The sequence below is a fragment of the Mycobacterium terramassiliense genome (assembly GCF_900157385.1).
GTDB classification, from domain to species: Bacteria; Actinomycetota; Actinomycetes; order Mycobacteriales; family Mycobacteriaceae; genus Mycobacterium; species Mycobacterium terramassiliense.
Window position 1 is genome coordinate 985852 of sequence record NZ_LT717701.1, and the last position, 57671, is coordinate 1043522.

The following is a 57671-nucleotide window of genomic DNA, read 5'->3' on the forward strand; positions in this document are numbered from 1 at the left end:
ATACCCACGGTCGTGGCCACCGGCATTTATCTGCCATTTGCACGGGGGCCCTCGGCCATCATGGTCACGATCCCCGGGGGGCTATTGCTGGTGATGATCGTTGAGGGACCGCGGTGGCATTTCGACGATGAGCTGAAGGACCCCTCCCCGCTGAGCTGGCAGACCGTCCCAACTCGGGAAGGCGACAGCAGGGACTTCACCCGATAATCCGGTCGATCCACTCCACCGCCGCGTCGGTGATGGCCGGGACGTCGTCGGGATCCTCACACTCCGCAACCATCAGCGACGACTCCGCTATGGTCGCCACCAGGACACGCCTCAGCAGCTGCCCGCGCACCGATCTATCCAGCTCCAGCACCGCCATCCAGTGCCGAAAGGCGGCTTGCATTCGGCCGCGACGGGCGGCCTCGAACCCCGGTGGCGTGTCTTCGGACGTCAGGACCCTGGCCAGGCGCCGGTTTTCCCACATGGCCGCGAGGTAGGCCCGCACGTGCAATTCGAAGATGCGCCGCGGGTCGGCCCCGTCTCCGGCCTCCCGCATCGTCTTCTCGATACGACGGTCAACGGCATTGGCCATTTGCTCGAACATCGCCAAAAACAATTCGGTTTTACCACCGAAATGGTGGTAAATGCTGCCGATGCTGGCGCCCGATGCGGCCACCAAATCCGCCATCGTCGCCACCGTGAACCCCCTGGCTGCAAATACGTCCGTCGCCGCATCAAGGATCCGCTGCTGTGTAGCGGAAGTCTTGCCCCAACGGCGCGGCTGCTCCGAGGTCGACATAACCCGACACGCTATAGGACGAAAACGTCGGTACATTGGCGGGGTGATTCCGCGTTTGATGCCTCAGCTGAGTATCTGTCGGCCGCGAATAAGCCATTGCCGCCAAAGTGCAACCAGCGACGCATCCGCTCAAGAAACATGTCGATAGTCGCGCTTTCGCGGTAATAATGCGCTGAATTGACCCGCGACTCTGCGGCAGTAGTCTGATCTCGAGTTCGGACGGGGGTGGTATGCAGCTCCAATACATCAGCATTCCGGGGCTGATCGCGGCCGCCGGCGGTGATCCCTGGGCGATCAATCAAAGCCTGCAAGCAGGTCGTCCGGCGCAGATCTCCGCCCTGGCCGGCGCTTTTCACGGCGCGGGCAGATCCACCGCCGAGGCCGACGCGACGTTCGAGCAGGCGCGCCGCCGCTTCGAGGCGGCCTGGACTCACGAAAACGGCGACAATGCGATCAACGACTCCGCTGAGGTGCAGCGCACCGCGCAGGCGCTGGGGGCGCAGTCCGAGCAGTTGCCCAAGATCGGGGCTCATCTCGAAGAGGTCGCGGCGGCCTTGGCCGAGGCGCAAAAGGGCGGCAACGCAACGATCTCCGCGCTGGAAACCTCGTTGCACGAGCTCGACGACTTAATTGCCCAAGCCGTGGATATGAAACAACATGTGAAAACGAACGCGGATTTGCGGGCGCTTGATGAATTCATCGATTCTTGTGAGGCCGGCGCGGTAGATGTCACCAAAAGGGCGGTGGACAAGCTGCATTCGATCCGCGGCACCTATTCGCAGATTCTGCACAGCGGGCAGTCGAACCTGGCCACCGATGGATATGACCCCGCCCGGGTGTGGGGCGCCGACGGCCATGAGGCCGAGACGCCCGACACGGCCGAACGAGACGTGCACAATGCGCTCGGGGGCGACAAGGGCGCCGCCGCCCGGGTCAACGGGGTGCTGGGCACCATCACCGCCGACCAGCTCGCCGGCAAGACGCCGTTAAGCGCAGAGCAGGCAGCGGTTTTGAGTCAGCTGCAGGCTCAAGAGCACGGGATGACCGTCCCCCAGCTGCAAACCGCCGAACAACGCCTCGGGGTCGAGAAGAACATGGTCGGCGACTCGTTGCAGCTGATCAGCAACCCGAGCCTCACCTTCCCCAAGACTGCGCTGAAAGTGGGGGCCAAGCAGGGATCGGACACGACGCGCGGCGGGTTTTCTCAGCTGCCGCAGAGCGTGCAGGACACGCTCACCGGCAACGAGTCATCTCGCTGGTCGGCCGACGATATGGAGTCGATCACGCGGATCGCCGGCGACGGAAACCCGGCACTGCAGCACGGCACGGAACTGGACAAAGCGATGCTCGACTGGGGTGCACGCGAACTCCACGAGGAACTCCCGCATGGGCAGCTGCTTGACCACAGCCTGCTGCACGGCGATCAGCGCAGCGTCCTTGACGACGTGTTCCGCGCCGCCGGCCGAGATCACCTGCGCGTGACCGATTTGATCACCGGTGGCGGTCGCGATCAGTTCTTGTCCGACGTCACCCACAATCGGTGGGACGACGGCGGCAAGGCGGTCGGCTCGTTGTTCGGCTGGACGGAGAACCCCACCGGGGCGGAAGCAGAGATCGCGGGCCGCACCGCGCATTCCTATGCGACCTATCTGGGACAGCACGCCGGCGACCTGCTCAAGCTGCCCGACGGGTTCGGCACCACCACGTTGGGCGGGGCCAATCCCGCGCTCGTGCGGTCGTTCGCGCACGGGCTGGCGCCGTACATCCCCAACATCGCGGGCGAACACAACGACCTGTCGCAATTCTTCTCCACCCCCGACTCCGCCGAGAACCAGGAGAACGATTCCTGGCCGGTGGCCAAGGGCATTTTCTCGGTGTTGAGCACCGACAAGACGGCGTCGGACTATTTCAACGGCGCCGCCGACCGCGACATCATCCAGGCCGACAGCCGCTTTGCCCAAGCCGTGGGCAACCACGTTCCCGACCTGATCAACCACGACGAAGGCCTCAAGTACGCGGCCCGGTTGAAAGGCCTCGTCGATGTCGGCACGTTCAACGCCTCGAACTCCGACGCGATGGCCGCATACAACCTGAAGAAGTCGGCCTACGAAGTCCTCACCAAGGGCGGCAGCTTCGGCGTCGGCGCGCTTCCGGTCCCGGGAGCCGGAATCGTCGGCGACGGAGCGGGTCTCATCGGCGCGGCCATGGAGCAAGACATCGTCGGCCCCCAGCCCACCACGCCGTCGATCCCGGACCTGCCGCACACCGCACCGCCGCGGCTCGTGCTCGACGGATTCCTGGCGTCCGGCCAACCCCTGGACGGCCTCGGACCGGAGTTCTACCGGCCCGTCGACCCACAGCAGCCCCAAGGCCCCATGCGGATCGCCACCTACGCCGAAATGCCCCAGGCATGGCGCGACGCCAATCCCGTCGAAAGCTACGACAGCGATCTGTCGAGCGCGCTCAGCCGGACGCTGGGCAACGACACCGTCACGCGGGTCGACGACGACATCGCGACGTACTACAACAACATCGTGCACAATCCGCAGCCGTGGAAGAAGTGATTACGGGCTGAGTCGACGGGCGCGGAAGTGCAAACCGCGATGCTCGATTTCGAATCTGTCGATACGCGTATTTTTTCTGGCGCCGAGCTTCATCATGGCGAGTACGCAGGAGCGACGGGGGTGGGCGATGTCGTTTGTGGTCGTGGGGGCCGACGCCATGGAGACGGCCGCGGCGGACGTCGCGCAGATCGGTTCGGCGCTGAGCGCCGGCAATCTGGCAGCGGCTATCCCGACGACCGAACTGGCCGCGGCGGGGGCCGATGAGGTGTCGGCGGCTGTCGCGGCTCTGTTCGGCGCCCACGCCCAGCAGTATCAGGCTGCGGCGGCGCGGGCGGCGACGTATTCCGAGCAGTTCGCGCGCACGCTGAGCGCGGCGGCGGCGTCGTACGCGGCCACGGAGGCCGGCATCGCCACGTCGATGCGGGGGCCGCTGGGCGCGGCCACCGCCGCCCCCCTGGCCGGCCCGATCAACGCCATCGTCGAGGCCTTTGACAACAGCCCGCTCGGTCAGGCGCTCGCCCCGATCATCACCGCGGCCATCGGCGGCACCGGCGGCAACCAGCAGTCGATCGTCATCGACTTCGTGCGGCACGGGCAGTCAATCGGCAACGCGGCCAACCTGATCGACACGGCCGTGCCCGGCCTGCCACTCACCGCGCTGGGCCAGCAACAGGCGACGGCCATCGGCGCCGTGCTCGGTGGCCAAGGCAACTTCGCGGGGGTTTTCGAGTCGCAGCTGACCAGGGTGCAGCAGACCGCCTTCTTCGCCGGCATGACCAACGCGCCGATATTGCCCGGGCTCAACGAGATCAGCGCCGGCATTTTCGACGGCGCCCCGGACATCAGCCCCCAGGGCCTGATGTATCTGGTGGCCCCGGTCGCGTGGACGCTCGGATTCCCGATCGTGCCGATGCTCGCCCCCGGCACCGCCCACATCAACGGGATCGTTTTCGACCAGGGCTTCACCAACGCAATGCAGACGATGTACGGCACCGCCATGACGAACCCCGTAGTGAACCCTGCCACCGGCCGAATCACGGACGTCGCGTTCTCCAGCGAATTCGCGATCGAGGTCGGGACGCTGATGAACGTCAACAACCCGAATCCCTTGCTGATGCTCACCCACCCGCTGCCCAACACCGGCGTGGTCGTGGTGCAGGGCAGCCCGCAGGGCGGCTGGACGATGACCAGTTGGGACGGCATACCCGTCGGGCCGCCGACCCTGCCGACCAAGCTGTTCGTCGACGTGCGCAACCTGATCACGGCGCCGCAATTCGCGGCCTGGAACAGTTGGGCGGCCCTGGGCACCGGCGATCCGACGACCATCGTGAATGCGGTGCAAACCGGCGTCGACGAGGTCGCCGGTGCGACGCTGCACTTCCCGATCGCGGTGACCCGCGACGTGGCACATGCCGTCACCCACACCAGCGTCAGTGGTCTGTCGACGGAACTGACGGGCCTGATTTAAACCATCGAGTAGCCAAGACGGTCGGCGACGCCGGCGATGCGCTTTGCGAGACCGGGGTGCGTCAACGGGTGTGAGGTGTATGGCCGTGGCGGCATTGCCGTTGCGGCCGGGGGGAACAACGCGATGCACGCGTTGCCGGCGAATCGACTGTTGTATCGCATCCCGTCCAGGGTCGGGAACGCCGCAACGATGACGCGGGCCCATCGTTGGGTGATCGCATGGGGTGCGGTCGACATGGCAAACGTGCCGCCGGCTCGGGTCGGCCACGCCCCGACGCTGTCGACGGCGACGTCGAGCAGGCGCAGGTCTCGGGTAAACCGCAATGACGTTAAGTACGGCGCTTCGCGAACCCGGTCGATGGTGCGGTGCTCCTGGAACGCTTCGGCGAGCGCCGCGCCGGGCACGGAGCCTCCGTACCACACGCCGTGGCCCGGATGGTCGCCCTTGGGCTCGGGGTGCGGGTCGAATCTCAGCAACGGCCCATAGGCCCGGAATTCGTTCCAGGCCAAGACATGTTTGCCCGCGGTGCGGTGCACGCGCCACCATTTCTCCGACCGCCGTATTGCGCGCAGTTCGTCGTCACGGATGCCGATTGCCCGCAGTTCCTCTTTCGAGGGCGGATCGCCCAGGGTTTCGTCGCCGCTCACCTGCTGGCCCAGTCGGCGACCTCGGCAACGCTGAGCACCAGCCGAATGTCGCCGCCGCTGCGCAACCAGTCCAGTGGCGACACCGATCGACCATCGACGCGCAGATCGGCCTGCGGTGCGGTGAGAAATCCGGCAACCGACACGGGGTGCAGGTCGTCCGGCAGCGCCGGCAATACCTGGTCAAGCCCGCGGATCTGACCGCGCCGCCCGGCCTCGTCTTCGAATTGCAAAGCGGGAAAGACCCAGCCGCCGCGATCCTGTATCGCCCACAACGTGCGGTCGGCGCGGCGCTGACGCACCCGAGATTCGTTGACGCCGAGCAGCTCGGCCACCTGGCCACCCGAATACGCGGTGTTGATGAGACGCGCGACGCGGCCGAGCGTCTCCACCGTGACACGCGCATACGCGCGGTCATCCTCGGCGAAGTCCGATTCGTCGAACAGCGCCGCGTCCGCCTCCGACAGCGCCGACGCATCGGGCCGGATCGACGGCAGGCTCTGCAATGCCTCCGCCAAGTCCGTGCCACTCACCGCGTAGTGCTCGACGATCATTTGTCCGAGGTCGTTGGGCGCCATCACCAATCCCGCTTCTAACGTTTGTTAACAACATACTATCATCGTTAATAGCGGTATCCCGGGGGCTAGGAGGCCACGATGACGTACGCGTTCGATCCCGAGCTCGCCGCGGTGGTGTCCATGCTGCCCGAACTCGACGGTGCCGATCCCGCGGCGATGCGGTCGTCCCTATCGGCGATGATCGCCCAGTTGCCGGCCCCGGACCTGACCGGCGTGGACTGCGAGGATCGCCTTATCCCCGGCCGTCTACAGCATGCATGGCGGCGGATTCATCGCCGGCGACCTGGAGACCGAGCACGCCGGGAACGTCGGGCTGGCGCGCGCGCTCGGTGTCGTGGTCGTTGCCGTCGACTACCGGCTCGCCCCGGAGACGCCGTTTCCCGGGCCGCTCGAGGACGTCTACGCCGGACTCGTCTGGATGGCGGAGCATGCCGAACAGCTCGGGGTGGATCCGCACCGCATCGCGATCCACGGCGTCAGCGCCGGCGGCGGCTTGTGTGCCGGTTTGGCGCTGCTGGCCCGCGATCGCAAGGGCCCGCGCATCGCGTTTCAGTTCCTCGGGGTGCCCGAACTCGATGACCGGCTCGCCACCGCGAGCATGACCGCCTTCACCGACACCCCGCTGTGGAATCGCCCGAAGGCCGTGGCCAGTTGGGACTGTTACCTCGGCGCGGGCCGCGCCGGCTCCGATGACGTATCCAGCTATGCCGCTCCGGCGCGCGCGACCGATCTGGCGGGATTGCCGCCCGCTTACATCTCGGTGATGCAGTTCGACCCGCTGCGGGATGAGGGCATCGCCTACGCCCAGGCCTTGCTGGCCGCCGGGGTGACCGTCGAATTGCATTTGTTTCCCGGGACCTTTCATGGTTCGGCCCTCATCCCGGACGCGGCGATCTCACAGCGCGAAGGCGCCGAGGCGGTCGCGGTGTTGCGGCGGGCGCTCGCCTTCTAGCGCGGGCGATGGGCTGGAGGCGGGAATCCTCTCCCCTAAGAAGGGTTTTCATCTGCGGCACAATCACTTCAGTTCGCTTGCCGAGCGAACCGTGCCGCAGCTGCTCAAAAGTGGTGTACGGGCAGCTTTCCCGCGGGCGGTGGGGGCTTGAGGGAAAGCTGCCCGTCTGCCACCGGTTATGGGTAAGGAGTTGTTGACCGGCAGCAGCACCACCAGGAGTCGCTGGCGGGGTTGGGCCATCCGCCGGCACCTGGGCGTCGTTTCATGGTGTCGCCCAACGGATCAAAGGGACGAGGCGCTAGCCGCATCTTCCGTCCTCCCGTGGTGTCAACTACCAATGATTCGACGCGTGTGGAACAGTACCGAAGACCTGGCACTCTGGCGACGCTCTTCTCAGTAAATCTGGTGAAGCTCTTCGTCATCCGTCGGGCGCGGCAATATATCGGCGGTGAGAAAACAGCTGATCACGGGTCAGGCGGCACGCGTGTGGCAAACGCATCCGTTGGAGCGCAAACTTCAATGCGAAATTACCTGCTGGTAGCGGCCATGCCGAGTTGACGTTTCTGAAATGAATTGGTATGCAACAACATCGAATTAGCAACTGGGCACATACGCCTTCGGGCTAGGAAGGGAAATTGATCTTTTCGACAGCCGTTGCCGCTGCGGCGGTCTAAGCTGAGTTTTCCTGGTGTGGTTTCTGCGTCGATGCCTCGTGATTGGGCCGAGGTTGTCAGAGTGACGCGGTGGGATGAGCCTCTCCAATTTCAAGAGTTCGGTACGGCCGGCGAGCAGTCCCGGTTGAGTTGAGGCGAGGTTGGAAGCCATGCAAAGTCGTGTCAGCCCTGTGGCGATCATCGGGATGGGGTGCCGGCTTCCCGGCGGGGTAGATTCGCCCAACGCGTTCTGGCGCGCCTTACTTCGCGGCGACGACTTGGTGACGGAGATTCCCGCCGATCGGTGGGACGTCGACGAGCACTACGACCCCGAGCGTGGGGTGCACGGTCGGTCGGTGTCGCGGTGGGGTGGCTTCATCGACGACATCGGCGGCTTTGACGCATCGTTCTTCGGCTTCGGCGAGCGCGAGGCGACCGCCATCGATCCGCAGCATCGATTGCTACTGGAGACGTCGTGGGAAGCGATCGAGCACGCGGGCATCGTTCCGGCCTCGTTAAGTGGTTCTCGCACCGGTGTTTTCGTGGGGTTGTGCCAACAGGACTACACGCTGATTACCGGCGACGCCGGTTCGCTGGAGGATGCCTACGGCTATACCTGCACTCCCTTCAGCATGGCGTCCGGCCGGATCGCCTATGGGCTGGGACTGCTGGGTCCGGCGCTGACGGTCGACACATCGTGTTCGTCGAGCCTGCTCGCCGTGCACATGGCGTGTCTGAGCCTGGACACGGGTGAAAGCGATCTTGCGTTGGCCGGAGGCGCGATGCTGGTGTTGGACCCGCGGGTCTCTGCCTCGGCGTCGGCGCAGGGCATGCTCTCGCCGACCGGCCGCTGTCACAGTTTCGACATTGCCGCCGACGGGTTCGTCCGATCGGACGGTTGTGCGGTGGTCCTGCTCAAGCGCTTGCCCGATGCGCTCCGTGACGGTGACCGAATTCTGGCCGTCGTCCGCGGCACCGCGGCGAATCAGGACGGCCGTTCCGAGACCATCACGTCGCCGTCCTCGGATGCCCAGGCCGCGGTGTACCGGGCGGCGTTGGAAGTGGCCGGGGTGGAGCCGGCCACCGTGGGTGTGATCGAGGCGCACGGCACCGGCACCCCGGTGGGCGATCCGCTCGAATTCATAAGTCTGACCGAGGTGTACGGTGCCGACGGCAATCGCGTCGCGGTCGGATCGGCCAAAAGCAACCTAGGGCACACCGAAGCCGCGGCCGGCGCTGTCGGTCTGATCAAAGCGGTCCTCGGCCTGCAGCACGGCGTGGTGCCGCCGATGGCGCACTTCACCCAGTTGCCCGAGGCGCTACAGCAAATCGAAACCGGCTTGTTCGTGCCGCGGGAAGTCATACCCTGGCCGTACAAAGGCAAGGGGCCGCGACGGGCGGCGGTGACATCGTTCGGCATGTCGGGGACCAACGTGCACGCCGTGCTCGAGCAGGCGCCCGACGCCCGAACCGACCCGGAAGCCCCAGTGGCGCACGGGCCGTTGCTGTTTCCGCTATCGGCGACCTCCGGGGGGGCGCTGCGCCAGACGGCGCAACGATTGGCCGAATGGCTGGACGATCACAAAGACGGGTTGGCTATCTCGGACCTGGCGTACACCTTGGCGCGACGGCGCGCACACCGGACCGTCCGCACCGCCGTCATTGCGGGCGACGCCGAGGGGCTGGCCGCGGGGTTGCGTGAAATCGCCGGCGCAGAAACCCCCTACGCTCCGGTGTCGGGTCACGGCGACCGCGGCCCGGTCTGGGTCTTCTCGGGCCAGGGATCGCAGTGGGCGGGCATGGGCGCCGACCTGCTGGCCAACGATGCGGTGTTCGCGGCGACCGTCACCCACGCCGAGCCGCTGATCGCACGGGAGTCCGGATTCTCAGTGCGCGAGGCGATGTCGGCCCCCGAAGTCGTCACTGACATCGACCGGGTGCAACCGACGCTTTTCATTTTCCAGGTCGCCCTGGCCACCGCCATGCGCGCCTACGGCGTACAGCCCGGCGCCGTGATCGGGCATTCCCTTGGCGAGATCTCGGCCGCCGTCGTCGCCGGGGCGCTCTCGCTGCAGGACGGTGTCAAGGTGGTCTGCCGGCGTTCGAAGTTGATGTCGCGAATCGCGGGTGCGGGAGCGATGGCTTCGGTGGAGCTGCCGGCCCAGCAGGTGCGGCAGGAGCTGGCCGCCCGCGGAGTGAGCGACGTCGAAGTGTCGGTGATCGCGTCACCGAACTCCACGGTGGTGGGCGGAGCGACCCAAGCGGTGCGCGACCTGGTAGCCGAATGGGAGGGCCGTGAGGTCATGGCCCGCGAGGTGGCGGTGGACGTCGCGTCGCACTCGTCGCAGGTCGATCCGATTCTTGACGAACTGGCCGACCAGCTTGCAGACCTCACCCCGACGACGCCGAATGTGTCGTATTACTCTGCGACGCTTGATGATCCACGGATCATCCCGGCTTTCGACGCCAGCTACTGGGTGAACAACCTCCGGCAGTCGGTGAAGTTCGCCGCCGCGGTGCAGGCCGCCCTGGACGACGGCCACCGGGTGTTCGGCGAGCCCTCGCCGCACCCGCTGCTGATCCGTGCGGTGGAACAAACCGCCGGCGCCGCCGACATCGCGGTGCAGGCAGTCCCGGCCATGCGCCGCGAACAGCCGATGCCTTTCGGCGTGCTCGGCTCCGTGGCGGATCTGTACGGTGCCGGCGCCGCGATCGACTTCCCGGTACCGTATCCGCGCGGTCGCCTGGTGGATGCCCCGCTGCCGACGTGGACCCGTCAGCGGCTGCTCCTCGAGACCGACGAGCCGGGGGCGGGGTCGCACGGCAAGTCGACGGTTACCGTGCACCCACTGCTCGGCGCGCACGTGCAGTTGCCGGAAGAGCCGGAACGCCACGCCTGGCAGGGGGAGATCGGCACCGCGGCGCTGCCCTGGCTGGCCGATCACCGGGTGAACGGGGTTGCCGTCTTTCCGGGGGCCGCCTTCTGCGAAATGGCACTGGCGTCCGCCGAAATGGTTATGGGTCCGAATTCCGACGTGTGCGATGTTCGCCTCGAGCAGATGCTGCTACTCGACGAGGAGACTGTGGTGAGCACGGTGGCCTCCGTTGAGGGCGACGGCGTGGTCGATCTCGTGGTGCAGACCGAGCGCGAGGGTGAGCGCACGCGGCGAGGCGGCGCTGTGCTCCGCGCGGCCGACGATCAGGAGCCACCGCAGCGCGACATCGCCGCCCTGCTGGCCACCCACCCGCAGCCGACGGAGGGCGCCGCGCTGCGGCAGTCGTTCGCCGAGCGCGGCGTCGAATACGGGCCTGCCTTCGGTGGTTTGGTGTCGGCACGCACCGCCGCAACAAAAAGCCGCAGTGTCGTTGCAGAGGTGCGGCTGCCCAGCGCAGTTCGGGGTCAACCGACGGGCTACTGCGTTCATCCCGCGTTACTGGATGCTTGCTTTCAGTCGGTGCTGGCACACCCGGCCGTGCAGGGCGCCTCCGAGGGGAGGGGATTGGTGCCGCTGAGTGTGCGGCGGCTGCGTCGATACGCTTCGACGCGTGCCGCGCGGTATTGCCACCTGCGGGTCACATCAGTCAGCGGGTCAGCGGTCGAGGTCGATCTGGATCTGCTGGCCGAAGACGGCGCGGTCCTGCTGGTCGTGCAGGGCCTGCGTATGGCTATCAGCGGCGGCGCCGCCGACCAGCTGATGACCGAGCGGCTCCTGACCATCGACTGGCAGCCGCAGGCGCTGCCACCAGTGCCCGAGCGGGCATTCGGGAGGTGGCTGCTGGTCGACACCGCCGATGCCGATCCACTGACATCGCGGCTCGCGGATGCGCTGAAAGTGTCTGGTGCGCAATGTGAGACCCTGATCTGGCCAGAGTCGACCGATCGAGTGGCCAACGCCGAACAGCTCGGTGCCGAGGTGCATAGCGGCCTAGAAGGTTTGGTGATCGTCTGCCCGCCACCGGCCGGCGATTTGGACGAGCAAGGGCTATTGCGAGGCCGCGAACAGGTGCGCCACCTAGTGCGCATGACTCGCGAATTGCCGGAACTCTCGGCTCAGCCGCCCCGGCTGTACGTGGTCACCAGGCAAGCCCAGATCGTGTTGCCCGATGACCAGCCCAACCTGGTGCAGGCCGGACTGCGCGGCCTGCTGCGGGTGATCGGCGCGGAGAACCCACAGCTGCGGCCCACCCAGATCGACCTGCGGGAAGATGCTGACGCCGAGCAGGTGGCGCACGAATTGCTGACTTCTTCGCAGGAAGACGAGACCGCCTGGCGGGGTGGGCAGTGGTACACGGCGCGGCTCCGCTGCACGCCGCTGGGCGCCGACGAACGGCGGGTCGCCACGGTGCAGCACGAGTCCGAGCGGATGCGCATGACGGTGCGTCATCCCGGTGACCTGCAGACGCTGGAATGCGTTGCCCTGGACCGAAAGCCGCCGGGGCCGGGCGAGGTCGAGATCGCGGTCAACGCGTCCAGCATCAACTTCGCCGATGTCCTTGCGGCCCTGGGGCGTTACCCCGATCTCGAAGGTCGGCCGCATCAACTGGGATTCGACCTGGGCGGCGTGGTGGCGCGCGTCGGCGCCGACGTGACCGACCACCGGGTCGGCGACTGGGTGGGCGGCTTCTCCGGGTACGCCAACGGCAGCTGGAGCACGTTCGTCACCTGCGACGCCAGGCTGGTCGCCACCCTGCCGCACGGCCTCACCGCCGGGCTGGCCGCCGCGGCGGCAACCGCGTACGGCACCGCGTGGTACGGACTGTGCGACCTGGCCAGGATCTCGGCCGAAGACAAGGTGCTGATTCACTCCGGCACCGGCGGTGTCGGTCAGGCCGCGATAGGCATCGCCCGGATGGTGGGGGCCGAGATCTTCGCCACCGCTGGCAGCCCGGAGCGACGGGCAATGCTGCGGGACATGGGCATTGAACATGTGTACGACTCGCGCGGCATGGACTTCGCCGAGCGGATCCCTCGCGACACCGACGGCCGCGGCGTCGACATCGTGCTGAACTCGCTGACCGGAGCGGCGCAGCGCGCCGGGCTGGACCTACTGGCCTACAGCGGGCGCTTCGTCGAGATCGGCAAGCGCGACATCTACGCCGATACCCGGCTGGGTCTCTTACCGTTCCGGCGCAACCTCACGTTCCATGCCGTCGATCTGGCGCTGCTGTCAAAGACCCACCCGCAGCGATTGCAGAGGCTGCTGCAGACGGTGTACGAGCGGATCGCGGACGGTCACCTGCCGATGCCGGCCTGCACGGAATACCCGCTGTCGCAAGCCGCTACCGCGATCCGGGTTATGAGCGGCGCCGAGCACACCGGCAAGCTTGTACTCACCGTGCCCCGTACCGGTGAGACCCTGGCGGCGGTGGCGCCCGAGCATGCTCCAGTGTTTCGCAACGACGGCGCCTATATCGTTACAGGTGGCCTCGGCGGTCTCGGGCTGTTTTTGGCCGGTGAGATGGCCAAGGCGGGCTGCGGGCGGATCGTGCTGACGGCCCGTTCCAACCCAACGCCGCGAACCCGACAGGCCATCGAACGGCTCTGGGCGACTGGAGCCGACATCGTCGTGAAGTGCGGCAACATCGCCGAGGCCGACACTGCGGCTCAAGTCGTGGCCGCGGCCACCGCCACCGGGCTTCCGCTGCGCGGGGTCCTGCACGCCGCCGCGGTGGTCGAGGACGCGACCCTGGCCAACATCACCGACGAGCTGATCGATCGGGACTGGGCGCCAAAGGTATACGGCGTGTGGAACCTGCACCAGGCGACCGCGGACCAGCCGCTGGATTGGTTCTGCTCCTTCTCCTCGGTAGCCGCGCTATTCGGCTCGGCCGGTCAGGGGGCCTACGCCGCGGCCTGCAGCTGGCTGGACGCCTTCACCCACTGGCGTCGCAGCCAAGGTCTTCCCTCCAGCTCGATCGCCTGGGGTGCGTGGGGCGAAATCGGCCGGGCGGCATTCATGGCGGCGAGCGGACGGACCACGATGATCACCCCGGAAGAGGGCGCTCAGGCGTTCGAGACTTTGCTGCGTTACGACCGGGGCTACACCGGCTACGTTCCGACCACCGGTGCGCCATGGCTCGCGTCGCTCGTTGCGCGCAGCTCGTTCGCCGAGGCTTTCCGGACGGCCGGAGACCGACACGCGGCCGAAAGCTTTACGCTGCGTGCGGAACTGCTGACTCTGTCGCAGGATGAATGGCCGGTCCGGCTTCGGCGCCTGATAGCCGAGCAGACCGGCCTGATTTTGCGGCGTGCGATCGACCCCGACCGCCCGTTCGCCGACCATGGCCTGGACTCGCTGGGCAACCTCGAACTGCGGACCCGCATCGAAGCTGAAACCGGACTGCGAATCACCCCCAAGACCATCGCAACCTACAACTCCGCTCGTGCCTTGGGTCTGCACCTATCAGAAACGCTCGCCTCCGACCTGTCCGCGACCCAATCCGGTGGACCGCCCTACGGCAAACCAGAGTCGCTCATCGGTGGGTCCTCGAATGTCGGTGGTGGGAAGTGAAACGACGCCGGCTGGAGCCGCAGCAGCGACGCGAACAGCTGATCGACACGGGAGCGGCGATGTTTGCGGAAATGCCATACGAAGACGTCCAGATGGACGACATCGCTGCCCGCGCGCATGTCTCGAGAGCGACGCTGTATCACTACTTTCCGTGCAAGCGAGACTTATACGCGGCGATATTCCGGCGTGCTAGTAGTCGCATGCTGGCACACATGAGCGATGATCCGCAGCTGTCGCTCGCAGAGCAGCTGGCCACCGGACTCGAGGCCCATATCCAATCGTTTGTCGATCGCCCCTTTGAAGCCGTCACGATCAACCGCGGCGTTTGGTCAGATGACCCGGCAGTCCAGGCGATCGTCGCGGAAGAACTCAACGTTGTGGGTCAACGGCTGATCGATCAACTCGTCGAGGACGGATGTCTGCGCGAGGCCGCCGAGATCGCCGTAGAGGCGTGGTTGGCGTTCGTCCGCGCAGCCTGCGTGAAATGGATTGAGTCGAAGAATATCTCGCGCGCCGATCTCACCGAAATGTGTCTACGCGCATTCGACTGCGCTCTGGGGAGCCGCTTGCGTGGCCGGATATATTCGGGATACGCAACCGAACCCACTCGGTAATTTTTGGCTCGTCGCTGACGAGGATTGCTCACTGCCGGGCACGGATTCGTTCGGCCGCCATGGACACCCCTGCGGCCGGGAGACGGGCCAACAGCACGTCGCCCATCGCCGCCGCGGGCGTGAGCACCCCCCGCAACGGGGAGAGGCGGTCGCGATCCAGTGCCAATGCGAGACCGCTCTCGCCCAGCAGCATCGACGTGCCCTGGTAAGCGTCGCAGTTCTGCGCAAACGTCGCCACGTAGCGCGCGCCGGCAGTCGTGGTGGTATACGTCTCGACGGTGTAGTGGCCGCGCCTGCGGGCGGCGTCGCTCGGACCGGAGCCCGGCTTGGGCATGATGCGCCCCACGACTGACCGGGGCAATCGCCGCAAGTGCTTGTTGCCCAGACTGAAGCCGAACGCCAAGGCACCCGTCATCGCCGCAGCGGTGATCGGTGCTGCGAGCGACTTTCCGAGGCTCATGGTTTCCGAGTAGCGAAACTGCCTGCCGTAGGACCAGCCCTGCAATGCGTTGCTGCGACGCACTATGCGCGTGTTATACGGGGCCATCACAAATCCGCCGATCCCGAAACCCGCAAGGTCCGGCGCGACCTCGCGGCCCCGACGTCGCTGGAAGTCCGGTTGCGGACCGAGTTCTGGTTCGCTGGCGCGGTCGGTGGTCAGCGTGTAGGGGTCGTTGAGGATCCGGTGGGTTTGCGCGTCGGCCGAGGCGCTGCGCATCGCTTCGAGTAGCGAAGCGATGGTGCCGCCGGAAGCGGCGGATTGGCGAAAGGAGCGCAGCACCATCGTCGTGCGGCCGAGTTCACCCGCACCGTCCTCGACGACTTGGCGGTGGAGCTGATAGACATTGAGATCCGAAGGGATTGAATCGAATCCGCAGGAGAGCACGATCCGCGCACCGGTGTCGACAGCCCATTGGTGGTAGTGGTCGATGCTGGCCCGGCCGAACACCAGCTCTCCGGTCAGGTCGGCGTAGTCCGTTCCGGCCGCGGCGCAGGCCGCGACCAGCGGCAGGCCGTACCGCGTGTAGGGGCCCACGGTCGTCAGCACCACCCGGGCCCGGGCGGCCATCGCTGCCAGCGTCGATGGTCGCGACGCGTCGGCGACGATCAGCGGCCAATCCTGCGCGGTTGGGCCGAGCTGCTGCCGCACGCCCAACAGGCGGTCGCCGCAGCGACCGGCCAGCGCGATCCGCGCTCGCGACCCCGCGTGCGCGAGGTATTGGGCCGTCAACGCGCCGGAAAAGCCACTGGCACCGTACAAAACGATGTCGAACTCGCGCTCGGCTGTCACTCCATGACCCAGCTGTCCTCGGCGGGCAGGGAGCACAGCAGCGAACGTATCGCCTCTAACGACTTTTCCCGCCCCGGCAGATGTGCATGGTGCTCGATGAACAGCAGGCCCGCAAAGGTCCCGCAACTGTAGAGATCGACCGGCGCGCGGGTGGGGAAGTGCAATTCGCTGTGGAAGTCCGCCACCTCCAAGCCCGGCGGCGTGTTCAGGCCGGGGATCGTGCCGGTGTCTGTGCACAGCACAAACGGGGGCAGCCCGGGCGGAGTTCCTTCGTATTGCAGGTTGAAGTGCAGCGTGGACTGCTGAATCACGCCGTCGGACAAGTCAGCTCGAAAAGCGTCGACGATACCGCGGGCCACATCGACGAGCTCGGTGTCGGGCCCGATCTCGGCAAGATAAATTGCCACCCCCAACGGCAGCGTGCTGCCGGTCAGGCTTGCCGGGGGCGACAGGATGTATCGCAAGTCGACCGGATAAACGTATGGGATCGGGATGTGCGGCGTGTTGCGAAGGTCCCACTCGGCCAGCAGGATGGCCGCCGCCACCACGGAGTTCAGGCTGAGCTGATTGGCACGCCCAAACTCCACTAGGTCGGACGTCTCCTGCTCGGTGAACCGGATGCGGGCCACCGGAATGGGTTGGATGGCATCATGGTTCGACGCCATGGGCGGCGTCTGGACCGCCTGCAGGTCGTAGGCGAACGCCGCCGGGTAGAGCCGCTCGAGTCCGGACCGCCGCTGTTTTTCGATTCCGCGCTGCTCAAGCAACGCCTCCAGCGGTTCGGGTGCGGGTTGCGGTATCCCCGGTCCAGGGTCGCCGGTTTCCACCACGTTGGTGTAAAGGGTGAAAAGCTCCTCGAGAAGACCGAACGCGTGGTGGGCGTCGGCCAGGCTGTGGTGGGTATACAGCGTCAGTGCGCCGCCCCCTTCAGTGCGTTCCAACCGCAGATTCATCAGAGAATGGCTTTGATCCAGTAGCAATCCGGCGGGTGTCGAAATGGCATTGGAATCGGCGCCGTCGTCGACCACCCAAAGACCTTGGTGCAGGACGTCTTCGGCCACGATCTGGTAGCGGCCGTCGTCGGCCTTCTCGAGGCGGCCGGTGAAAATCGGATGGGTCTCCAGGAGCGCGTCGAAGGCGTCCGACATCGCGTCGACGTCGATGGCGCCTTTGAGGTGCGCCGTGAACGCGAAATAGGTCTCGTTGACTGCGAATACTTCCTCGCTGCGGGCCAGTTTTCGGATGACCGATCCGGGAAACACCTAGGACTCCTTAGTTCAGTGCGTGCTGGCGCGCCGATAGCCGATCAGCGTCGGGCCGATGCATACGGCGGTGATGCCGGTGGCCCACAGCAGCGTTGCGAGCATGGGCCATCGCACCGGGCCGCCCAGCGACAATCCGCGCATCGCTTCGATCGCGTAGCTCATCGGCTGGTGTGCGACCACTGGCTGTATCCACTTCGGAAATTGGTCTACCGGCAGAAACCCGGTCGAGAAGACGACGGCGAGCAGGTGAACGAGTGTAACCGCCTCGAGCAGGAAATTTTTTGCGGCGTGCAACGCCACCATTGTGATGAGGGTTGCGTAGGACAGCCCGAAAATGACCGGAACGATCAGCCATGCCAGAATGGCCAGCAAGCCCTGGTGGAAGCGGAACCCGAGCATCATTCCGACGGCAACCAACACCGCCGTGGTGATCGTGATCCGAACCGCCTCGGCGACGACCCGCGAACAAACACCCGACGCGCGGTGCACGGGCAGCACCCACAACCGGCGCAGCAGGCCGTCGTCTCGCTCCCCGATGAGGCCGATCGCCCCGATCGCCGATCCGTTGATCGCGGCGGCGAGGGCGTTCATCGGAACCGTGCCGTACAGCGCGCTGTGCCCGGTGACTTGTGAAACCATATGGCCCAAAACAATATTCACAGTCAGCAGGAACAGGACGGGCAACACCAGCACTTCGACCATCGCGGTGAGGTCGCGCCCCCACCGCAGAAGTATCCGTCGCGTCTGCACCAGGGTCTGTGGGACCAGAACCCGTGCGGAATTCTCGTAGCACCGCCGGTCAACGCCGTGGTCGGTGGTCTTTTCGTCAACCAGGGTCATCGCGCCCGCCTCGACAAAACCATTGCCGATGCCGGTAGCAGCATCGCGGCCAATCCGCATAGCCACGCCAGCGACGGCGCCAGCACGGACCACGTGACGGGACCGCCATGCGGTGGGGTGTCACCGGCCAGGGCGCGCAGGGTGTCCACGAACCTCGAAACCGGCTGGTCGCGCACGATGGGCTGGATCCAGCGAGGAAACTGCTCGACCGGCTGGACACCCACCGACAGCAGTCCAAAGATCAACGGCGGCAGGATCAGTAGCGGCGTCATGGCCTCCGGGTTCTGGGTGGCGGTCCCGACCAGGTCCGCACCGAAAGACAGCAACGCTCCGATCACGAGCACCAAGGTGCAAAAGGCAACGATGTAGACCGCCGAGCGGTGGAACCGGAATCCAATCAGGTGACCGCAGACCAGCGCCACCGCCAACGAAACCAAGCAGCGGTATACCGCGGCGGAGATGCGGGCGGCCACCGGCGTAGCCGGGGCGATCGGCATCGATTTGAAGCGGCGATTGATGCCTTGTACCGAGTCGGTCGCCGCCCGGAAGGCGGTCGACATCGCGGCGAAAGTGATCGCCTGCAGCGCGATCAACGGCATGATGTACTGCGCGTAGCTGCTGGCGATGCCCCTGGTGGCGGCTCCCATGAGCTGATGCAATGGAATGTAGAAGCCGGCGGTGAAAATCGCCGAGGACGCGATGGTGATGATGAGCTCACCGTTGCGTAGCGTCGGGGCGATGAAGCGGCCGGTGAGGACCCACCACTGTGCGAGCGCTGACGGGCAGGGCCGCGCGGTGGCCGGCGCAGTCACTTCATGACCTCCGCGACAACGGTTCGGGGCTCGGCGGAATCCCCGGTCAGCGTGAGGAACACGTCGTCCAGCGACGGACGCCGCAGCGCGACGTCGGCAAGGTCGATATTGGCCGCCGCGAGCCGCCCCACGACCTCGATAAGGGTACTGGTACCGCCCGGCGCCGGCATGGCGATCCGATCCGATTCGGAAGTCAGTGCGGCCCTGTTCTTCTCGGGCAACAACGAGCCGAGCGTCTCGGCGATCACCGGTAGATCCCTGAGATCCTGCGGGACGATTTCGCAATAACTGGCGCCGGTTCGCTCCTTGAGCTCGTCGGCGGTGCCCTCGGCGATGATGCGGCCGTGGTCGATCACGATGATGCGGTCGGCAAGCGCGTCGGCTTCCTCGAGATACTGCGTGGTCAGCAAGGTGGTGATGCCGCAGGTCTTGAAGTTGCCGACAAGATCCCAAATCCCTTGCCTGCTGCGCGGATCCAGGCCGGTGGAGGGCTCGTCCAAGAAGACCACCTGCGGGGGGACCACCAGACCGCAGGCGATGTCGATCCGCCGGCGCATGCCGCCCGAGTACGTTTTCACGCGCCGATTGCCTGCATAGGCCAGCTCGAATTCTTCGATCAACTCTTCGGCGCGGATGCGCGCGGCCGACTTACCCAGTCCGTACAACCGGCCGAACATGACGAGGTTTTCTAACCCGGTGAGCATGTCGTCGAGGGCCACCTGTTGGCCGGTAAGCATGATCGACCGGCGCACACCCGCGGGCTCGGAGACGCAGTCATAACCGGCGACGATTGCATGGCCTCGATCGGGCCGGCTCAGGGTCGACAGGATGTCGACGAGCGTGGTCTTCCCCGCGCCGTTGGGCCCGAGGAGGCCGATCACCTCGCCGCGGCCGACTTCGAAGCTGACGTTCTGCAAGGCCACCACGTCGTCGTAGGTCTTGCGTACCCCATCGACGATGACCGCCTTGTCAAAAGTCCTCTCGGCGTCGCCCATTGGCCTTCCTTCCTCTCAGCCCTCAACCCGCGTCGCGCGCGGACAAGTCCACTAGGGCCAGTTCCACTGGCTCCGAAGCAGTGTTGCCGTCGTCGGGGATTGCGGCGATGGCCTGTTCGAGCAGCACCCGCAAAGCCAACGGGAAGCGCTGCGCCAGAGCCTCGATCGTTGCGCTCGCAACGCGGCGGGTGTCATACCACCAATCGAGATGCAGCGAGCCGGAGTGGCGGTATACGCGAAACTCGATGGCATGGCCTAGGCCCGGAATCGGGTCGCGCACCGGCAGCGCCGCGTCGGAGTCGAACTGGACCGGTGCATCGACTGGCGGTAGCTGGGGGATCAGACCCACGTAGCGGAAGTGGATGTCGGAGGGGCCGGCGGCGGCGAACAGCGGTGCGGTGGGTGCGTAGACGTAGCGAAGTAGTGCGTAGCCGATCCCATGGTGCGGAACGGATCTGAGCGTGTCGCTGACAGTGCTCAGCAGCGTCGCCGCATCGCCGTCCCTCGTGCACGGAATCGGAGCAGGATAGATCGTGGTGAAACGGCCAATGGTCCTGCGCAGGTCCACGTCGGGCCTCAGCACGGTGCGCCCGGCGCCCTCCAAGTCGACCGAAACCACACCCTCGCCGAGGGTCTGGGCGATTGTCCGACCTAGTGCCGCCAGTAGGATCTCCTCGATCGGCACGCCCAGCCTCCGGCGGGCGTCGTCGATCTCGGCCGTTTTGTCGACGGTCAGCGCCGACGGCACCCGCGCCAGGTCGCTGGAATGGGGGCGGTCGGTGACTTCCGGGTCGCCCAGCCGCAATGTCGCCGTGTTGGAGTTCTCCAGCCAGAAGTCACGGGTGTCCAGGACCGCCGGGTGCGTCGCCAGTGTCCCGGATCGCAGAGACCAATCGCGCCATTGCGCGCTGGTCGGGGGCAGCAAAATTCCCTCGCCCGCAAGTCGCTGAGTGAATGCGGTGAGCAGGTCGGTCAGCAGGATCTCGCGAGATGCGTTGTCCGCGATCACTTCGTGCATGGACAAGATCAGGTGGCTGCTGCCCTGCGCACTGGGCTCCGGACCGGAAACGTGTGTGGCGGTCAACGATGCGGTCTGGCCATCAGCGGCCTCAGCCGCGATGTTCAGCAGGGCTGCCCGCAGCCCGGCGGGTTCGCCACCCGTCAGGTCGCTCGGAAGCGTTCGGGTCGATAGCAGTTCAAATTCCTGCGGTGCGGCGATGTGCTGCTCCCACGTCCCCGCGCGTTCGACGAGCCGAAGGCGTAACGCGTCGTGGTGGTCGGCCACCGCGGTGAGCACGGCCCGGATGTCTTCGACGCCCACGACGGGGGCGAGCCTGAAGATCAGCGGGCATCGCCAGGAACCGGTCTCCTGCACTCCTTGGTCGAAGAACTGCATTACATTCGGCGGGACGCAGGTATGAGTAGTGGGGTCAATCGGTTTCGCCAAGCTGCCCGCGGCGTCTTTCGCATCGACGTGTTTCGCGAGGGTGGCCAAAGTAGGGTGTCGATAAAGATCCTGCGGCGTGACGTCCAGGCCCGCGTTGGTGGCGGCGGTCGAAATGCCAATCGAGATCAGGGAATCACCGCCGAGGTCGAAGAAGTTATCGTTGCGGTCGATCGAATTGACACCTAAGCACCGCATCCAGATCTGCCGCAGCGCCGCCTCGGTCTGCGCCTGCCCGTTGGGGGACTGTTCGGCTTGGGCGCCGGCACCGGCACCATTGGTGGACACGTCGGGCGCGTGCGATCCCGCGGCCAGGCCGGTCCAGTTGATCGGCTTCGGGTCGATCCAATGCCGTTGGTGAGCAAAGGGATAACCGGGCAGAGAAACGGTTCGCGGCGCGGGCCCCGACGGGCGCGGCCACTCGACCTGGACACCAGCCGCCGACAGTTGGCCGAGCCCGAGCAGGAAGGTGTCCCGATCATCGACGTTCTGGATCGGGTGCCGCATGAGCCGAACCGCGCGATGTCCGCCCGACCACTTCGGGTGCCGCATCGCCGAACCCGTCAGGCTGCCACCCGGGCCGACCTCGACGAGGATCCGGCACGGGTCGGTCAGCACCGCCTCGAGCTCGTCCCCGAACCTGATCGTGGAACTGATCTGGCGAGCCCAGGCGGCGGGGTCGGTGATTTGCTCATCGGACATCCAGGTCCCGGTGAGGTTGCTGAGTAGGGGTGTGTGCGGCCGCCGAAGCTCGACACCGGACAGGAAATCTTGGAACTCCGCCGCCACGGCATCCATCGAGCTGGAATGAAACGCGTGTGTGGCGCGGACGCGTCGCGCGGCGATACCGTCCCCGCGAAGGCGTTGGGTGAATGCGCGGATCTCGTCGTTAGGACCGGCGATAACGCAGTTGCCGGGATCGTTCACTGCGGAAAGGCCCACTCCCTTAACGGCGTACTCCGCAAGGTACGGTTCGATGTCGTCGGGACCCAGTGCCACCGCCACCATCGAGCCCGGTGGGGATTCGTGCATCAGGCGGGCACGCAATGACACCGCCTTGATCGCAGTCTCGAGGTCGAATACCCCGGCCAGGGTGGCCGCGATGTATTCGCCGGTGCTGTAGCCGATGTATGCTCCAGCGCGCACCCCATAGTTTTCCACCAGTCGCGCAAGCGCGTATTCCACTGTGAACAGCGCGGGTTGGGAGCGGTCAATGCGCTCCAAATCGGTTGTGCTATCGCCGAATATCTCGGCGTGTAGGTCGATCCCCATCTCATTGTGGAATCCCGCGGCGCAGATGTCGAAGTGTTCGGCGAAGGCGGGCGTGGTGTCGTACAAGCCCCGGGCCATGCCGCCGTGCTGAGAGCCCTGACCCGGAAACATGAAAACGACGCGTTGCGACCCCGACTCGACGTTTCCGCCGACGGATTCCCCGACGAAGACGTTGTCATGCTCGGAAGTCCGCAAGACCGCGACCGCCTGTTCGCGGTCGTGAACCACGGCCGCCATGGTGATGCTGTGCTTACGGCGCCCGGCGAGGGTGAAAGCGACGTCGGACAGGCTCGGGGCGCCCGTTTCGTTTAGCGCCGCGGCTAGAGCGTTGCGCGATTCCTCCAGTGCGGCTTCAGTTTCCGTCGAGAGCAGGATCACCTGCGGGTCCGCCGGCTCGGCGGGCGCCGCAACCGGGGGCGCCTCCTCGACGACGAGGTGCGCGTTGGTTCCGCCCACCCCGAACGAGCTGACGCCGGCCCTGAGCACTCCATCCCATTCCCACGGGCCGTAGGCGCTTTGCACCGCGAAAGGGGTCTCGTCGAGGCGGAGTTCCGGGTTCGGGCTGGTGAAGTGCAGTGTCGCGGGAATCGCCTTGTGCTTCAGGCAGAGAATCGTTTTGATCAGGCTCACGACGCCGGCCGCGACTTCGAGGTGGCCGATGTTCGACTTGACGGACCCTAAGACACAGGGACCGGTTCGAGGCATCTGCGACACGGCGAACGCGGTTCGCAGGCCCTGGATTTCGATGGGATCACCCAGCGGTGTGCCGGTTCCGTGCGTCTCGACGTAGCTCACGGTGGAGGAATCGATGCCCGAGACCGCGTGAGCTTCCGCGATGACATCGGCCTGAGCGACCGGGCTGGGAGCCGCGTACCCCATCTTCGCCGAGCCGTCGTTGTTGATCGCCGACCCGCGGATGACGGCGTGAATCCGATCCCCGGCTTCGACGGCGGCCTGAAACGGTTTGAGGACTACGATGGCCACACCGCTGCCGAAAACCGTGCCGTCGGCCCGCACGTCGAAGGGACGGCAGTGGCCGACCGCCGACACCATCGACCCCGGCGAGTTCCAGTAACCCACCCGGTGGGGGACCGACAGCGACACCCCTCCGGCAAGCGCCATGTCGCATTCCCCGCTGAGCAGGCTCTGACAGGCCAGATGGACCGCGACGAGCGATGACGAGCATGCGGTCTGGACCGTCAGGCTCGGGCCGCGAAGATTGAATTGATGGGACACCCGCGTGGCGAGGAAATCCTTGTCGTTCTGCAGGAACAGGTTGAACTGCTCGAAGTTGAGGCCCGTTCCCAGGAAGGCGTCTTCGCCATGGTGGGACGACAGGTTGTGCAGGAGATAGCCGCTGGGGGAGCAGGTTCCGTAGACGCCGATGGCGCCGTCGAACCGCGCGGGGTCGCAGCCGGCATCCTCGAAGGCATGCCACGCGCATTGAAGGAATAGGCGGTGCTGCGGGTCCAGCGTCCGAGCGGATTGCGGTGGGAATCCGAAGTAGTCGGCGTCGAACTCGTCGAACCCGTCGATGACCGGCGCCCGCCGCACATACGCGGGATTGGCCAGCACTTCATCGCCGATCCCGGCAGCCTTCAGCTGTTGCTCTGAGAGCGTGACGATCGATTCTTCGCCGCGGCGAAGATTGTCCCAGAAGGCCGACACGTCGTTGGCGCCCGGGAATCTGCCGGCCATGCCGACCACGGCGATTGCGTTGGCCGGCAAACCCGTTGAGTATGGGGCTGTGTTCGTGCTCACAGTTGTTGTCCTCGCTTCCACCGCGTCGCGGCCTGTTGACGCGCCGCCGCGCGCTGCTGCGCCCGGCCGCGAACGGCCTCTCCGGATTCGCACACCCGCGAGTGTCCGGCGAGGCCGAGTTGGCGGAGTAGATCGGCCGTGAGGTCTTGTAGCGACGCGCCCTGCAACAGCAGCGCCACCGGCGGCTCGACTCCGAAATCCGCACGCGCGGTGTTGCGGATGCGCACCGCCATCAGGGAATCCATCCCCAGTTCGATCAGTGGGACGGCGGCATCGACGGCCGATCGGTCGGCGTAACCCATGACTGCCGCGATGCGCGCGCGCAGCCGCTCCGTCAGCAGGCCTTGCGCTTCGGCGGGTTCGAGGCCGGTCAGTGAATCGGGACCGGCCCAATCACCGCCGTCGCCGGCGGCGTCGAGCTCCTCGACCACGTTGGTGAAATAACCGAGGCTGCGGATCTCGGGAAAGGCGATCAGCGCCCGATCGGGGCGTAGCCGTCCGACGCCGGTGTGGCCCCGGTCGGCGGCCAGCAATGGCTCGAGCGCCGCGGTGCCCTCGGCCGGCGTGATCGGGTCGAGGGCGCCGCCGGTCAGGCTGCGGGCAAGCCCGACCTCTGCCCATGGCCCCCAGTTGATTACCGCCGCGGGTAGACCCGACGCGCGTCGCCAATCGACCAGCGCGTCGAGCCAGGCGCTTGCGCACGCGTATGCAGCCTGTCCCGGACCGCCCAGCATCGAAGCAGTGGACGAAAATCCGAGCCACCAGTCCAGTTCGCAGTGAGCGCTGGCCTGGTGCATTCGCTGCGCTCCGGTGACCTTGGGAGCCCACACCCGCTCGAGGCTTTCCTTGGTCATGGAGAGCACGAGGCCGTCGTCGAGCACCGCCGCCGCGTGCAGGACGCCACGCAGAGCTGACCCGCCTGCTGCCGCCACCAGCCTTTCCGCGACACCTTCGGTCGCCACATCTCCTGTAACCACGACGATTTCGGCCTTTTTCTCCAGTTCGCCAAGGAGCGTGCGCTGCTCGGCTGTGGGCTGGCCGCGGCCATTGAGGACCACGCGGCCCGCACCGCGATCCAGCAGCCAGCGCGCGAAAACCAAGCCAAGGCCACCCAGGCCGCCGGTGATGATATACGACGCCCCGGGGCGGACGACGTGCTCGCGCCTGGGCTCACCGAGGGTCGCCCGGAAAAGCCGCTCGACATAGCGCCGCCCGCCTCGCCACGCGACTACGTCGTCGATCGAGTCGGTAATGGCCGCAATCAGTTCGGCGTTCAGCGCTGCCGCAGCGTCCCCGGCGACATCGAGGTCGACGAGCGTGGTGCGCAGCTCGGGATGCTCGTAGGCCAGCACGCGCACCAGGCCTTTCAACGCGCCGATGCCAGGCTGACCCGGCTCGTCGTGAACGGCAAGGCCGCCCCTGGTGACGAGCCACAACCGCGGTGACTGGCCATGCCAGCCGCCGACGATCGCACGAACGACGGTGGAGACCGCCCAGAGTGATTCCCTCGCCTGGGCGATGCCGGCAGCGGTGACGCTCGGGTTCGCGCCGACGAAGGCGACCACCGCGACGGGCGGATGTTCGGGGTCACCTGCCGTTTCGGCGAATGCGGCGAGCACGGCGGGTTCGTCTTTCAGGTCTGCCGTGATCACCCGGCGGACCGGGGAACGCCAGTCGGCGACTAACCGTTCGATATCGGGTGCTGGCGCACCGGTAAGCACGAGCCAACTGCCCGGTACTTCGGCGTGCGTGGCACCGATCGGCCTCGTTACCCATGCGGTGTCGAAGATCTTCTGAGAAAGCGGAAGTGGCACGCTGCGCCGATCCACGCGCCGCAGGTAGATATCGTTGATCTCGGCCGTGACGGCCCCGGACTCGTTGGTCAAGACGATTCTGCCGAGCTTTCCCGCTCCGGCTTCGTCGAGGCTGGTCAGCTGGGACCAGCAGCGCGCGCGTCGGCCCGGGTCGCCGTACACCCGCAGTGTTTCGAATGACACAGGCAGATAACTGGTTTCGGCCGACCCCGCGACTTCTTCTTCCGGCATCGCGGCGGCAAGGCTCTGCAACGCCGCGTCCAGCATGACCGGATGGATTCGATACCTCGAATGCCGGGGCGCCTGGTCGGGTAGGACGATCTCGGTCTCCGCAAAGCCGCCGGGTAGCCGGTGGATCGCGGTCAACGCCGCGAAAGCCGGCCCGTGATATTGCCCGGTGCGCCGCAGCGCGGTGTACAGGTCGGTCGGCTTGATGGCCGTTTCGCCGTGGCCGGCGACGGGTGGGGGTCGATCGGGAAGGCCATTTGCCGTGCACACCTCGGCCTTGGCGGTGGCGTGCCGCGACCAGTCGTGTCCGGGCGAGCGGGAATAGATCTCGACCCGGGTCTTCTCATCGGCACCGCGGGTCACCTGCGTTGTCAGCTGGGTGTGCTCGTTGAGGGGAAGCATCTGTTCGACTTCGAGTTGGTTGATCGACAGGGCCCCGGTCGCCACACCGAACGCCTCGCCGGCTGCGGCTAAGGCGATCTCGGCGAACGCCGCGGCGGGCAGGATCGTTTGGTCGAACACCTTATGGTCACCGAGCCAGGGGGCCACCTGGGTGCCGACGTCGGCCTGCCAGACATGGTCCCGGCTCGACGGGACCTCGATGTGCATGCCGAGCAGCGGGTGGGCGTCGACCAAGTCCGACATCCCCGACCGATCGGCGACCCAGAAGTTGTCGTGCTGCCAGGGTGTTACCGGGATGTCGGCGGGTCGGCCGTCGGTGGTGCCCGGCGCGGATTTCCCCACGGCGGCGAGCCGCGCGTGAAAAGTGACAGTGTCGTCGCTGTCGCGTTGCAGAGTGCCGATGGTGTGTGTTTCGGCCTCGCCGAGGGTGTCGATGATTGCGTGCGTGAGCAACGGATGTGGGCTGATCTCGATGAAGGTGTGGTGGGCGGCGGCGGCGGTGCTGATGGCTTGGTGGAAGCGCACCGGGTTGCGCAAGTTGGCGGCCCAGTAGTCGGCGTCCAGCAGCGGTACGGGACCATCGCAAGCGGTGCTGATCATCGGGATGGTCGGGGGCATGGGCGCCAAATCGGCAAGGGCCGAACGCAATTCCGGCAGTATCGGGTCGATGATCGGGTGGTGGGAGGCGACGTCGACCTCGACGCGTAGGGCCAGCAGGTTTCGCGCGGTCACCGCCGCGATGACGGCGTCCACCTGGTCGGGGGGGCCCGCGATCACCGATTCGCGTGGTGAGGCGTGCACCGCCAGCGTCACCTGCCGGTAGTCGGCGATCAGCGCCTCGACGGCCGGGCCGTCGAGTTCGAGCAAGGCCATCGCGCCCCGGCCGGCTAATCGCGCCAACAACGCCGACCGGACAGTGATCACCCGCAAACCCTCGGCGGGGGTCAGCGCCCCGGACACCACCGCGGCCGACACCTCGCCCATCGAGTGCCCAATCACCGCGCCGGGTTCGACGCCGTAGTGCCGCCACAACGCGGTGAGTGCGAGCTGGATGGCCATTAGCATCGGTTGGATGTTGTGGATGCCGACCACCGTGCGGCCCTCCGCCAGGGTCTGGCTCAACGAAAAACCAGCCTGGGCAATGAATTCGGGCTCCAGGTCGGCGATCGCGGCGGCGAACGCGGGTTCGTCGGCCAGCAGTTGGCGGCCCATGCCGGCCCATTGCGAGCCCTGGCCGGAGTAGACGAACACCGTGCCATGCCCGCGGGCGCCTGCGATGGCTTCCACCACACCCGGCGCCGGGGCGCCGGCGGCCAAGGCCCGCAACCCCGCCGCCGCGGCCGAGTGGTCGCGGGCGACCACGACACCGACCTCGGAATGGCGGGCGCGGCGATGAGCCAACGTGTGCGCGACATCGGCCAGTGATATCGCGCCGCCGGGGCCCTCCATCCAGGCGGCCAGCGCGGTGGCCGTCGTGGCCTGCCGCTCCGGCGTCTTGCCGGACACCACCAATGTCGAAACCACCGCGGCGGTACTCGTCCGCGGCGCGGACGCCGCAGCGGGCGCCTGCTCGATCACGATATGCGCGTTGGTGCCGCTGAGGCCGAACGACGACACGGCCGCCCGACGTGTAGGACCGCTGGGCCACGCCGTGCCGTCGGTCGGCACGAAAAACCGGGTGGCCGAGGCGTCGATTGCCGGATTCCATCGGGTGAAGTGCAAATTGGGAGGAATGTATCCCCGGTCCACGGCCAGGATCGCCTTGATCAGCCCCGTAACACCTGCGGCCGCCTCCAGATGCCCGAGGTTGGTCTTGACCGACCCGAGCGCGCAGCCGCCGCCGTCCCGGCCGTAAGTGGCCGCCAGCGCCTCGAATTCGATGGGGTCGCCCAGAACTGTTCCGGTGCCGTGTGTTTCGACATAGTCCACGGTGCCCGCGGGCACGTCGGCCAGCCGTAGTGCGGTGGTGATCACGTCACGCTGCGCCGCCGCGCTCGGGGCGGTCATGCCGTTGGAGCGGCCGTCCTGGTTGATCGCCGAACCGCGGACCACCGCCAGCACGCGATCGCCGTCGCGGACGGCGTCGGCCATCCGCTTGAGCACCACCACGCCGCACCCCTCGCCGCGGACGAACCCGTCGGCCATGGCGTCGAAGGTCCTGCACCGGCCCGTCGGAGACAAAGCGGACCACTTGGACAGCGCTATGCTGGTGAACGGCGACAACGACAGGTGCACCCCGCCCGCGAGCGCCACGTCGCTTTCCCGCAAGCGCAGGCTTTGGCAGGCCAGGTGGATCGCCACCAATGAGGACGAACACGCGGTGTCGACCGCCATCGCGGGGCCACGTAGCCCGAGCAGATAGGAAATCCGCCCCACCGCGGCGCTGTGTGGGTTTCCGGTGCTCATGTAGGCGTCGATCTCGGCGCGACGCTCGAGGTTGAGAATCGTGTAGTCCCACGCCGACAACCCCATAATCGCGGACGTTCGGGTGCCGCTCAGCGAATCCGTTGGCAGGCAGGCATGTTCGAGCGCTTCCCAGGCGACCTCGAGCAAGATCCGCTGCTGGGGGTCCATCGCCTCGGCCTCGCGCGGGGTGATGCCGAAGAAGTCGGCGTCGAATCCGGCGACATCGTCGACGAAGCCGCCCCATTTCGTCGCCATCTTTCCCGGCGCGTGCGGATCGGGATCGTAGAACGCGTCCGCGGCCCACCGATCGGCCGGCACCTCGTCGACGGCGTCCCGGCCGTCGATCAGCAGCTGCCAGAAGCTTTCCGGCCCGCTCACACTCCCGGGTAGCCGGCAACCGATCCCGATCACCGCCACGGGTTCGGCGATGTCGGCCGGGAATGCCGTTCCCGCGCGGACAAGTTCACGCGCGAGTACCTCGCGCGCCTTCGGTGACATCTGGGCCGCACGCTCCGCGAGACTCGTCATGACTCGTTGCCCCCCGTCGCGGTTTCCAACTCGCTTGCGGCGACCAGTTCGGATAGCAGTTCCATTTCCTCATCCGACAACGCGGATTCCGCGTCGGGCGCCTGCTCGGCCTCGTCAAATGTTGCATAGCCCAGGCGCTCACACATGGCGCCTGCGAGATCGTGGATGGTCGGGTATGCCCAGACCAGGGCGGCCGGCAACGTGGTGCCCAGGCTGGACTCCAGCCTGTTCCGCAGCTCCAGGGCCATCAGCGAATCCAAGCCGAGCGACTCCATCGGCCGATCGTGATCGAACGGCTCGGCCGAGCGCAGCACCGCCCGGATCTCGTTGGCGATCGCGGTCGCGAGCCGGCTCGGGCGCTCGCGGGGATCGCTGGCGTCCAACTCGGCGCGGATCGCGCCGCCATACCGCGCGGGCTTTGCCGAGTCATGCAACTTCGCAAATAGCGATGAACCCGCTGCGGCGGGGAAGGATTGAAACCACTGGCGTGCGTCGAGGCTGAACACGCCGGTGCGCGCTCGGTCGGCCTGCAGCACTAGTTGCATTGCCGCAAGTCCCTGTTCGACCGTGTTCATCGAGACACCGAGATCGGCGAAGAACTGGGCACGTCCGACTTCGGCCCATGGACCCCAGTTGATTCCGACGGCGGGCAGCCCCAGAGAGCGCCGATAGGCGACCAGCCCGTCGACCCACGAGTTCGCGGCGGCGTACGCGCCCTGCCCGGGCGCGCCGAGCAACGAAGACGCTGACGAGAACGTCAACCACCAATCCACGTCCAGATGGGCGCTGGCCTGGTGAAGGCGCCAGCCACCGGTCACTTTCGGCGCGAACACACGCCGCGCGGCCGATTCGGACATGTTCAACACGATCTCGTCATCGAGGACCATTGCGCTGTGCAGGACTCCGGCCAGCCGGAAGCCCGCGTCTTCGACCGCGCGCACCAACCGCTCCGCGGTACCGGGCGCGGCGATGTCACCGGTAACCACCTCGACCCGGTTGCCCGCCGCGTTGAGTTCCGCGATCGCCGCTGTGACGCCGTCGCCGGGAGCCGAACGGCTGTTGAGCACAACCAGTCCCGCGCCGTGCTCCGCCAACCATTGAGCGACGACAAAACCGAGACCACCCATGCCACCTACGACGACATATCCGCCGTCGGGGCTTACCAGCGACTGCGGTGGCGGCGGCGCGATCGCCTCGACGCTGCCGTGCGCCGGAATCGAGATGGCGATTTTGCCGGTATGCCTGCCGGATGCCATCAACGCGAAGGCGTCGGCCGCGGCGTCGAGGCTGAAAGCGGTGACGGGAAGCGGCCGCAGTTTGCCGTCCGCGACGTGCTGCAGGATGTCTTGGAGCATCCGGCGATAGCGCGTCGGTTGCCGCTTCAGATTCAGGTCGAGGTCGACTACAGCGAAGGATGCGCTCTTGGCGAGTCCGGCCAGCCCGAGGCTGGCGTCGGCATAGACGTCCTTTTTGCCCAGCTCGATGAACCGACCACCGGGGGCTAGCAGCTTCACTCCGCGCCGGATCGCCTCGCCCGGAAGCGAATTGATGATGACATCCACCCCGTAACCATCGGTGGCGCCGAGTATCTCATCGGCGAAGTCCACGCCCCGGGAGTTACCGACGTACTCCACACCAAGCCCGTCCAGCATTTCCCGCTTGGCATCCGAACCTGCCGTCGTGTAGATGCGGGCACCGATCATCTTCGCGATTGAAACCGCCGCCAGTCCGACACCGCCGGTGGCCGAATGGATGAGCACGCGTTCCCCCGCGCCCAGCCGCCCAACCTCGCACAGCGAGTGCCAGGCGGTCAGGTACGCGATGCCGAACGCCGCGGCCTCGGAATCCGCCAGCGTGTCGGGGACCGGGACCGCGAGGTCGGCGAGCGTCGTCAGGTGGGAGCCGAATGTGCCTGGACCGAAGGCGATCACGCGCCGCCCGACCTCGCTCGAGTCGACGCCGGAGCCGACGGCAGTCACGACGCCGACACATTCGCCTCCGATGACGGGCGGGGCACCGTCGAGCCCGGGATACACGCCCATCGCCTTGAGCACGTCGCTGAAGTTGAGACCCGCGGCCAGGACACGAACCTCCACCTGACCGGGCCCGGGCGGGATCCGCGTTACCGCGTGCACTCGCAGCGCATCCAACCGCCCGGGTTGGTCGATCTGCAGCCGTACCGCGCCTCCGCCGTCCAGGTTCACCACCGTGCAGCGGGATTCATGGACGAGATCTCCGGTGGCCGTGGTGGGCGCCTGGACCAGCCTGTTGACGTATCGCTGTCCATCGCGGAGAGCGACCTCGTCGGCGTCGCAACCGGTGAGCAGTTCCTGGGTGAGGGCGCCAAGTTCGTCGGTGCCGCCGGCCTCGATGTCGACGATTGTCGGCTTGAGTTCGGGATGTTCGAAGGTCAGCACCCGCGCGATGCCCCGAAGTGCCGTCTGTGCCAGCGTGACTCGATCAGCCGGGTCGAATTGTTGCGCGCCGCGGGTGACGATCCATAGCCGCGGGCTGTTGCGAGTGCCCATTCGAGTCACGGCTTTTGTAATGTCGGCTATCAGGAGCGTGCGCGCCAGCGCCAGGTCAAGTTGATCCCCCTCCGGAAGCGACTCGTCGGCGGCTCGAGGCGGGCAGATCACGACGATGCCATCCCACCCAGCATCGGTTCGAGTGATCGCCGCACGCAGCTGTGCCGTGTCGGTCAGGGATACCAGCTCGACTTCGGCGACGCCGTCGCGCAGTGAGGACTGCAGCGCGGGCAGCAGCGGGTCGCCCGCGGCGGGGTCACCTATCAACAACACGCCGTTGAGGCTGCGGGCCGGCTTGCCCCGTGGTGTCGGTTCCCACTCCACCGTGAACAGGCGGTCGGTGAGTTCCTTTGCGGCGCACATCGATCCGAGTACCGTCATCTCCACTTCGTCGATGACGAGCAGCGGTTGGCCGTTCGGGTCGGTCAGCTCGACACGCCCCAGGAGCCGGTTCGGGCTGTCGGTCGCCGCAAGCTCTCCAATCGCGCAGACACCGTCGGTGATATCGCCGTATACATGGATGCCCGCGAAACGTACAGGCAAGACTAGCGTTTGGTGGGCGTGCTGCCCCCCGGCCAGCTCGGTAGCCGCCCGGGTGGCGCCGAGTGCCTGCACCGCGATGTCCATCATCACCGGGTGCAGGACGAAGTTGTGGGAACCCGGCCTCGCTGACGGCGGGAGACGCACTTCCGCGCGGGCGGCGCCGGACCGTGTGGTGGTGAGCCCCACGATGCCGCGGAACGCCGGCCCGTGTTGTTGCCCGGCGCCACGCAGCCGCTGGTACAGCTCGTCGGGGTCGAGTCCGGTCACGAGGCCAGGGAGGCCATCGTCCACCGGCGTTGCCCTGTAATCCGTTTCGCGGGCAACGATAGCGGTGGCGTGCTTGATCCACCCCAAAGTGGAGTTGTGGGTGCGTATTTCGATGCAGCACGTTTGGTCATCGCCGGTGAGCGTCGTGACAAGGACGGTGCTGTCGGTGATGTGCAGGACTTGATGGAGGCTGAGCTCGCGGATCAGCCAGTGGTGGTCTTCGGCGCGTTCCGAGTCCTTGCCCGCGTTCGTCGCTGCCGCCAGTGCGATCTCGGCGTAGGCGGACCCAGGAAGGACGCACAGATCGTCGATCACGTGATCACTGAGCCACAGCAGATCCGGGCTCAGTTCACATTCCCATATCCGAGTCCCACTGCCAGGGTCGGTGACACCGGTGCCCAGCAACGGGTGTGCATTTGGCGCGTGGTGCCCCCGGGTTGAGGGAGAGATCCAGTGGTGAGTGTGCTGCCACGGGGTTGCGGGCAGTATCGGATGCGGTTCGGGAGGGTGGGGGGGTGCCCAGCAACGGGTGTGCATTTGGCGCGTGGTGCCGCCGGGTTGTGTGCGCGGCGTTGAGGTTGGTGTGGAAGGCCAGGGTGTCGTGCGCATCGCGTTGCAGGGTGCCCAGGCTCACATGGTCGGCACCCTCACGCGCGGCCAGCGTCTCGCCGATAGCGTGCGTCAGCAGTGGGTGGGGACTGATTTCAATAAAGGTGTGGTGGTCGTCGCCCGCACGGGCGATGGCCTGCTGGAAGCGCACGGGGTTGCGCATGTTGGTGGCCCAGTGCTCCGCGTCGAAGACGGGGCCGGTGCCGAGGTCTTCATAGGTGGTGGAAATGATCGGGATGGCCGGTGGCCGCGGAGTGAGGTCGGCTAGCTCCGAGCGCATGTCAGGCAGTAGGGCGTCCATGGCCGGGTTGTGGGGAGCCACTTCGATGTTGACGCGGCTGGCGAGGTGGTCCTGCGCGCGGACCTTGTCGATGAGGTCCTCGATCATCGTGGTGGGGCCCGCGATGACGGTTTGGCGCGGTGAGGCGTAGATCGCCAACGTGACCTGCGGATGGTCCGCGATCAGTACTTCGGTGGTGGCGGCGTCGAGTTCGAGCAGGGCCATGGTGCCCTGACCGCACAGCGGTGCCATCAGCCGGGAGCGGGTCGCGGTGACCCGCAATCCCTCGGCGGGGGTGAGCGCCCCGGCGGCCACCGCGGCGGCCACCTCGCCCATGGAGTGCCCGATCACCAGATCGGGGTGCACCCCGTAGGAGCGCCACAGCTGGGTCAGCGCCAGCTGCATGCCGATCACGCCGAGCTGAATCTGTTCGATACCGACCAGCTCCTTGCCGCCGGCGATGAGGTCGTGCAGGGAAAACCCGGCCTGGGCAACAAAGGTCGGCTCCAGCTCGCTCACGGCTGCGGCGAAGGCGGGTTCGTCGGCCAACAGCCGCCGGCCCATCCCGGCCCATTGGGACCCCCGACCCGAGTAGACAAAGACCGTGCCGGGGCCGACGGCGTCCTCGCGGCAGTCCACCACGCCCTGAGTCGGTTCACCGGTGGCCAGCGCGCGCAATCCGGCTACGGCCTGGCACCGGTCTATGGCGGCCACCGTAGCGAACCGCGGCTGCCGCGCCCGGTGATGATTGAGCGTGTGCGCCACATCGGCCAGCGGCACCTCGGCGCCGGGGCCTTCCATCCAATCGGCCAGCGCTGATGCCGTCGCGGCGATCCGCTGCCGCGTTTTTCCTGACACGACCAGTGTCGACACCACCGGCGCGGCGGCGCGCGGGACAGCACATGTTTCGGGCGCCTGCTCGATCACCACATGCGCGTTTGTGCCACTCACTCCGAACGACGACACGCCGGCTCGCCGCGGTGCTTCGGTCGCCGGCCATTCGGTGTCCTCGGCTGCGATAGTCAGGCGCGACACGCCCTCGCCGGCGTGGGGAGTTAGCTCGTTGAAATTCAGGTTTCGAGGAATGCGGCCGTGGGCGACGGCCAGCACGGTCTTCATGAAGCCGGCAATCCCGGCCGCCGCCTCCAGATGACCGAGATTGGTCTTCACCGCTCCGAGCACCAGCGGTGCGCGGCCATTGCGGTCGGCGAAAACCTTGCTGAGCGAGTCGAGTTCGATCGGGTCGCCGAGCGGTGTGCCGGTGCCATGCGCCTCGATGTAGTCGATGTCGGCCGGTGTCAGCTTGGCCGACCCGAGGGCCTGGCAAAGCAGCTCCTGCTGGGCCGGCCCGTTGGGAACGGTCACGCCACTGCTGGCGCCATCCTGGTTGACCGCCGAACCGCGCACCACGGCCAGGATGCGATTGCCGTCCCGTTGCGCGTCGGACAATCGCTTGAGCACCACGACGCCGCAGCCTTCGCTGCGCACATACCCGTCGGCGCTCGCGTCGAAGGTTTTGCACTGCCCCTCCGGTGACAGCATTCCCCAACGCGAGCAGGCGATGCTGGTTCCCGGGCTGAGCAACAGGTTGGTCCCACCGACCAACGCCGCATCACTTTCGCGCCAGCGCAGGCTCTGGCAGGCCAGGTGGATGGCCACCAGCGACGACGAGCACGCCGTGTCCAGGACGACCGCCGGACCCCGGGCGCCCAGCAGATAGGCCATCCGGCCGGCGGCGAAATTCGCCGAGTTTCCGGTCAACACATAGGCGTCGAGTTCCTCGGGTCGCACCGTACCGGACATCGTGAGCATGTAGTCGTAGGCGGTCACGCCGACGAATACCGACGTTTGGGTGCCGCGAACGGTCTGCGGCGGGATTCCCGCGTTCTCCAGCGCTTCCCAGGCGACCTCGAGGAACAACCGCTGCTGCGGATCCATCGCCGCGGCTTCGCGTGGGGCGACGGAGAAGAATTCCGCGTCGAATTCGTCCGGCCGCCAGCCCGTGAGGAATCCCCCTTCGCGGTTGCAGATCGTCCCCGGAACGGTGTGGTCCTCGGTGAAAAGGGCGTCGGCATCCCATCTTTCGGCGGGGACGCGGACGATGCCGCTTCGGCCGTCGCGCAACAACTCCCAGAATTCGTCCGAGTTGTTCACCCCGCCCGGCAACCGGCACCCCATCCCGACCACGGCGATCGGTTCGGTGCCGGCCTTTTCCGCGATCTCCAGACGCGCGGTGAGGTCATCGATCTTGTGCAGCGCCTCGGTGATAATCGCCCGGCGGTCCGGCGGCGAGGTGCTCATCGTGACTCTCTTAATCGTCCCGAAAGTTGTTCCAACAGCTCAGCTTCGGTGAATTCGTCATAGGCGTTGGCAACCGGCTCGCCTTGAGCCTCGATCAGTTCGGGTAGGACGGTGGACAGATGGTCGGTGAGGCTGTATACGGTCGGGTAGTCGAAAACCACTGACGCCGGCAAGGACTCGCCAAGTGTTTCCGAGAGCGCCCGCTGCAGCGTCACACTCATCAGCGAGTCCATTCCGAGTTGGAAAAAGCCGGTCGAGGGATCCAATGGCTCGGTGGGCGGAAGCCCCATCACGCTGGCGGCCAGCAGGGCGATCTGGTCGAGCACCATGTCATGGCGGCGCTGCGGCGGGCAGTTGCGCAGGGCGGCGCGGAATTCGCTCTCGGGCATTGCCGGATTACGGGTCTCGCCGGGCGCCGCCACTAGGTCGTCGACGATGTGTAGGGCTGTGCGGGTTCGGTATGCGGCTGCGAGCAGTGGCCAGTCCGCGTTGACCATGATGGAGTGGGCTCCGGCGGCCGGGTTCATCAGGAGTGGAAGTGCGGTGATGGCGGTTTCGTCGTTCATGGGCAGTAGCCCGGATCCGAGGCTGACCTGGCCGAATTGGTGTTGGGTGTCGGCCAGTGATTTCCATAATCCCCAGTTGATGGTGGTGGCGGGTAGGCCCATGACGCGGCGTGCGTAGGCCAGGGCGTCGAGGTAGCCGCTGGTGGCGGTGTAGTGGGCCAGCCAGCGGGAGCCGGTCAGTCCTGAGATGGAGGAGAACAGCACGAAGTGGCGCACCGGGGTCTTCAGGGTCAACCGGTGCAACAGCGCCGCGGTGTCGACCTTGGGTGCGAACATCGCCATCACGTCGTCGTTTGTCATCTCGCTGAGCAGCACGGGTTGGCCAGCGAAGGCGGCGAGATAGATGCCTTCCAGCGGTGGTAGATCGCCGCCGAATTGGTTGAACAGTGCGCTCATAGCGGCTGCGTCGGTCGCATCGGCGGCCACGGTGACCAGGATCGTGCCATGGGCGGCGAGGCTTGCCGTTAACGCCTGCAGCCGCAGGCCGGGTTTGCGTGATACCGCGATGATGGTCTTGGCGCCCATGGTGGCGAGTTGGCGGATCAGGTGTGGTCCGATGTTGCCGGTGGCGCCGATGACGAGCTGGCAGGCGTTGCCGTCCAGCGTGACCGGTTCGGCGGGCAGGGTGCGCGGGTGCAGCCGGGGCACGAGCCGTTCGCCCCGGCGGTAGATGACCTGGTCTTCGCCGTCGGTGTTAGTCGCCTCGCTGAGCACCTGCGCCGCGACCAGCTCGGGGGGCACGGAGGCATCGAAATCGAGGATGCCGCCCCAGATTTGGGGGTGTTCCAGGGCCAGGGTGCGTCCCAGGCCCCAGAGCACCCCGTGCGCGGGGTTGGCGCGGTCGCCTTCGGCGACGGGTTGGGCGTTGCGGGTCACGATGAACAACTTGGCCGGCATGTCGGCCGCCACCATCGCGGCGGCCAGCATGCGCACCTCGTGAAACAGCCGATACGCCGTCTCGAGATCGAACAGCGTCCCTAAGTCGGACGGTGTGTACAACACACGATCGATGCCATTGAGCGCATGGATCAGCGACGTCTCTTCATCGAGGAGCGAGGCATCTGCGACGTCGACACGCGATTGCGGGCCCGCGAGCCAGCGTAGCTCCGTGGCCAGCTCGGCATGGCCCACCGCCAACCAGCGACCTCCGGCGGCATCGGTATCGGACTTCGCACTGGCAAGGGGCTTCGCCGGCCAGGTCATCGCATAGCACCAGCCGTCATGTTCGCCGTCCAGGCGCTCGGATGGTGCCGCAGTTGTGGACGGAGAACCGTTGTGGTGCTCGATATCTGACACTTGCCGCGCTGCGCTCGTGGTGTTGGTCCAGTGGTGGGTGGTGTAGAGGTTGGTGCGGAAGGTGATGGTGTCGTCGGTGTCGCGGTGCAGGGTTGGCACGCTGGTGTAGGTGGTGCCGTGTTGGGCGGTGTGCAGGGTGTCGAGGATGGCTTGGGTGAGCAGGGGGTGGGGGCTGATTTCGATGAAGGTGTGGTGGTTGGTTCCGGCGGTGGTGATGGCTTGTTGGAAGTGCACGGGGTTGCGCATGTTGGTGGCCCAGTGTGCGGCGTCGAAGACGGGCCCGGTGTCGGGGTTGTCATAGGTGGTGGAGATGATCGGGATGGCCGGTGTGCGCGGGGTGAGGTCGGCTAGTTCCGAGCGCATCTGAGGCTGCAGGGCGTCCATGGCCGGGTTGTGCGGGGCCACTTCGATGTTGACGCGGCTGGCGAAGCGGTTCTGTGCGCGGAGCTGAGCGATCAATTCCTCGATGTCATCGACGGGCCCGGAGATCACGGTTTGGCGCGGTGAGTTGTAGATCGCCAGTGTCACGTGTGGGTGCCCGGCGATGAGTTCGTGGGTGGCGGCGGCGTCGAGTTCGAGCAGGGCCATGGTGCCCTGACCGCACAGCGGTGCCATCAGCCGGGAGCGGGTCGCGGTGACCCGCAGTCCCTCGGCGGGGGTGAGCGCCCCGGCGGCCACCGCGGCGGCCACCTCGCCCATGGAGTGCCCGATCACCAGATCGGGGTGCACCCCGTAGGAGCGCCACAGCTGGGTCAGCGCCAGCTGCATGCCGATCACGCCGAGCTGAATCTGTTCGATACCGACCAGCTCCTTGCCGCCGGCGATGAGGTCGTGCAGGGAAAACCCGGCCTGGGCAACAAAGGTCGGCTCCAGCTCGCCCACGGCTGCGGTGAAGGCGGGTTCGTCGGCCAACAGCCGCCGGCCCATCCCGGCCCATTGGGACCCCCGACCCGAGTAGACAAAAACCGTGCCGGGCCCGGGCACGTTGTCGGTGGGGCCGATCACCCCGGGGGCGTGCTGGCCCGCGGCCAGCGCCTGCAACCCGGCCAGCGCCTGGGCGCGGTGGCGGGCGACCACGGTGCCGAACCTGGCCTGGCGGGCACGGTGATGATTCACCGTATGGGCCACCTGCGCCAACCCCACCCCGGCCCCAGCACCTTGCATCCACTCGGCCAACACCGACGCCGTCGCGGCCACCCGCTGGGATGTCTTACCCGACACCACCAACACCGAAACCCCACCATCGGACCCACCCCCAACCACAGGCGCCAACTCCTGACCCTGCTCAACCACCACATGCGCATTCGTCCCACCCAGGCCAAAGGAGGACACGGCAGCGCGACGCGGACCCGAATTAGACGGCCACGCAACCTTTTCCAGGGGAACGAAAAAGCGTGTCGGTGATGGATCGATCGCCGGGTTCCACTGCGAGAAATGTAGGTTCGGTGGAATTTGGCCGTGCTGGACTGCCAGCACCGCCTTGATGAACCCAGCCACTCCCGACGCGGCCTCGAGGTGGCCGATGTTCGTCTTTACCGCGCCCAGCGCGCATGAGCCCTCGCCGCGGCCGTAGGTGGCCGCCAGCGCCTCGAACTCGATCGGGTCTCCGAGCGATGTGCCGGTCCCGTGGGCCTCCACGTAGTGCACACTTTCCGGCGCCACATCGGCCGAACGCAACGCATCGGCGATCACATCGCATTGAGCCGCGGTGTTGGGCGCGGTGATGCCGTTGGAGCGGCCGTCCTGATTGACCGCGGAGCCGCGCACCACCGCCAATACGCGGTCCCTGTCCCGCACCGCGTCGGCGAGCCGCTTGAGCACCACCACCCCGGCGCCCTCACCGCGCACAAACCCATCGGCCGCCGCATCGAACGTCGCGCAGCGGCCCTGTGGCGACAGCAACCCCCAGGCTGAGATCGCGATTTGGGTCTCGGGGCGCAGAGTCACGCTGACGCCACCCGCCAACGCCAAGTCGCTTTCTCGCAATCGCAGGCTTTGACAGGCCAGATGAATCGCGGCCAGGGACGACGAACACGCCGTATCCACCGCCACGGCCGGACCGCGCAGGCCCAACAGGTACGAGATCCGTCCGGCGGTGATGCTGTGCGAGTTGCCGGTTCCGGTGTAGGCGTCCACGTCGAGCGGTCCGGAGGCCAGTATCGACTGGTATTCGTTGAAGTAGGCGCCGATCATGACGCCGGTTCGTGTGTCGGCTAGCGAATCCGTCGGGATGCCCGCATGTTCGAGCGCTTCCCACGCGACCTCGAGCACCATTCGTTGCTGAGGGTCCATCGCGACGGCCTCGCGCGGGGTGATGCCGAAAAATTCGGCGTCGAATCCCGCGATGTCGGGAACGAACCCGCCCCACTTGGTGGTCATATGCCCGGGTGTCATTGGGTCCGGGCTGTAGAACGCGTCCGCGTCCCAGCGATCCGCGGGGATCTTGGTGATTGCGTTTCGTCCGTGGACCAATAACTCCCAGAAGCTATCCGGACCGGTCACATCACCTGGAAAGCGGCAGCCGATCCCCACTACTGCGATGGGCTCCGTGGTGGTGGTGCGCGATGCTCGCGAGAACTCTTCGGAAAGGGCGGTGCGCTGCTGAGCCGTCATCGCCGAGATGCGGCTGTAAAGAGTTCGCATTACGCGAGCTCCTCAGCGGTGACAGATGATGACTCGATGCGTTCGAGCAAGCTGTCCAATGTGTTTCCTGCAGAGGCGGACAGCGCCGCGATCTCGTCCTCTTCGGAATCCTCCGACGGGGCAACAAGTTTCGCGAGATACTCGGTCAGTGACGCGACGGTCGGGTGGTTGAACAGCATTGTCGCCGACAACTCGACGCCCACCAGCGTCTCGGCCGCGCGTCGGATCGCCATCGCCATGAGGGAGTTGAGGCCCAGTTCGGCGAGGGGCCGGTCGTTCTCCAGATCCGGCTCGGGGATCCGCAATTCGCGGGCGACGATGTCACGCAGGCCGGTTTCCAGCTCCTCGCGCACCATCGCGGAAGAAAGATGCGACCAATCCCGCGCCGGGATCGGGGCCGTATCGCGGGCATCTTGGAGCAGGTCGTCGACGATGTGTAGGGCTGTGCGGGTTCGGTATGCGGCTGCGAGCAGTGGCCAGTCCGCGTTGACCATGATGGAGTGGGCTCCGGCGGCCGGGTTCATCAGGAGTGGAAGTGCGGTGATGGCGGTTTCGTCGTTCATGGGCAGTAGCCCGGATCCGAGGCTGACCTGGCCGAATTGGTGTTGGGTGTCGGCCAGTGATTTCCATAATCCCCAGTTGATGGTGGTGGCGGGTAGGCCCATGACGCGGCGTGCGTAGGCCAGGGCGTCGAGGTAGCCGCTGGTGGCGGTGTAGTGGGCCAGCCAGCGGGAGCCGGTCAGTCCTGAGATGGAGGAGAACAGCACGAAGTGGCGCACCGGGGTCTTCAGGGTCAACCGGTGCAACAGCGCCGCGGTGTCGACCTTGGGTGCGAACATCGCCATCACGTCGTCGTTTGTCATCTCGCTGAGCAGCACGGGTTGGCCAGCGAAGGCGGCGAGATAGATGCCTTCCAGCGGTGGTAGATCGCCGCCGAATTGGTTGAACAGTGCGCTCATAGCGGCTTCGTCGGTCGCATCGGCGGCCACGGTGACCAGGATCGTGCCCTGGGCGGCGAGGCTTTCCGTTTACGCCTGCAGCCGCAGGCCGGGTTTGCGTGATACCGCGATGATGGTCTTGGCGCCCATGGTGGCGAGTTGGCGGATCAGGTGTGGTCCGATGTTGCCGGTGGCGCCGATGACGAGCTGGCAGGCGTTGCCGTCCAGCGTGACCGGTTCGGCGGGCAGGGTGCGCGGGTGCAGCCGGGGCACGAGCCGTTCGCCCCGGCGGTAGATGACCTGGTCTTCGCCGTCGGTGTTAGTCGCCTCGCTGAGCACCTGCGCCGCGACCAGCTCGGGGGGCACGGAGGCATCGAAATCGAGGATGCCGCCCCAGATTTGGGGGTGTTCCAGGGCCAGGGTGCGTCCCAGGCCCCAGAGCACCCCGTGCGCGGGGTTGGCGCGGTCGCCTTCGGCGACGGGTTGGGCGTTGCGGGTCACGATGAACAACTTGGCCGGCATGTCGGCCGCCACCATCGCGGCGGCCAGCATGCGCACCTCGTGAAACAGCCGATACGCCGTCTCGAGATCGAACAGCGTCCCTAAGTCGGACGGTGTGTACAACACACGATCGATGCCATTGAGCGCATGGATCAGCGACGTCTCTTCATCGAGGAGCGAGGCATCTGCGACGTCGACACGCGATTGCGGGCCCGCGAGCCAGCGTAGCTCCGTGGCCAGCTCGGCATGGCCCACCGCCAACCAGCGACCTCCGGCGGCATCGGTATCGGACTTCGCACTGGCAAGGGGCTTCGCCGGCCAGGTCATCGCATAGCACCAGCCGTCATGTTCGCCGTCCAGGCGCTCGGATGGTGCCGCAGTTGTGGACGGAGAACCGTTGTGGTGCTCGATATCTGACACTTGCCGCGCTGCGCTCGTGGTGTTGGTCCAGTGGTGGGTGGTGTAGAGGTTGGTGCGGAAGGTGATGGTGTCGTCGGTGTCGCGGTGCAGGGTTGGCACGCTGGTGTAGGTGGTGCCGTGTTGGGCGGTGTGCAGGGTGTCGAGGATGGCTTGGGTGAGCAGGGGGTGGGGGCTGATTTCGATGAAGGTGTGGTGGTTGGTTCCGGCGGTGGTGATGGCTTGTTGGAAGTGCACGGGGTTGCGCATGTTGGTGGCCCAGTGTGCGGCGTCGAAGACGGGCCCGGTGTCGGGGTTGTCATAGGTGGTGGAGATGATCGGGATGGCCGGTGTGCGCGGGGTGAGGTCGGCTAGTTCCGAGCGCATCTGAGGCTGCAGGGCGTCCATGGCCGGGTTGTGCGGGGCCACTTCGATGTTGACGCGGCTGGCGAAGCGGTTCTGTGCGCGGAGCTGAGCGATCAATTCCTCGATGTCATCGACGGGCCCGGAGATCACGGTTTGGCGCGGTGAGTTGTAGATCGCCAGTGTCACGTGTGGGTGCCCGGCGATGAGTTCGTGGGTGGCGGCGGCGTCGAGTTCGAGCAGGGCCATGGTGCCCTGACCGCACAGCGGTGCCATCAGCCGGGAGCGGGTCGCGGTGACCCGCAGTCCCTCGGCGGGGGTGAGCGCCCCGGCGGCCACCGCGGCGGCCACCTCGCCCATGGAGTGCCCGATCACCAGATCGGGGTGCACCCCGTAGGAGCGCCACAGCTGGGTCAGCGCCAGCTGCATGCCGATCACGCCGAGCTGAATCTGTTCGATACCGACCAGCTCCTTGCCGCCGGCGATGAGGTCGTGCAGGGAAAACCCGGCCTGGGCAACAAAGGTCGGCTCCAGCTCGCCCACGGCTGCGGTGAAGGCGGGTTCGTCGGCCAACAGCCGCCGGCCCATCCCGGCCCATTGGGACCCCCGACCCGAGTAGACAAAAACCGTGCCGGGCCCGGGCACGTTGTCGGTGGGGCCGATCACCCCGGGGGCGTGCTGGCCCGCGGCCAGCGCCTGCAACCCGGCCAGCGCCTGGGCGCGGTGGCGGGCGACCACGGTGCCGAACCTGGCCTGGCGGGCACGGTGATGATTCACCGTATGGGCCACCTGCGCCAACCCCACCCCGGCCCCAGCACCTTGCATCCACTCGGCCAACACCGACGCCGTCGCGGCCACCCGCTGGGATGTCTTACCCGACACCACCAACACCGAAACCCCACCATCGGACCCACCCCCAACCACAGGCGCCAACTCCTGACCCTGCTCAACCACCACATGCGCATTCGTCCCACCGAATCCGAACGAGGAAACCCCGGCCCGGCGCGAGCGGCCTGTGTCCGGCCAGTCAATCTGTGTATCAACGACTTTCATCCGCAAGTCGGCAAAGGAGATATGCGGGTTCGGGTTCTCGAATTGTTGATTCGGCGGGATCTGGCCATGTTGCATCGCCAGCACCGTCTTGATGAAGCCCGCGATCCCTGCCGCCGCCTCGGTGTGTCCGAGATTCGTCTTCACCGCACCAACGAGTAGGGGGGACTCCTCGGAACGTCCGCGACCCAGCACGGCGCCGAGAGCGCGCGCTTCGATCGGGTCGCCCAACAACGTTCCGGTCCCGTGCGTTTCGACATAATCCACGTCGCCCGGCTGCATCCCCGCGTTGGCATAGGCGGCGCGCAGCACCGCCATTTGAGCCGCCGGGTTGGGAGCCATCAGGCCGTTGGAGCGGCCGTCCTGATTGACCGCGGAGCCGCGCACCACCGCCAATACGCGGTCCCTGTCTCGCACCGCGTCGGCGAGCCGCTTGAGCACCACCACCCCGGCGCCCTCACCGCGCACAAACCCATCGGCCGCCGCATCGAACGCGCGGCACTTACCCGTCGGAGACAATGCACCGACTTGGTCGAAGCCGCGAAATACCGCCGGGGACAACAACAGGTTCACACCGGCCGCGATCGCCAGATGGGAATCCCCGGTCCGCAGGCTTTGGCAGGCCAGATGAATAGCCACCAGCGAGGACGAGCAGGCGGTATCCACGGCCATCGACGGGCCGCGCAGGTCAAGGAAGTAGGAAAGGCGGTTGGCGATGATACTCATCGCGCCGCCGGTGTTGCTCCAACCGTCGACCTGACAGAAATCGTTGGAAGCGATAGCCCCGTATTCACTCAGGCATGCCCCGGCGAATACTCCCGTCTGCGTCCGGCGCAGCGTGCTGGGCGCAATTCCCGCGTGCTCCAACGCTTCCCAGGCCACTTCCAACAGCAGGCGTTGTTGGGGGTCCATCTTGGCCGCTTCGCTGGGCGAGATCTCGAAGAACTCCGCATCGAAGGCGTCGATGTCGGGCAGGAATGATCCCCAGCGAGTCGTGCGGGCCAGCGCTGCTGCCACCTCGGGTGAGCCGGTCGCGAATGGCCGCCACCGTTCGGGCGGCACTGGGCCAATCGAGCAGCCGCGCTCGCAGAGGAACTGCCACAACGCCCCAGGCCCCGAGATCCCCGGGAACCGGCACCCCATTCCGATCACAGCGATCGGCTCGTCGAGCGAGTTGGGGGCCCCACGCTTCGGAGCGGGGTCGGGTTCGGGCTCGGGCTCGGGTGCGGTGAGGTAGGCGGCCAACGCGTTGATCGTCGGGTGCTCCCAGAAATCGATCGGAGAGATGCTCTTGCCCAGCAACTCTGACAACTCACCGGAAAGCACGACCGAATCGCGCGAGCTCACTCCGAGGTCCGCCAGTGACAGATCGGGGTCAACCTCATCCGGCGTGCAGCCGATATTGGTGACCAAGTAGTCGACCAGCCAGTGGCGGAGTTCGGCTTCGCTACCGATGCCTGACGTCATACCGTCAGGTCCAGGCGCTCGAACCCGTCGCTCCGATACCGTTCGACGCAGGTTGAACGCCGGATCTTGCCGCTTGTAGTGATTGGAATCGAACCAGGAGCCACCAGAACAAGGTCCGCAACGCGCAGGCCATGTGCTTTCGCTATCGCCGAGGTGACTTCGCGCTTCACCGACCGAAGTTTGGCGGTGGCTTCCTCCGCGGTTCCGCGGCTCTTCAGTTCAATGACCGCCACCAGTAGTTCGCTGATGTCGGTCGGTACAGCGATCGCCGCACAGCGGCCTCCCGTGATCTCTTGAATGGTCGCCTCGATGTCATCGGGTGAGTGGTTTCGCCCATCGACGATGAGAAGGTCTTTGATGCGGCCCACGATGAACAGTTCGCCGTCGGAGAAGAAGCCCAAATCGCCGGTTCTGAGCCACGGCCGCCGCGCGGTCTCCAGCGATGGGTCGAGCAGCTCCGCGCCGAACGTGTGCGCCGACGCATGCGGATTTCGCCAGTAACCGTCGGCGACGTTGTCGCCGTGGATCCAGATCTCCCCGACCTTGCCGGCGGGGTTCTCGACTCGGGTCTCCGGGTCGACGATCCGCACTGTGACAGCACGAGGTACGCCGCAGCTGACCAGATCGACACCGACCTGGTCACCGGATGGCTGCGCATAGCCGGCCGACAGCTTCTGGTAGTCGAATCGGGCGGTTGTTGGCGGCCGCCCCGGCGGATTCGACGCCGCGTACACCGTCGCTTCCGCGAGTCCATACCCCGGCTTCAACGCGGTGTCGCGCAGGTTGAACCGGGCGAAGCGCTCGATGAAACGCTTGAGCGTAGCCGCGTGGACGCGTTCGGCACCGAAGGCGAACGTGTGGACGTGCCCCAGGTCCAGCCCGGCCATATCCTCGTCGGTGGTACGTCTTACAACCAGTTCATAGGCGAAGTTGGGGCCCCCAGTGTAGGTCCGAGTGTTGCGGGCCGCCAACTGCATCCACCGGGCCGGCTTCTGCAGAAACGCCATCGGACTCATGAATACGACGCGACGTCCCGCCACTATCGGGAGTGCTATGCCGCTCATCAGACCCAGGTCGTGGTAAAAGGGCAGCCATATGACGATCGTGGTGTCCGGCGGCGCTGCGTTGCCGTGATCCTCGAAAGTGTCGGAGATCAACTGCGTCATATTCGCCATCACGTTTTGGTGGGTGACCACAACACCGGCCGGTGTGCGGGTCGAGCCGGAGGTGTACTGAAGATAGGCCGGTCCGGAACGGGAATGGGTTAGTGGAGGCAGTTCGCGCGGCGAATCCAAGTCGAGCAGGTCGACTTCGATGACGAACGGAGTCGGCCAACCCTCGTGTCCGCCGGCATATTTCGTCACCTCGCCAACAACGGCGGAAGTCGTCAGAATGGCGACCGGGTTGCAATCCCGCAGCACGGAGGAAATCCGGTCGTCGTGAACACCGAATTGCGGTGTTGAGAGTGGAACCGCGATGAGGCCAGCCTGAAGCGCCCCAAGGAATGCGACGACGTACTCCAGTCCCTGGGGGGCGACAATCGCGACCCTGTCGCCCGGCGACCCGCACAGTGCGAGCTCTTCAGCAACGGTGCAAGCGCGCCGGAACAGTTGTGACCATGTCAGGCTTTCAGTAAACCCGGACTGGTCATGCTCGTAGTCGATGTATGTGAACGCCAACGCATCCGGCTGTTGGTCGGCCCGCTCCCGCAGCAGAGCGACGATGGACGAGTCGGTTTGCACCATCCCTTGCCTTCCATATTCGCTGTCGGCGTTCATTGTGGGCACGCCCTGTATGTCCCGCCTCTCGGGCGGCTTTGCGCGTCACGTGGAACGCCCGTGGCCGCGGCACCTGCTAGGTGGGGCCCAGACAACCAGTCTCCGGAAGAAAATAAGCGATCCTTCAGAAGGAAATGGTGCGATTTCGGAAATCCGCGGCGTTTCACAACGCGGATCCGTGGGCGATCCTGATCGGCATCAACCGTTTGTAGGTGAACAACTCCTGATCGCAGGCGGTAATTGCTTGAAAATGAAAGTAAAATTGCTTGAAATCGAAAATAATTTTGCTTGAAATTGACAATAAGTCAGTAGTCCAGGTGGCCGAATGGCTAGCAAACGAGGACAGGATGGCGAGGCCGGTCCATTTCGAGCGGGCGTACCGCTCCGTGCGCGGCGGTTCCTGCATGGGCTGCCCATCCGCGTGTCCACGGGTTCGCCGACGCCGATCTCTTCGGCTAACTATGGTCGGTGCGGCTCGACTGTCCTGCCCTCGATGTCCCTCACCAGGGCAGGCAGGTTGTTGTTGAGGTAAAAGTGGTCGCCGGGGAAGACCCGGATGGAGAACTCGTCGGTGGTGCGCTCGGACCAAGCGATCATGTTCTCCTGGGCAACGATGACGTCGTTGTCGCCGACGAATGCGTGAATCGGACACGACACCGTCACTTCCGGCGGGCGGGTGTAACCCGCGATGGTGCGGACGCTTTGCAGCGTTGGCATCATCCTCGATGCGAATTCGTCGTTGGCCAGGAGCTCAGGGGTTGTGCCGGCCACTCTGGCAACCAAGCTCAAGATGTCATGATCGGATCCCTGGAGCTCCTTGTGTCGGATGTGGCCCGGTGCGGCGCACGACGAGACAAACAGGGCGGCGATGGGATGTCCCGCCGACTGGAATCTCAGCGCCACTTCAAAGGCGACGAGTCCGCCCATGCTGTGCCCGAAAAAGGCCGCCGCACCGTCGGCGTCCGCCGACGGTGCCATCATGGTGAAGATCTTGTCGGCTAGGTCGGGGATGCTTATCAGTTGCGTGAGGCCCCGTTCGCGCCGCTCCGGGTACTGCACGGCGACCCGCCTGATATCCGCCGAGAACGCTTTGGCGAAGGGCGCGTAAAAGGTCGCAGACCCGCCAGCATGAGGAAATATGTAGAGCGTCGCTGGCGCCAGCTGCGCTTCGTCCTTAGCTCGGTCGGTGCGCTCGTCCACTGGGCAAGCCTATCCAAGTGCGCTCGCCGTTTGGTTTCGATCTGACCGCCCCCGGACCGACGCGTCGTTGAACGGAGTGCCGGGGGACGACGCTTTCACCGAGGCGAATTGATTCGGCCATTTCCGGAGCGGCGACGGCTGAATCGCGAGAGAATCGACGGGAGTCTCGCACGAAGTCGACAGTGGGGAGCGGCGGCGATGGCCTCACCGAAATCAATCTGCGTGGCCTGCGGCAAACCCATCGGACGATCCCGCCTGACCATATGTAGCGACTGCAACAAACGGATCCATCCGGATTGCTTCTGCTTCTCGGTGTCCAGCGGCTCCAAGCCTGATCCGAACTGCCCGGTGCATGGCGATGCCGGCCCGCAACAACAAGGTGTCCCGGCCTCCTCGGAGCCCGTTGCTGGATCCAAAGACGATCCGAGCTAATGGTCAGACGCCCGTCGTCCCGGGAATTCGCTTGACGAGCGGCCAGCTGTCGGTCATGACCCGACCGCGCCGGCGACCTCGAATCCGGAAATCCCACACGGCGATTTTGCCGCCTCCTTCCACGCCATTCTGCATAGGATTAGAACAAATGCCGTTCGCATTAAACACGTGAGCTCCAACCATTTATGCAGCTATCGAAATGAGGGCACTCATTCGCGGCACTATCGCAATTGGCCGCGGTTGGTTGATGCGATTTTTGCTGGTGCATGGGGTTAACCGTCAGGGGCCGCGGCTCAGCAGAATAAGGGTGCAGTGATCACGGAATCTGTTGGCCCACAATTGCTTACGTGATCGTGGCGGTACGACATGACCCTCTGCCTGACCAAGACGCCGCGATTCTCGAAACCCGGGCACCGCGCCTGGATTCGATCCGGCTCAGGGCCGGGCGGAGAAGTTTGCGCAGAGTGCCGGTCACGTCTACGTGAGCCCCACTTGACGCCGATCGCGGGCGCTAGCCGGGCCTTGCACCGGCCCGATTGCCTGCAGTGGGCCATTTGTGTTCGGCCACAAATTATTTCGTATATGAAGTATCGCATTCCGACCCCCGTGCTTGTCGCTACCCACGTTGACTACCCGTCATCGACGCGAACAACGACCATGTTTATTTCACTTTGAAGTAACTGGCATCACGATTATCCGGTGCAGCCAAAGACGTGGCAGCATAGTTTGCGGTCGGCGCAGGACGAGCATGGGAGGCACGGATGACGTTCCTCGTTGCTGCAACGCAGCAAATAGCTGATGCTGCAACAAATTTGGCAAACATCGGCTCGGTCATCACGTCGTCGAACACTACGGCGGGATCAGCGATCACCGGTGTAATGCCGCCGGCGGCCGATGAGGTCTCCACGCAGATTGCCACGCTGTTTTCTCACTGCGCCACGCGCTATCAGCAGCTCAGTGCGTCAGCGGTAGCGTTCCACGACCAATTTGTCCAAATGTTGGCGGCAGGAGCCAACACGTACGCCGCCGCTGACGCGAACTCCGCGCAGACCATGGCGAGCGCCAGCTCGAACACAGTCAACACTGCACTCACCTAGATCGAGCAGATTCAGATCGAGATCGAGCGGGTTCAGATTGGGTGCACTACCAACCTGGTCAACGGTGAACTCGGGTTCAATCAAACATTGGTGGGCACCGAGCTCGCGCTCGAGCAGGCGGTGTTTGGCACCACTGCTGCGCTGAACGGCGCGCTGAACCGCGGCCTCAACGGGGGAACTTGATGTTTGGCACTGGCGAACACGTCGTCAACTCGATCTTCGGGGCTCAAGTCCCGACGAACTTCACCTCCAGCCTGTTGGCTGGTACCGGCCGCCGCTTGTGAGAACGTCGTCGCACCATCAGACTGGCTGATATGCGCGATCGCGAGACGATCGACTCAGAATTGCGGCGCATCGCTCTCGAGCGCCGATCGGTCGGTGAGCGGGGCTCCCAGCCGTCGATCCGAGAGGTCGACGAACTGCTGGACGAGCGGCTGGGCCACCGCCCGCAGGCACCCGCGACCCAGGTACTTGCCGACCCCCCGCCGCAGCGCGCAACCCGTCGCAACGCGCCGTTCAGCCGCAAGGGTGTGTCGCGTCGTTTCGGCCTACTCGCGGCCTTGCCGCTCTCCCTGATCGCCGGTGCCGCCGCTGTGGTGGTGATGTCCGGGGCCCACCACCCCGAGCCGGCGGCCGAGCCGGCGGCAGTCCCGCCGCCGTCGAGCGTGCGACCCGTCCCCGCCGCGCCCGCGGCTCAGGCTCCGCAGCTTGACATCGTCGACAGGGCGCTCATCGGCGCGTTGAAACACGACGGCGTGCCGGTTCCCAGCCCCGAATACGTGACGGCCCATGGGCACGCAGTCTGCGACTTCCTGAGCCGACAACCCGATTTCGCCGAGGCCATCCGCTTCGTGCAGCGATCGACGATATGGGACGCCAACCAAAGCGCGAACTTCGTGGGTGGCGCCGTCGTCTCGTACTGCCCTCAGTACGAACAGGCAAGCCCGGGGGAGCTGCAGCCGGGCCTCCAGAAGAGTCTCTCTGATCTGCAAGCCGTGCAGGGTGACCTACAGGGCATCCAGGGCGATCTGCAAAACATCAAAGACGGCCTGCCCGCTCTCCCGGGCCAACCGTGATCCGTCAGGGGTCGGGTGGGGGTGGCGGCGGCGTCCATCGCTTGCCATCCGTCGTCCAGCCGCACGGCAGGTAGTTGAGCTGCGGAGGCTGGCCGCCGAATGTCAGGCACTTCGGTGCGCCCGGCGGCGGTCTGGGCGTCGGCGACGGTGTGCCGGCGTGCGCAACGTCCCCGCTGAGCATCAAAGCCCCAACGGCAACTGAAACCGCGACAAACTTCCGCATCCGAGGCTCGGCAAGTGCTACGACCAACCAAGATCGATGCTAGTCGGCTGCGTCTCCGCGGAACCTTGAAAGTTGCTGCCAGTATCAGCGGCGGCGTATCCAGATGACGACGCCGACGACGGCCAGCAGGAGCGCGGCGGCCACGACAGCGCCGCGTGGCAGCGCCGGAGTCGTTGCCCGAGCGGCGAGGGGCTGCACGTCTGTTGGCGGTTCAACCTCGTTCGCCGGCGGCTCGTCTGTCTCCCGGCTCTCGCGGGGTGGCCGTGAATCGACGCCCGACTCCTGCGCACGTGTGCTCAGGGGTACGGGCGCCTGCCCGGTGGAAGCTTCGGGCGTCGAGGGTTGTCGCCGGGAGCGGCCGCGGCGCCTGCGCGGCGCCCAGATCTCGTCTCCCAACTCGTCGGGAATCAGCCACATCAGCAGCGCGAGGTTGACCACCGCCAGCACACCGTGCAGCAGAACCTCGGCGGCGTGGAAACCCAGCGGCGTCGGTTTGTCGCGCGCCGTGGCGACACTGCTGATGAACAGCAAGATGGTGTAGGCCACGGCGCTCAGCGCGGTCACGGTTATCGCCGCGCGGCGATTCTGGGAACACGCCATGGCCGCCACGCCAAACGCCAGCAGCATCCCGCTGTACAGCGGGGTCGCTGTCAGGCCGAGAACCGGGGCGCCGGTGGGTCCGGCATGCGGATGTAGCGCCGCCGAGACCAGCCCGGCGATGCCGAAGACGCTCACCAGGGCGCCCTCGACCAAAAGGAACCAACGCCCGCTATGGAATCGCCCCGGGTCCATCGGGACCCTGCGCAGTCCCGACGTCAACCCGGGAACGTGTCCCGCCGTAATCGGCATCGCGCGACCTCCAGCACCAACAATTTCCGCGTATCGACTACCCGCTGCCGGACGGACTATTCCCGCGGTCTTTGCGCCTGGCTTGGTTGCTCGCGCGCCTGGGTATCTATGCAGTCAGACCGGCGCACCCGCGACTGTGTCGTTCACGAAGGAGGCATCATGTTGCACAGCGTTGTCCTTGCCGCGGCACAACAACCCGAGGCCGCGGGCATCATCCTCAAGGGAATCAAAGGCATCTTCGTCGCTATCGGAAGCATCATCGCCGCCATCGTGTGCGCCCTCATCGCCGGCATGAAGGGTCGCAGCGCCCTCGGCTGGGGCATTCTCGGACTGTTCTTCTCGATCCTGACGCTGATCGTCGTCATCGTCATTCCGTCGAAGAAGTCGTGACCTGCGTTTGGCTCGGAGAGCCCTCCCGATCAGTTCAGGCGGCCTTATCGACGTGGCCTCGGGCGGCGGAAGCTCACGGGCTATGCAGTTTTCGTCACGTGTCGGCCGGGTGACCCGGAGGTCGATTCCAGCCCGCAATGACAACACTTATGGTCACGTTTGTGCCCGGCTTGGTAGTGGGTCAGTTTTGAAATGGACTAGAACTTCGCCCGCGGTGGTTGCGGGAGGGGAGCACTGAGTCTGGACGCACCCCGACATCGACGCACTTCCGGGACTGTCCGAGTTAAGGCGCCGGGCAAGTCCAGAAGCGTGGTGTCAGGGTTCGCTCGATCGCCGTAAACACACCGAGCAGGTAGCAGGTTGCCGCCACCGAGGTCAACGCCCGCTCGGCACGCTTGCGCCATAACTGCTGCGGGCGCAACTTCGGGATGACCACATCCAGCGCGCCGGCAGGCGGCGGGTCCGCGTTGGGCGAAAAATCCGATCTGCTGCCCCTCCGATCTGTCAAATAGCTCAACGTACCAGGCCGGCGACTTATGAACTCGCGTTTGCTGGGTTGCGGCATGAGGCGTGGGCAAAGTCTTACAAATCGATAATAATTTTGGCATCGAATGATGGTGTAAGCGATTGTCTGTGTGCTATTGATAGTGCTTATCGACTAGGCTAGCGTGTTACCGCGTATCCGATTGAGCTGCAGAGTCACGGAACGTGATGGCACCGCCTCGGGCAAGTTTTGCGCGATGGCGCCTGAATTTCTTCTGCTCGGCGCTCGAGAAATTGTCACTCGGCATTGAGGAAATCAATCGTGGAAGGTCACCAATGATCGTGGTTGCTGCTACGCGATGATCGGTGATGTTGGTTTGCTTGACGAGCTGACGGCCTCGATTCGATGACCACGCCCCACGAACTGGCGCCTGACGTCGAATGCGCCAACGATGGCGCGGATGCGATCCGGGACTGGGCCACGGGATACGTCAAACGCCACCCGCTCGCCTCCCTCGCGACTGTCGGTGAACAGTTCGTGCTTGCCGTACGCACCGTTCAGTACTTCTTCTCCGATCTCGCGACCGGCCGATTCCAATGGCAAGAGTTCGTCAGGCAGGGCGCGTTCATGGCTGGGGCGGCAGTGCTGCCGACAATTCTGGTGTCGTTGCCGATCAGCGTCACCTTGTCAATCCAGTTCGCTTTGCTGGCCGGCCAGGTCGGTGCCACCTCACTCGCCGGCGCGGCGAGCGGACTCGCGGTCATCCGGCAGGGAGCGTCGCTCGTGGCCGCCGTTCTCATGGCGTCGGCGGTTGGGTCGGCCATCACCGCCGACCTGGGTTCGCGGACCATGCGCGAGGAGACCGACGCCATGGAGGTGATGGGCGTGTCGGTCATTCGCCGCCTGGTGGTACCGCGCTTCGCTGCCGCCATCATGATCGCCTTTGCGCTCACCGGAGTCGTGTGCTTCGTCGGATTCTTTGCGAGCTACATGTTCAACGTGTACTTCCAGAACGGTGCGCCCGGCAGCTTCGTGACAACGTTCGCTTCGTTCGCGACAACCGACGACATGATTCTGGCGTTGCTGAAGGCCGTCATGTTCGGCGCCATCGTGGCCATCGTGGCATCCCATAAAGGCCTGGCCACCAAAGGCGGCCCGACGGGCGTCGCGAACTCGGTGAATGCTGCTGTGGTCGAAGCGATCCTGCTTCTGATGATTGTCAACGTCGTCGTCAGTCAGCTCTACGTCATGTTGTCGCCCAGGACGGGACTGTGACATGGCGGTCTCCACTTACTTGCCACTGGGACCCGTTGCGGGCCGGCTGCTTAGGCTCCACCGGAGGATGACCAAGCCGATCGTTCGGCTTGGGCACATGCTTGTCTTCTTCTTTCGAGCGGTGGTCGCGGTGCCGATCGCCATGAGTCATTACCGCGGTGAGTTCCTGCGACTGCTGTCGAACATCACCTGGGGTAACGGCTCACTCGTTGTGGGTGGTGGCACCGCTGGCGTAGCTCTTGTGCTTGGGATGACCGTCGGTGCACTGGTCGGTATTGAGGGCTACAACTTTCTCGACCTGCTCGGCCTGGGCCCCGCGACCGGCTTCGTCTCATCGTTGGTCAACACCCGCGAGTTGGCTCCGCTCATGGTCTCGCTGGCATTTGCGATGCAGGGCGGCTGCCGATTCACCGCACAGCTCGGGTCGATGCGCATCGCCGAAGAGATCGATGCCCTGGAATCGATTGCGATCCGGCCAATCCCGTTCCTGGTGACCACCCGGCTGATCGCCTCGGTGATCGCGATACTTCCGCTATATGCCGCGTGTCTGGCGATTAGCTACCTGACCACTCAGGTGGTGGTGGGGATCAGTAGCGGGGGCTCGACCGGGTCCTACCTGCACTACTTCTCGTTGATGCTGGCCGGAAAAGACATTGTCTATTCGTTATTCAAGGCCGCCGTCTTCGTCTGGATCACCTCCACGATTCAGTGCTACTACGGGTTCTACGCAAGCGGCGGCCCCGAGGGGGTAGGTGTTGCCGCGGGACACGGTATGCGGGCCAGCATCACCGTCGTGATCATGGTGAACATGCTGCTCACCATGGCATTGTGGGGCGCCGACGCCGGTGCGAGGTTCGGTGGTTAGGCAGATGGCTAAGCCCAATTCCTTTGAGCTGGACGGACGTGGCCCATCGGATCGACAGCTGCTCGGTATCGGAATGGCGGTTGTGGTCGTCGCGGTGCTGCTCACTGTGGGTATGTTGGCGAAATCGACGGGTCGGCTGAACGACTACGTCCGCGTGGTCGCCGATCTGGTCAACGTAGGCGACGGCCTCCCGGAAAGGTCCGACGTCAAGTATCGCGGCGTGTTGGTCGGAACGGTTGACGGTGTCGTTCCTGCCGCCAAGGGAAAACCCAACTACGTCCAGATTGACCTCAAACCCGAGTACGCGCAGTCGATTCCGGCCAGCGTGACCGCACGGGTGGTACCCAGCAACGTCTTCGCGGTTTCGTCGGTGCAGCTGGTGGGCGTCGGTTCTGGAGGACCGGGCGCAACGATGCACTCCGGCGCCCACATTCCCGAGGACACCCGGCTGCCGACGGTGCTGTTCCAAACCACGATCAGCAAGCTGCGGGACCTGCTCGCCGCGGCGGGGCGCGGGCGAGAAGACCGGTCCTTAGGGATCTTGGCAGCCCTGGCTGCCGCCACCGACCATCGTCGGATCGCACTGCTGAACGATGGAACGCAACTGAATCGTCTTCTCGACCAGCTCAATTCAATCGTCAGCACCGATTCTGGCGCGTCGACAATATCCGCGCTCGTCGACGCGACCCGGGGCCTGCAGGATACCGCGCCTGATCTTGTTGACGCCCTGCATCAGGCCGTCGCACCGATGCGAACCTTTGCGGAGACACGCGCGCAGTTGGCCACGTTGATCGACGGCGCCGATCGCACCGTGGGCACCACTCGTGAATCATTCGCCAACCACATCGATCAGCTCATCGGGATCACGACCGACTTGACGCCGGTGCTGGGAGTGCTGGCGCAGAAATCCAACAACTTCGTGCCGGGGGTTACCAAGCTGGACAACCTGGCCAACAGATTCATGGAGGAAGTCTGGATGCCGGACAAGAATGTCGGCAATATGCGAACGACACTGTCGTTCACGCCAAACTACGACTACACACGTGCCGACTGCCCCCACTACGGCGAGCTGAAGGCACCCAGCTGTTTCACCGCACCGCTGGTCCCAGTACGGCCTGATCTGCCGGAAGTGCTGCTGCCGCAGAACTATCAGCCGCCCAGGGATCTGGCACCGCCGCCGGGGACGGTTATCGGCCCGGACGGCAACCTCGTCGCCGTCGGGCCGCCGCTGATCAACCCGAATCCCAATCTTGCCGATCCCAATCCCCCTCTCCCCGCATGGCTGACGCCGTCGCCACCGGTGCCGGGAAGCGCCAATCCCGATAACCCATCGCCGGGGTTGCCCGCGCCCGCCTCACCCCCGCTGGAGGCCCCCTGGGTTGCACCGACGGCACCGAAGGCGCCGTGGATTCCGCAGTCTTCATTCCGGACGTCCTTCGGCGGCAACGTCGGGCCGGTTGGCAGCCAACAAGAACGAAATATGTTGAGCGTGATCACCGGCCAAACCGCGTCTGACGCCACTCAGCTCCTGCTGGGTCCGGTCGCGCGCGGGACAACGGTTTCCGTTGTTCATCCACCACCAGGCGGGGGACCCACATGAAATTCCGGGGGCCGCTGATCGGCCTCGCCCTGTTCATGATCGTCGCGCTGACGCTCACCTGGCTCGTGTACGTCAGCCTACGGCGCGACGTGGCCGGGAAGACGAACTCATACTCGGCGGTATTCACCGACGTCTACGGACTTCGAGAGGGTGACGACGTCCGGATGGCCGGGGTGCGCGTGGGACGGGTCGAAAAGATCGAACTCGACGGGAAACTCGCGAAGGTCACGTTCGTGGTGCAGCAGCAACAACGCCTCTACGGGAACACGCTCGCCTCCGTGACGTACCAGAACATCGTCGGGCAGCGTTACCTCGGCCTGTCTTTGGACAAGGAAGGCAATCAAGATGCGCTTGCGCCCGGGAGTGTCATCCCGTTGGAGCGCACGGAACCATCCTTCGACGTCACCGCGCTACTCAACGGCTACGAGCCGCTGTTCAGTCTGTTGAATCCACAGGATGCCGACAACCTCACCAAGGGCATCATCCAGTCGCTGCAGGGCGATACGTCCTCTCTTGCCGCGTTGATCAGCCAGACATCCACGCTGACAGAGACATTCGCCGGAAGGGATCAGGCGCTCGGCGACGTGATCACCAACCTGAACAAGGTGGTTGGCAACCTTGCGCAGCAGAACGACAACCTCGACGGTGTCATCACACAGGCCCGTGACGTGGTTTCCAAGCTCGATCAGCGTCGTCCCGAGTTGCAGGCCTCGGTCGGCACGCTGGCCCGGGTGATGGGCCGGCTGTCGGCCTCGGCCGCGGACGTGTATCCGGCGCTTCGCGAATTCATCGATCGTAAGCCGGGTGCCACCAGACACTTAATGGAT

The 57671-nt window shown here is 65.8% G+C and carries 29 protein-coding genes and 2 pseudogenes (1 of these 31 running past the window's edge); 12 read left to right on the forward strand and 19 right to left on the reverse strand.

Going from position 1 to position 57671, the window contains the following annotated elements:
• Positions 1–196 precede the first annotated feature (196 nt).
• On the reverse strand, positions 197–673 hold the full coding sequence (locus MTAB308_RS19470) for a TetR/AcrR family transcriptional regulator (RefSeq protein WP_245831449.1): 477 nt from the start codon (positions 671–673) through the stop codon (positions 197–199).
• Positions 674–1014: 341 nt separating this feature from the next.
• Between MTAB308_RS19470 and MTAB308_RS19475 the strand changes: the two genes are divergently transcribed.
• Both MTAB308_RS19475 and MTAB308_RS19480 read left to right on the forward strand, forming a co-directional pair.
• Complete coding sequence (locus tag MTAB308_RS19475) at positions 1015–3348, forward strand: putative alpha/beta hydrolase (protein ID WP_077101356.1); 2334 nt, start codon at positions 1015–1017, stop codon at positions 3346–3348.
• 127 nt (positions 3349–3475) lie between these two features.
• Entirely contained in the window at positions 3476–4816 is a 1341-nt protein-coding gene (locus MTAB308_RS19480) for a PE domain-containing protein (protein ID WP_077101358.1), read from the forward strand.
• Here MTAB308_RS19480 and MTAB308_RS19485 read toward each other — a convergent pair.
• Positions 4813–5475 carry an RES family NAD+ phosphorylase gene (locus MTAB308_RS19485; RefSeq protein ID WP_077101360.1) on the reverse strand — a complete coding sequence of 221 codons (663 nt, stop codon included), beginning with the start codon at positions 5473–5475 and terminating at the stop codon, positions 4813–4815. The genes MTAB308_RS19480 and MTAB308_RS19485 overlap by 4 nt on opposite strands.
• Positions 5460–6014, reverse strand: a complete 555-nt coding sequence (locus MTAB308_RS19490; RefSeq protein WP_245831450.1) for a DNA-binding protein — start codon at positions 6012–6014, stop codon at positions 5460–5462. The genes MTAB308_RS19485 and MTAB308_RS19490 overlap by 16 nt, the downstream gene beginning before the upstream one ends.
• A gap of 277 nt (positions 6015–6291) precedes the next feature.
• Here MTAB308_RS19490 and MTAB308_RS19495 point away from each other — a divergent pair, with 277 nt between their 5' ends.
• From MTAB308_RS19495 to MTAB308_RS19505, 3 genes are all read left to right on the forward strand, one after another.
• Entirely contained in the window at positions 6292–6990 is a 699-nt protein-coding gene (locus tag MTAB308_RS19495; protein WP_216823682.1) for an alpha/beta hydrolase, read from the forward strand.
• An 823-nt stretch (positions 6991–7813) separates the two neighbouring features.
• Positions 7814–14155 carry a sulfolipid-1 biosynthesis phthioceranic/hydroxyphthioceranic acid synthase gene (gene pks2 / locus MTAB308_RS19500; RefSeq protein ID WP_083746594.1) on the forward strand — a complete coding sequence of 2114 codons (6342 nt, stop codon included), beginning with the start codon at positions 7814–7816 and terminating at the stop codon, positions 14153–14155.
• On the forward strand, positions 14152–14769 hold the full coding sequence (locus tag MTAB308_RS19505; RefSeq protein ID WP_066916183.1) for a TetR/AcrR family transcriptional regulator: 618 nt from the start codon (positions 14152–14154) through the stop codon (positions 14767–14769). Before pks2 ends, MTAB308_RS19505 begins: the two co-directional genes overlap by 4 nt.
• A gap of 28 nt (positions 14770–14797) precedes the next feature.
• Here MTAB308_RS19505 and MTAB308_RS19510 read toward each other — a convergent pair whose 3' ends face one another.
• The 15 genes and pseudogenes from MTAB308_RS19510 to MTAB308_RS19570 form a co-directional block, all read right to left on the reverse strand.
• Positions 14798–16060, reverse strand: coding sequence for a saccharopine dehydrogenase family protein (locus tag MTAB308_RS19510; protein WP_077101365.1), 1263 nt, complete (start codon positions 16058–16060; stop codon positions 14798–14800).
• Positions 16057–17322, reverse strand: coding sequence for a phthiocerol/phthiodiolone dimycocerosyl transferase (locus tag MTAB308_RS19515; RefSeq protein WP_077101367.1), 1266 nt, complete (start codon positions 17320–17322; stop codon positions 16057–16059). The genes MTAB308_RS19510 and MTAB308_RS19515 overlap by 4 nt, the downstream gene beginning before the upstream one ends.
• Before the next feature lie 15 nt (positions 17323–17337).
• Positions 17338–18165, reverse strand: coding sequence for an ABC transporter permease (locus MTAB308_RS19520; RefSeq protein WP_077101369.1), 828 nt, complete (start codon positions 18163–18165; stop codon positions 17338–17340).
• The gene (locus tag MTAB308_RS19525) at positions 18162–18977 is read right to left on the reverse strand and encodes an ABC transporter permease (protein WP_077101371.1); all 816 of its coding nucleotides are present in this window, start codon (positions 18975–18977) and stop codon (positions 18162–18164) included. Before MTAB308_RS19525 ends, MTAB308_RS19520 begins: the two co-directional genes overlap by 4 nt.
• Entirely contained in the window at positions 18974–19972 is a 999-nt protein-coding gene (locus MTAB308_RS19530; RefSeq protein WP_077101373.1) for an ATP-binding cassette domain-containing protein, read from the reverse strand. The genes MTAB308_RS19525 and MTAB308_RS19530 overlap by 4 nt, the downstream gene beginning before the upstream one ends.
• 22 nt (positions 19973–19994) lie before the next feature.
• Entirely contained in the window at positions 19995–24416 is a 4422-nt protein-coding gene (locus tag MTAB308_RS19535; RefSeq protein ID WP_281253123.1) for a type I polyketide synthase, read from the reverse strand.
• 29 nt (positions 24417–24445) lie between these two features.
• Positions 24446–29827, reverse strand: a complete 5382-nt coding sequence (locus MTAB308_RS19540) for a type I polyketide synthase (protein ID WP_077101375.1) — start codon at positions 29825–29827, stop codon at positions 24446–24448.
• Positions 29824–36355 (reverse strand): annotated as a pseudogene (locus MTAB308_RS19545) (type I polyketide synthase). The gene MTAB308_RS19540 and the pseudogene MTAB308_RS19545 overlap by 4 nt, the downstream one beginning before the upstream one ends.
• Positions 36352–40860: a type I polyketide synthase gene (locus MTAB308_RS19550; protein WP_077101377.1), complete on the reverse strand. Its 4509-nt coding sequence runs from the start codon at positions 40858–40860 to the stop codon at positions 36352–36354. The pseudogene MTAB308_RS19545 and the gene MTAB308_RS19550 overlap by 4 nt, the downstream one beginning before the upstream one ends.
• The gene (locus MTAB308_RS30610) at positions 40860–41423 is read right to left on the reverse strand and encodes an acyl carrier protein (RefSeq protein WP_425436348.1); all 564 of its coding nucleotides are present in this window, start codon (positions 41421–41423) and stop codon (positions 40860–40862) included. The genes MTAB308_RS19550 and MTAB308_RS30610 overlap by 1 nt, the downstream gene beginning before the upstream one ends.
• Positions 41424–41495: 72 nt before the next feature.
• Positions 41496–41873 (reverse strand): annotated as a pseudogene (locus MTAB308_RS30615) (KR domain-containing protein); the annotation flags it as partial.
• Positions 41874–41888: 15 nt separating this feature from the next.
• Positions 41889–45575, reverse strand: a complete 3687-nt coding sequence (locus tag MTAB308_RS19555; protein WP_245831452.1) for a type I polyketide synthase — start codon at positions 45573–45575, stop codon at positions 41889–41891.
• The gene (locus tag MTAB308_RS19560; protein WP_077101380.1) at positions 45572–47320 is read right to left on the reverse strand and encodes an AMP-binding protein; all 1749 of its coding nucleotides are present in this window, start codon (positions 47318–47320) and stop codon (positions 45572–45574) included. Before MTAB308_RS19560 ends, MTAB308_RS19555 begins: the two co-directional genes overlap by 4 nt.
• Before the next feature lie 196 nt (positions 47321–47516).
• A complete protein-coding gene (locus MTAB308_RS19565; protein WP_066916167.1) occupies positions 47517–47759 on the reverse strand; it encodes a hypothetical protein in 243 nt (80 codons plus the stop codon).
• Positions 47760–47812: 53 nt separating this feature from the next.
• Positions 47813–48553 (reverse strand): thioesterase II family protein, encoded by a 741-nt coding sequence (locus MTAB308_RS19570; protein ID WP_066916165.1) that lies wholly within the window; start codon positions 48551–48553, stop codon positions 47813–47815.
• A gap of 1193 nt (positions 48554–49746) precedes the next feature.
• On the opposite strand from MTAB308_RS19570, the gene MTAB308_RS19575 reads away from it, so the two are divergent.
• Together MTAB308_RS19575 and MTAB308_RS19580 are read left to right on the forward strand one after the other, a co-directional pair.
• On the forward strand, positions 49747–50082 hold the full coding sequence (locus MTAB308_RS19575) for a PE family protein (RefSeq protein WP_077101382.1): 336 nt from the start codon (positions 49747–49749) through the stop codon (positions 50080–50082).
• Between the two features lie 314 nt (positions 50083–50396).
• Positions 50397–51158 (forward strand): DUF732 domain-containing protein, encoded by a 762-nt coding sequence (locus MTAB308_RS19580; protein ID WP_066916161.1) that lies wholly within the window; start codon positions 50397–50399, stop codon positions 51156–51158.
• 307 nt (positions 51159–51465) lie between these two features.
• Here MTAB308_RS19580 and MTAB308_RS19590 read toward each other — a convergent pair whose 3' ends face one another.
• On the reverse strand, positions 51466–52230 hold the full coding sequence (locus MTAB308_RS19590; RefSeq protein WP_083746595.1) for a DUF4383 domain-containing protein: 765 nt from the start codon (positions 52228–52230) through the stop codon (positions 51466–51468).
• 159 nt (positions 52231–52389) lie between these two features.
• Here MTAB308_RS19590 and MTAB308_RS19595 point away from each other — a divergent pair, with 159 nt between their 5' ends.
• The 5 genes from MTAB308_RS19595 to MTAB308_RS19615 form a co-directional block, all read left to right on the forward strand.
• On the forward strand, positions 52390–52620 hold the full coding sequence (locus MTAB308_RS19595) for a deoxyribodipyrimidine photolyase (RefSeq protein ID WP_066916218.1): 231 nt from the start codon (positions 52390–52392) through the stop codon (positions 52618–52620).
• Between the two features lie 889 nt (positions 52621–53509).
• On the forward strand, positions 53510–54379 hold the full coding sequence (locus MTAB308_RS19600; RefSeq protein WP_077101386.1) for an MlaE family ABC transporter permease: 870 nt from the start codon (positions 53510–53512) through the stop codon (positions 54377–54379).
• A gap of 1 nt (position 54380) precedes the next feature.
• Positions 54381–55244 carry an ABC transporter permease gene (locus MTAB308_RS19605; protein WP_066916155.1) on the forward strand — a complete coding sequence of 288 codons (864 nt, stop codon included), beginning with the start codon at positions 54381–54383 and terminating at the stop codon, positions 55242–55244.
• Between the two features lie 4 nt (positions 55245–55248).
• A complete protein-coding gene (locus MTAB308_RS19610) occupies positions 55249–56844 on the forward strand; it encodes an MlaD family protein (protein ID WP_077101388.1) in 1596 nt (531 codons plus the stop codon).
• Positions 56841–57671: the 5' portion of an MCE family protein gene (locus tag MTAB308_RS19615; RefSeq protein ID WP_077101390.1), read on the forward strand. Its footprint extends 225 nt past the window's final position; only the first 831 of its 1056 coding nucleotides appear in the window; it begins with the start codon at positions 56841–56843; its stop codon lies beyond the right edge, outside the window. Before MTAB308_RS19610 ends, MTAB308_RS19615 begins: the two co-directional genes overlap by 4 nt.

Coding starts and splice junctions, on each gene's coding strand:
- MTAB308_RS19565 (WP_066916167.1), bottom strand. CDS start 47,759: ATGCAGGAACCGCCGCGCACGGAGCGGTACGCCCGCTCGAAATGGACC.
- pks2 (WP_083746594.1), top strand. CDS start 7,814: ATGCAAAGTCGTGTCAGCCCTGTGGCGATCATCGGGATGGGGTGCCGG.
- MTAB308_RS19520 (WP_077101369.1), bottom strand. CDS start 18,165: ATGACCCTGGTTGACGAAAAGACCACCGACCACGGCGTTGACCGGCGG.
- MTAB308_RS19475 (WP_077101356.1), top strand. CDS start 1,015: ATGCAGCTCCAATACATCAGCATTCCGGGGCTGATCGCGGCCGCCGGC.
- MTAB308_RS19560 (WP_077101380.1), bottom strand. CDS start 47,320: ATGGTGCAAACCGACTCGTCCATCGTCGCTCTGCTGCGGGAGCGGGCC.
- MTAB308_RS19575 (WP_077101382.1), top strand. CDS start 49,747: ATGACGTTCCTCGTTGCTGCAACGCAGCAAATAGCTGATGCTGCAACA.
- MTAB308_RS19610 (WP_077101388.1), top strand. CDS start 55,249: ATGGCTAAGCCCAATTCCTTTGAGCTGGACGGACGTGGCCCATCGGAT.
- MTAB308_RS19550 (WP_077101377.1), bottom strand. CDS start 40,860: ATGCGAACTCTTTACAGCCGCATCTCGGCGATGACGGCTCAGCAGCGC.
- MTAB308_RS19555 (WP_245831452.1), bottom strand. CDS start 45,575: ATGACGTCAGGCATCGGTAGCGAAGCCGAACTCCGCCACTGGCTGGTC.
- MTAB308_RS19590 (WP_083746595.1), bottom strand. CDS start 52,230: ATGCCGATTACGGCGGGACACGTTCCCGGGTTGACGTCGGGACTGCGC.
- MTAB308_RS19540 (WP_077101375.1), bottom strand. CDS start 29,827: ATGACGAGTCTCGCGGAGCGTGCGGCCCAGATGTCACCGAAGGCGCGC.
- MTAB308_RS19490 (WP_245831450.1), bottom strand. CDS start 6,014: ATGATCGTCGAGCACTACGCGGTGAGTGGCACGGACTTGGCGGAGGCA.
- MTAB308_RS19580 (WP_066916161.1), top strand. CDS start 50,397: ATGCGCGATCGCGAGACGATCGACTCAGAATTGCGGCGCATCGCTCTC.
- MTAB308_RS19480 (WP_077101358.1), top strand. CDS start 3,476: ATGTCGTTTGTGGTCGTGGGGGCCGACGCCATGGAGACGGCCGCGGCG.
- MTAB308_RS19495 (WP_216823682.1), top strand. CDS start 6,292: ATGCATGGCGGCGGATTCATCGCCGGCGACCTGGAGACCGAGCACGCC.
- MTAB308_RS19530 (WP_077101373.1), bottom strand. CDS start 19,972: ATGGGCGACGCCGAGAGGACTTTTGACAAGGCGGTCATCGTCGATGGG.
- MTAB308_RS19605 (WP_066916155.1), top strand. CDS start 54,381: ATGGCGGTCTCCACTTACTTGCCACTGGGACCCGTTGCGGGCCGGCTG.
- MTAB308_RS19595 (WP_066916218.1), top strand. CDS start 52,390: ATGTTGCACAGCGTTGTCCTTGCCGCGGCACAACAACCCGAGGCCGCG.
- MTAB308_RS19600 (WP_077101386.1), top strand. CDS start 53,510: ATGACCACGCCCCACGAACTGGCGCCTGACGTCGAATGCGCCAACGAT.
- MTAB308_RS30610 (WP_425436348.1), bottom strand. CDS start 41,423: ATGAACGACGAAACCGCCATCACCGCACTTCCACTCCTGATGAACCCG.
- MTAB308_RS19470 (WP_245831449.1), bottom strand. CDS start 673: ATGGCGGATTTGGTGGCCGCATCGGGCGCCAGCATCGGCAGCATTTAC.